Origin of the sequence: Streptomyces pseudogriseolus (assembly GCA_002154585.1) — a bacterium.
Taxonomy (GTDB): domain Bacteria; phylum Actinomycetota; class Actinomycetes; order Streptomycetales; family Streptomycetaceae; genus Streptomyces; species Streptomyces pseudogriseolus.
Genome location: MUNG01000002.1, coordinates 1 through 57,671 on the forward strand (window position 1 = coordinate 1; position 57,671 = coordinate 57,671).

A 57,671-nucleotide genomic window follows, 5' to 3' on the forward strand; every position below is an offset into this window, starting at 1 on the left:
CGTCGGCGCCGCCGCCCCCGGGTGCGCGCCCTGGGGTGCGGAAGCAGCGGGAGCGTCCGCCGGGGGCGGCGGCGCCGACGGGGCCGGGGGTACCGCGGTGCCCTCGTTCTCGGTGCTCACAGCTTCTCTCCTCGATCCACGGCTTCTCGGTCTCGTCGCACTCGGGCCCGCACGTCACGCGCGCCTGACGTCCGGCGCGACGCAGATGGAGCTGTGCACGTCTCTTTGTATGACGTCAGCTTTTCCCACACGCCGTCAGGGCACCGTAAGCCGTTCCTGTGGGTCCGGGGTCATTCTTTATATAGGGCATTACTCATGTAAGGTGCGCCACTCGATGGCTCCGACCGGACTGCCGTACCGATCACGCCACACCGGCCGCCCGTCCGCCGGTGAGCGGTGGCACCATGACGCGGTGACCCACGCACGGCAGCACCTGACCCGAGTCGTCGCGCACCGCGGGGCCTCCGAGGACGCCCCCGAGCACACCCTGGCCGCGTACCGCAAGGCGATCGAGGACGGCGCGGACGCACTCGAGTGCGACGTACGCCTCACCGCCGACGGACACCTCGTCTGTGTGCACGACCGTCGCGTCAACCGTACGTCCAACGGACGCGGCGCGGTCTCGGCGCTCGAGCTGTCCGACCTCGCCACGCTCGACTTCGGCTCCTGGAAGACCCGGGACGCGGCCGGCGGGCCCCGCGTCGAGGAGCCCGACTGGGAGCACCGCCCGGAGGACCGCGAGGCCACCTCCGTGCTCACCCTGGAGCGGCTGCTGGAGCTCGTCGCCGACGCCGGGCGGCGGGTGGAGCTGGCGATCGAGACCAAGCACCCCACGCGCTGGGCGGGGCAGGTCGAGGAACGGCTGCTGGTCCTGCTCAAGCGGTTCGGTCTGGACGCGCCCGCCTCCCGCGAGGACTCACCGGTGCGCGTCATGAGCTTCTCCGCGCGTTCCCTGCACCGGGTGCGGGCGGCCTCCCCGACGCTGCCGACGGTCTACCTCATGCAGTTCGTCACACCGCGGCTGCGCGACGGCCGACTGCCCGAGGGCGTGGACATCGCGGGCCCGTCGATCCGCATCCTGCGCAGCCACCCCGCCGCCGTCGAGCGCCTGAAGCGCTCCGGCCACCAGGTGCACGTCTGGACGGTCAACGAGCCGGCGGACGTGGACCTGTGCGTGAGCCTCGGCGTGGACGCCATCATCACCAACCGCCCGCGCGCGGTGCTGGACCGCCTCGGGCGCTGATCCGGGCGGACAGTCGTCACATCCGTCCCGTGTGTCCCAGTTGTTGTCTCCCGCCTCTTGACCCACGGGAACCGGCGCCCACATCCTCATATCTCGGCCACATCGACGAAATCCAGCCATGCAACTACGGGGAGTGCTCCGGCGCGTTCGGTACGTGTTCGATCGATCCGAGTGCGTCACCGCGCGTGGATCGGCCGGTTTCCGGCTCAGGCCGATGGGGCATCCACACCGTGGCGTGGGGCGAAGGAGGTCTCGGGGGTGGCGTTGGTGGTGGCACAGGAGGTGCCCACGTCGTCGTGCATGGCCGTGCCCCATGGCCCTGCGGGCGTGGGGAAGGCGAGGCGCCGGATGCGCGCGCAGCTGCGCGACGGAGGCGTTCCGGAACCGGTCGTCGACGACGCCGTACTGATCCTTTCCGAGCTGTTGAGCAACGCGTGCAAACACGGGCGGCCCTTGGGTGACGGCCTGGCCGGGGACGGGGACGTGCGTGCGGCCTGGCGGGTGGACCCGCGCGGCCGGCTCGTCGTCGAGGTCACCGACGGGGGCGGCCCGACCCGCCCGGCGCCCGCGACCCCGTCGGTCACGGCGCACGGCGGCCGCGGGCTCAACATCATCTCCGCGCTCTCCGACGACTGGGGGGTACGCGACGAGGTGCCCGGCGAGGTCACGGTGTGGGTCGTCGTCCACGAGGACGTGCACGACCCGGACGCCGGCAGCTGCCACCGCCGCGAGGACTTCGCGGCGCGGGTGACCGCCCCTCCGGTCGCGCACCTGGCGGGCCTGGACTTCGCGGACGTCTTCGACGACCTGGACTGACGGCGCGGCGGCCGCCCGGACGGATTCCGGCCGGCTTTCGGGCCGGTTCTGGTGAAGGGCCCGCGTCCGGTTCCGGCGAAGGGCCGTCCCCCTTGGCGAAAGGGGCGGGCACCGGGTCCGGCTCCGGCGAAGAGGGCCGGCACCGGGCGCGGCTCGCGAAGGGGGCCGGTACCGGGTCCCGCCGTGCCGGAAGGACCCGCACAAACGTGCCCCCGCTCGTCCACCGACCGCCCCGTCGTCCACAGGATCCCGTCGGCCGCGGCGCGAGCGGCTAGGCTCGCGCCCGTACGAGACGAGCCGTAACCGGGAGACACCCACGATGGCCAAGAAGCGACCCCAGACGAAGGCCAGGCGCCCGCAGCTCACGGACGGGCAGATCCCGGTCGTCGGCGCCCGCGAGCCCTGCCCCTGCGGCAGCGGCCGCCGCTACAAGGCGTGCCACGGACGTGCCGCCGCGCAGGCGGTGACCGAGCTGGTGCACCGCCCGTTCGAGGGCCTTCCGGGCGAGTGCGACTGGGTGGCGCTGCGCGAGCTGGTGCCCGCCGCGACCGTCGAGCTGACCCTGAAGGACGGCCTGCCCGAGGGCGTCCCCTCCGTCACCCTGGCCACGGTGCTCCCGATGGCCTGGCCGGCGCTGCGCCGCGACGACGGCTCGGTGCTGCTCGGCCTGCAGAACGACACGCCCTCCGGGGACATCAGCCGCGACCTCGCCGACACGCTCCAGCGCGCGCTGACGGCCGAGCCGGGCACGCCGGTGCAGGCGCGTCGCGCGCCCGCCGACGGCCCCCGGCTCCAGGACCTGCTCGACCCGAAGGGTCCTTTCGAGCCGGTCGTGCACGACGGGTTCGAGTTCTGGGTGCCGGACCCGGAGAACGCCACCCCGGACGTCACCGCCTCCCTGGAGCGGGCCAACGCGGCGGCCATCCCGACCGTGAAGCTGACGGGCGTGGATTCCGCGTACTGGTGCGAGACGCCCGAGAAGAACCACCTGCGGTGGGTCATGCCGCACCCCGAGGAGCAGCTTCTGGACGCTCTCGCGCGGCTCCACGCGGCGGGCGGCTCCTCCCTCGGCGACGGCACCCGTCTGGTCGGCTCCTTCCGCGCTCACGGGCTGACCGTGCCGGTCTGGGACCTGCCGAGCGAGGTGCGCGCGGAGGACGTGGAGAAGCCGGCCGCCGAGTTCGCCGAGCGGCTCGCCGGCGCCCTGGCGGCCGACGCCCCGCTCACCGCGGACGAGCGCCGGGCGCGCGGCGGTCTGACGAACCGCCAGGTCACGCTGAGCTGAGGGGCCGCGCACCCGGCTCCGCGCGGGTGTCCCGGGCGGCCGGACCGCCCGGGACGCGCCGTCCTGCCCGCGCGCAACTCCCCCTTCGGACAAGCCAGTCGGTGACCGGAAACGCCGAGATCGAATTTGCTTACCGCCGATCTCTTGTTACCGTTCCAATAGCCCGGTTGCTGGTGCATCCCCCGTCGCCAGCAACCGGGTCTTCACATGCCCGCCGGGCGATCTCCGTACGGCCCGCCGGCGCCGGGCACTCCGGCCTTCAGCCTCGCCCCTGCGGCCTCGCCCCGCCGCGGCCTCCGGCCCCGGCCCCGTTCCGGCCCGCCCGCACCGCGCCCCCCAAGGCGTCGGCAAAGGGCCCGCCCGGCCTCACCGTTCCTCCCTCAATGGGGAGTTCCCCTCTCCCGACGGGGAGTTGCCCTTCCCCGGCAGGGCATTGCTCCCTGCCCGCAGCAGCAGCCCCCCGTCCCCCGCACCGCCCGCGTGGGCGGCGAACTCCGCCATCGCCGTGTACCGCACGGGCTCGCCGTCGAGGCGTACGCGTGGCGTCTCGCACAGGGACGGGTCGTCGCCGCTCCCTGCCACGCACCGGCTCCGCACGCTGTGCCCGTCCGGGCCGAGCAGGGACAGGGCCGCGGCCAGGGGTGCGCCGGTGGTGTTGCGGTAGTACGTCCGCGCCCACACGTCCTTCCCCTGCACCGCCACGCACGTCTGCGCCTCGACGCCGTCCGGCGAGGACAGGGACGGGCCGCAGCGCAGGGCGGTCGACAGATGCGCGCCGGGCGGCGCCTGGTCCGCCTCGGGCGTCCGCGCCGGGGCGGTGCCGTCCAGGGAGCCGTCCCCGGCCGGGGCATCCCCGTCCCACGGAGACGGCGAGGCGCGTCTCTCGGGGGCGAGAACCGGACGAAGATCGTCCGGCCCGGACGGGGTGTGGCGCCGGCCGTCGTCCCGGCCCGCGCAGGCCGCCGCCAGCGGCAGCGCGATCACGCAGGCCGCCGCGACGCCCGCGAGGGCGGTCGCTCGGGCTCTGCGGGACGTCCTGGCACGGCCCCCGGCATGACGCGGCATGCCCCGGGAAGATAGCGGCCCGGCACCGGGTGCCGGGCGCGGCGCGCGACGGCGCCGCCTACATCTCGGGCGCGCTCACACCCGTACGGGTGAGGGCGTCGACCACCGCGTCCACCACGGCTTCGACGTCGGGCACCCAGGGCGACGCCGAGCCGGGCAGCGGCGCCCGCTCCCAGCGGACCTCGCCCTGCACGGTGACGGACGGGGGCAGGGCAAGGTAGCCGCCCTCGCCGTGGAAGCGGAGCGAGCCGGGGACGAAGTCCTGGGCGTACAGCAGCTCGCCCAGCTGCTCCAGGGAGTAGGGCTTGACGAGGATCGCCCAGCGGGTCGGCGAGGCGACGACCGGGCCGAGCCGCATCCCGCGGCGGTCCAGCGCGTCGAGCGCGCGGGCGGCCGGCAGGGCGGGCAGGGACACCGCGCACGGGGCCTTGCCGCCGGTGGCGAGCACGACGGGCGCCGTCGGCCGGTTGGTCCACCACCAGCGCACCATCCGCGCGTCGGTGGTGGCGGCGAGGAGACCGGGGTCGAACGGGTGGGCGCCCGGCACCGTGCACTCCGGGTCGGGGCAGGCGCAGCGGGACCCGTCCTGCGGGTCGGCCGCCACGCCGGGGAGGACGGGCCACTGCCATTCCGCGGCGAAGGTCAGGGCCGCACCGATCAGATCGGGCCCTTCGTCACCGCGCCGGGACAGGAGCCTGCGTCGCCTTCCGAGGATCTCGCGCATGAGCGCTCGTTCCTTTCCGTTGCACGCCTGGCAACACCGTGGACCACTCACGTCATGTGTCGATCACTTCACTGTGCGTACCTGTTGGCGCATCACACCCCCGTGCCGGGCAGGGGGAACCCCTATGGGCCGGGCATGGGCTGCCTCCGCGGCCGCTCCACCCATACAGCGTTTATCAGAAGTACGGGTGCGGCGTGGGGTGGCGAAGTCTGGCGTTTACCGTCGCGCGTGGTTCTCTCCGCCTCCGCCACGGGAGGATGGGGCACGGTCGTCGGTGGTTAAGACGCCCGGGTCCGTCGCCAGGTTCCCGGGCGGTTCCCAACCGCCCCTGGCCTTCTCCGAGTACGTACCCATCACGACCGCTGTGACGCTCCGTCGAGCAAGGCCAGTCGACCGCAATAGGCCTCCCCCTGAGGCAGTTTCAAGCCAACTTCGAATTCCGGCAAGAGGTCCGCCGGGAGTTCCCCTCGGTCACACGGACACCAGGAATCCCAGCAGGACAATGCTGGACATCTCCTTACGAGTACGTGTACATGTGGAGACACTGCCGGCGACGCAGAACGACATGGGGGTTTGCGATGCTTTCGAGCAGTACGTACCGGTCGGAAAGCCGGACGCCATGAACGCCCCGCACCCTCCGAAAGTGGCCGGAATCGATTCAACGGTCCCCGCCCCCGCACACACTGTCGCGCCTGCCGCGGGCACCGCCCCGTCCGCCGCGCCGCACCCCCACCACGCCCCGGGCGCACTGCTCCAGGACCGCCTCGCCGGCTGGGTCTCGGACCTCACGACCCTCCACGAACTGACCGAGCGCCTGGTCCGCGCCGGCACGCTCGACGCCGCGCTGGAGGAACTGCTGCGCGCGGGCGCCGCCCTGGTGGGCGCCCGGCGCGGACTCGTCGCCCTGGAACCCGCCGACGGCCGCGGGCCGTCCACCACCGTCGGCTACGGACTGGGCCGCGCGGACCTCGGCCACATCGAGACGGTGCCGCGCAGCGCCCTGCCGCACGGCCGGATCCTCGACGGGCTGCCCGGCGGGGACGACGGCGTCGCCGAACCCGACCTGTTCGCCGAGCAGGGCCTCGACCCCCGGCACCGCGAGGTCGCCGCCCGCCTCGGCTACGCCGCGAGCTACGCCCTCTCCCTCGCCACCGACTCCGCCGGCCGCCTCGGCGCGGTCGTCTGGCTCTACGACGAGCCCGCGGAACCCGCCGAGCGGCAGCGCCACCTCGTCGGCCTGTACGTCCGGCACGCCGCGGAGCACCTCGCCCGGCTCCTCGAACTGGAGCACACGCGCGCGTCGATGGCCACGATGACCGAGGAGCTGCTGCCCTCCCGCCTGCCGCGGGTGGCCGGCGTGCAGCTCGCCGCCCGTCACCACACCTGCCCGAGCGGCGGCGGCGACTGGTACGACGCGCTGCCGCTGCCGGACGCCGCGCTCGGTCTGGCCGTCGGCTCCGTCACCGGCTCGGGCCCCAGCGCGGTCGCCGCGATGGGGCGGCTGCGGGCGTCGCTGCGGGCGTACGCCGTGATGGAGGGCGAGGACCCGGTCGCCGTCCTGTCCGACCTGGAGCTGCTGCTGCGGCTGACCGAGCCGGCCCGGTCGGCCACCGCACTGTTCGGCTACTGCGAGCCCGCGGTGCGCCGGATCACGCTGGCCGGCGCCGGGCACAGCCCGCCGCTGCTGCTCGGGGAGCGCCGCACCGAGTTCGTGGAGACCTCCGTCTCGGCCCCGCTCGGCATGCTCGCCTGCTGGGAGGCGCCGAGCGTGGAGGTGCAGGCGGAGGCGGGCGACACGGTGCTGCTCTACACCGACGGTCTGCTGCACCGCACCGGCGACCCGACCGACCGCGCCTTCGCCCGGCTGCACGCCGCCGCGGCCGGGGTGCCGCGGGCCCTGCGCCGCGACCCGGGCGCCGTCGCCGACCACGTCCTGCGGGCGGTGCTGCCCGAGGGCGCTCAGGACGCGGACACCTCGGAGGACGTGGTGCTGCTCGCGGCGCGCTTCGACTGACCCGCCCGGCCCGCGCGCCGCTCACTCCGCGTGCACCCCCGGTAACAGGCGCTTCCCCAGTTCGTCCGTTTCCGCCCGACCGTACGATGGGGGGGGTCCAGTGCCGTATCGAGGAGGATGACCGTGGCGGAGGAGCTGCCGGAGACCCCGGAGACTGCCGACGAGGAGCCCGTCAAGCAGCGGAAGAACGGCCTGTACCCGGGCGTGTCCGACGAGCTGGCCGAGAACATGAAGAGCGGCTGGGCCGACACGGAGCTGCGTGACCTGGAGCCGATCGCGCAGGCCGCCGAGACCGCGGCCCGCCGTGCGGCGCTGTCCGCCCGTTTCCCCGGCGAGCGCCTGGTGATCCCGGCGGGCAACCTGAAGACACGCTCGAACGACACGGAGTACCCCTTCCGCGCGTCCGTCGAGTACGCCTACCTCACCGGCAACCAGACGGAGGACGGCGTCCTCGTCATGGAGCCGACGGCCGACGGTCACCGGGAGACGATCTACCTCCTGCCCCGCTCCAACCGCGAGAACGGCGAGTTCTGGCTGGACGGGCAGGGCGAGCTGTGGGTGGGCCGCCGCCACTCCCTCACCGAGGCGGAGAAGCGGTACGGCATTCCCGCCTCCGACGTCCGCGAGCTGGCCGGCGCGCTCCGTGAGGCCACCGGCCCGGTCCGCGTGGTGCGCGGTTACGACGCCGGGATCGAGGCGGCGCTGACCGACAAGGTCACCGCCGAGCGCGACGAGGAACTGCGCGTCTTCCTGTCCGAGATGCGGCTGGTCAAGGACGAGTTCGAGATCGGCGAGCTGCAGAAGGCCGTCGACTCCACGGTGCGCGGCTTCGAGGACGTGGTGAAGGTCCTCGACAAGGCCGAGGCGACCAGCGAGCGCTACATCGAGGGAACGTTCTTCCTGCGCGCCCGCGTCGAGGGCAACGACGTCGGCTACGGCTCCATCTGCGCCGCCGGCCCGCACGCCTGCACCCTGCACTGGGTGCGCAACGACGGCCCGGTCCGCTCCGGCGACCTGCTGCTGCTCGACGCCGGCGTGGAGACGCACACGTACTACACCGCCGACGTCACGCGGACGCTGCCCGTCAACGGCCGCTACAGCGAGCTGCAGAAGAAGATCTACGACGCCGTGTACGACGCCCAGGAGGCGGGCATCGCGGCGGTGAAGCCGGGCGCCAAGTACCGCGACTTCCACGACGCCTCACAGCGCGTGCTGGCCGAGCGGCTCGTCGAGTGGGGCCTGGTCGAGGGCCCGGTGGAGCGGGTGCTGGAGCTGGGCCTCCAGCGCCGCTGGACGCTGCACGGCACCGGTCACATGCTCGGCATGGACGTCCATGACTGCGCCGTCGCGCGCACCGAGACGTATGTCGACGGCACGCTGGAGCCGGGCATGGTCCTCACCGTGGAGCCGGGCCTGTACTTCCAGGCCGACGACCTGACGGTGCCCGAGGAGTACCGGGGCATCGGCGTCCGCATCGAGGACGACATCCTGGTCACCGAGGACGGCAACCGGAACCTGTCGTCCGCCCTGCCCCGGCGGTCGGACGAGGTCGAGGCGTGGATGGCGGGCCTGAAGGGCTGACGCCTCGTCGCGTGACGACGGCCGGGCACGGGAACGTGCCCGGCCGTCGTGCGTGTGCGCCCGTCACGCGGATGGACCGTAGTCGTCGAGTTCGGCGCGCAGGGACGGCGTGCTTGCGGCGTCCCCGGTGCGGTCGGCGGGGCTGCGCAGGACGGTCATGAGGCTGGACAGCGGGGCGTGCTGGGGGCGGGCGTCGTAGTCGATGCCTTCCTCGTCCCGGTAGTCGTCGATCCGCTCGAACGGGACGATCACGTACGGGCGCCGGGACCAGGGGTGGGTGTCGGCGGGGTCGGGGTCCATGCGCCACTGGGTGCCGCGGTGCCGGTTGTGCACCTCTCCGAGGTACCAGCAGGCGACCTGGGTCAGCGGTGTGTGCTCCTGGGCGAGCAGGTCGTCCACCCCGGTGAAGTGCTCACGGACGAGCCCTTCGAGCCGGTCGAGGGAACGTTCGGAGAAGTCCCAGTCACCGCCGTACCGCCGCGCCCACTCGGCGAAGCGCCCCTGCTGCTCGGCCAGCCACGCCGAGAGGCGCGGGTTGTCCCCGTGCGCCGTGTCGATGCGCTCGGCGACGGCGTGCTCGTCTTCCCCGTCGTGCATGTCCTCGCTCACGCCTGCCAAGCGTAGTAGCCGGATGCGATCACAACGCCCTCGCGTCTGCACGGAATTGACACATGGCGTGCCGGTGAAACCCCGTTGCGTGAGTGAAGTCAGGCCCTAGTGTGGCGGGTCTTGCGCGACACCAACGACCAACGGGGGCCCGGTGTCGCGCGGGCACGCACGGACCTCTGGGTCCCCGGGGGATGTTTCACGTGAAACCACGCATACGCGCACGCTCGTGGCGTACGGCGAGCAGAGGCGTGATCGCGCTCGCCTGCGCCACCGTCATGGCCGTCATCGGCCTGCCCACGCTCGACACCGCCGAGGCCGCACCGCTGCCGCGCCCGAAGCCCGGCAAGCGCTGCGACGAGATGTACAAGATCAAGGACGTTCCTACCGGGCGTCTGCCGCAGGGGGACGCCTCCCGTGCCGTGGACCGGTGGGACACCTACGACTACGTCAACCCCGGCCTCCGGTTCGACGGCCTCAACCCCACCCAGGCGGACCTGGACGCCGCGGGCACCGACTACAAGCAGTACGGTCACGACGACCCCCGGCGCATCTACGCCCGCTTCAACGCGCAGAAGCGCTGGAAGAACTTCTCCGACTACCTGTCGAAGGTCTACATCCCCAACCAGGGCTTCGACGCGCGTGGCAAGGCGTTCATGGCCAAGGTCGTGAAGGAGATGGGCCTGACGGGGCCGGACTGGATCTGCGAAAAGGAGTTCTACTTCACGGACCCGGACACCGGCGAGCGCCATCTGCGGCGCCTCGACGCCTACAACAAGCGCACCCGGGAGATCGTCGAGGTCAAGTCGAACGGATCCCCCGACGGCCGCGAGAAGCCCGCCGACCGTGCCTGGGCCAAGAACCCCGGCTGGCGCTCGTACAAGTACACCTACGTGTTCGCCGAGAAGCAGACGAGCGATGCCAAGAAGTTCATGGCGGAGCTGAAGCAGACGGCGGGCAAGGACACATCCGGACGGGACCGGGTCCGGTTCTACGACTACCAGTCCCACCACCGGGGCGTGCCCCCGAAGGGCACCGAGAACGGCCCGTACCGCGCGAACAGCACGACCATGTCGCCCGGCAACGGCACCTCCACCGGCTCCCGGGGTTCGGGCAACCAGGTCATCCGCCAGTCGCCGCCCAACCCGCAGACGCTCAAGGAGCAGCTCGACCGTCTCGGCCGGACCGGGCAGCGCTCGCTGATGAACCGCGGTCTCGGCGGCATCGACTTCACCACCCTCGACCTGCGGTACATCGGCAAGGGCAAGGGCGGCAAGGGACTGGACTACGCGTTCTCCGCCAAGACGGTGGAGGACGAGTACGCGGCCGGATGGGGCGGCCAGGAGAAGGGCAACCTGATCTCCGACGCGTTCTTCACCTGGCTGGCGCTCGACCCGTCGACGTTCTGGGTCAACCTGAACCCGGACGAGCCGGACCGGATCATCGACGCGAAGTTCGGCAGCACCGATGCCGGCCGGGTGCTGCTGGAGGCCGACCTCGAGCTGAAGCACGACATCTTCAAGGCCATGGACCCCAAGACCGACGCGGGCCGGGACTTCATGAGCGCGCTGCCCCAGCGCAACGGCTTCCCCTGCTGGGCGGGTTTCCGGTACTGGATCGAGCCGGAGACCGCCGTCGTGCGCGAGGAGAACGGCGGTATCCACATCCTCGACACGCCGCTGAAGCTCTCCACGGTGCCGCAGGAGACCACCACGCAGCCGCCGGGCGGGGAGGGCTGCGACCTGTCGGAGGCGGAGAAGCAGCAGTCCGACCGTGTGCTCGACCGCTACATCACCCCGCTGGTCGAGAAGAAGGTCAACGACGGCGACTACTACGCGGATCTGCGTCGCGTCTACACCGCCCGTGTGGCGGCCGAGTGGGTCAGGCAGAACGCCGCGGACATGCCGGCCGAGTACCGCACGATCATCAACAGCAACGACGTGTCGCGCTGGCCGCTGCGCGCGCCTCACCAGGACTGGACGGGCAAGCAGGTCTGGGACCGGTACTACAAGGCGTTCACCGAGGGCACCTTCAAGTACGAGTGGAGCAACGGCGAGGACGTCTACGTCTACACCGTGGGCGGGGTCGACTTCTCCAAGCAGCCGAAGCGCAACATGAGCGCACTGCGCTTCCGCACCGAGCAGCGCTACAAGCCCCGCACGGTCGGCTTCGCGGTGGACACCCTCGCCGACGATCCGCACAAGGAGGGTTACCTGATGTTCGGCGGCAACAGCGCCGGACGTTCCGAGGGCGGCACGCCCACACCGACGCCGACCCCGACGCCGACTGCCACCCCGAGCGGGACGGAGCGGCCGGATCCGACGCCGACCCCGTCCACGTCGGCCCCGGAGCCGTCGCCCAGCACGTCCGCGCCGGCCACCGCCGCACCCGGCTCGAAGGACCCTGACGGCGATCTCGCGGACACCGGCAGCAACACACCCGTCGGCCTGCTCGCCGGCATCGCCGCCGCGGCCGTGGCGGCCGGCGCCGGGCTCGTCCGGTGGCGCCGCCGCAGGGCGAACACCGACGGCTGACCCGCACCGGACAGCCGGCACAGCCAAGGGCCCCTCCCGGTCACCGGGAGGGGCCCTCGTCGTCTGCCGTCACACCGCCGTCAGCGGGGCGTCCTCGCGCCACTTGAGGATCTTGTCGAAGCTCACCACCGCGCCGCCCCGGCCCGGCTTGTTGCCGATGTGGACATGGTCGGCCAGCTGCTCGATGAGCGACAGGCCCCGTCCGTGCTCCGCCTCGGCGGGTACGGGCTGCGGGCGGGGGCGGGTCCCGGCGGCGGGAAAGCCGGGACCGGCGTCGGCGACCTCGATGCGGCACTTCTCGCCGTCCAGGTAGGCGGTCACCCGGAACGCCTCGGAGGTGTGGTCGCGCGTGGCGCCGCCGCCGTGCTCCACGGCGTTCGCGCACGCCTCGCTGAGGGCGACGGACAGGTCGTAGGAGATCTCGGGGTCGACGCCCGCGGTTTCCATGGTGCCGAGCAGCAGGCGCCGGGCGAGCGGCACGCTGGCGGCATCACGCCGCAGATGGAGTGACCACCAGATGCTCATGCTCCAGCCTCCTGGCTGCGGCTCGACATACCGTTACGTATTGCCCTGAGTGGTCACCGGTAAGCGCGAAGTTGACGTGACACCGCCCATATGGCGGGTGTACGGGGCAGCCGATCGGTGTATGTGGGACACCGCACCGCACAGGTGATCTTACGGTCGTACCTCATCTTGCGGACCTGGCGTACGGCGCCCCCGGCGCTGGTGCGATGATGAGGCCGCCATGCCTGCCCCTGATCCGCGCACGACGCGCGCCGGACGAGGACTCCGGATCCTGCGGGCCGCGGTGTTCGCCGCGGTCTGCGTCGTGCTGGCCGGGGCGGGCCACTCGCTCGCCTCCTGCGACGCCGTCCCGCTGTGGACGCTGGGCGCGGGCTTCCTCGCGGCGGTCGCGGTCGCCGTGCCGCTCGCCGGGCGCACCCGCCCGCTGCCGCTGATCACGGCCCTGCTGGCCGCCGGTCAGACCGCGCTGCACACGCTGTTCGGGCTTGGGCAGCACGGCGCGCCCACGGGCGCCGCCTCCGACGCCGCCCTGGTCGCCCAGGCCGCCCGCCTGCTGTGCGGGCCCGGCACGATCAGCCCGGCCGAGGCCCAGCAGGTCCTCGCCGACGCCCGGATCGCACCGCACGGCGGACACGCGGCCGACACCGTGACCGTGGGAGCGGCGGGGTCGCTGCTGCCGTCGCTGCCCATGCTGCTCGGTCACGTCCTCGCCGCGCTCGCCGCGGGATGGCTGCTGCGCCGGGGCGACCTGGCCCTGCTGCGCCTGGCCGACCTGTCCGCGCAGGGGGTCGCCGAAGGCGCCCTCGTGCGGTCGCTGCGCGGTGCGCTCGCCCTGGTGCGGGCCCTGCGCGCGGGACTCCCGGGCGCGCCCGAAGCAGCCCCGGTCACCCTGCGCACCGCGCTGCTCGCGCCCATTCCGTCGCGCTCCGCGGGGCTGCACCACACGGTGATCCGCCGGGGTCCCCCGGCGGCCGCCTCCGCACTCGCGCTCGCCGCCTGACGCGGGGCGCCCGCCGTTCCGGGGTCTCCGGACACGGTGAGGGACGCCTCCGTGCGGCACGCCTGTGCGCCGGTTCCGCCGCGTGCGCCCAGCCGTCGTCCCGCCGAACGGAGCGACCGGCCGTTCGCGCCGCGTATCCCTCACCGTCAGTGAAACCTCTACGAAGCGGAGTGCTTCTGCCATGAAGGCTTCCCGTATCGCCGCCGCCGGCGCCGTCGCCGGCGTCGCCGTCCTCGCCGTGTCCTCCCCCTGCTTCGCGCATGTCAGCGTGCAGCCCGAGGGTGAGGCCGCGAAGGGCGGCTACGCGGTCGTCGGCTTCAAGGTCCCCAACGAGCGGGACAACGCCTCGACCACCAAGCTCGAGGTCACCTTCCCGTCGGACCACCCTCTGTCGTCCGTGCAGCCGCAGCCGGTCGAGGGCTGGGACATCAAGATCACCAAGACCCGCCTGGCCACGCCGCTCGAGGTGCACGGCAAGAAGATCGACGAGGCCGTCTCCAAGGTCACCTGGACGGCGAAGGGCGACGGGATCGAGCCCGGCTTCTTCCAGAAGTTCCCCGTGTCCGTCGGCACGCTGCCCGAGGACACCGACCAGCTCGTCTTCAAGGCCCTCCAGACGTACTCCAACAAGGAGGTCGTCCGCTGGATCGAGGTGCCGCAGGAAGGCCAGGAGGAACCGGAGAACCCGGCCCCGGTGCTCGCCCTGACCGCGCCCGCCGAGGACGGCCACGGGCACGGCGCCGCCGCCGACGACAAGGCGTCCGACGACGCGGAGAAGGCCTCGGCCGAGACGACCGCCGCGTCCGACGACGACTCCGGTGGCACCGACACCACCGCCCGCGTGCTGGGCGTCGTCGGCATCGTGGTCGGCGCCGCCGGCGTCGCGTACGGCGTGCTCGCCGGCCGCCGGCGCACCGCCTGAGCCTCCCCTTCTCCGCGGCGCGCGCCGGGCCGGCCGCGGCCCTCGCGGCCTCCCGGTGCGCGCCGCACACACCTCCAGGACCCACCCATGCGCAAGAAGACCCTCGCGGCGGCGGCTCTGCTCGCCGTCGTCCCGCTGACCCTGACCGCCTGCGGCACGGACTCCGGCGACAGCGGCTCGCCCGTCTCCGTGGTCTCCGAGGAGACCGGTGCCCAGCAGGCGGGCACCGTCCTCGACAAGCCCTTCGAGAAGCCCGACCTCGTCCTCACCGACACCGCGGGCAAGCCGTACGACTTCCGTGAGCAGACTGCGGGCCGGCCCACGCTGATCTACTTCGGTTACACGCACTGCCCCGACGTCTGCCCGCTGACGATGAACAACATCGCGGTGGCCAAGAAGCAGCTGCCCAAGGAGCAGCAGGACCAGCTGCGGATCGTGTTCGTCACCACCGACCCCGAGCGGGACACCCCCGCCGAGCTCGGCACGTGGCTCAAGGGCATCGACTCCCAGGTCGTCGGCCTGACCGGCGACTTCGCCACCATCCAGGCCGGCGCCCGCACCCTCGGCATCTCCATCGACCCGCCGCGCAAGGACGAGAACGGCAAGACCGTCTCCGACCACGGCACCCAGGTCATCGCCTTCTCCCCGAAGACGGACGGCGGTTACGTCCTCTACGGCGAGGACGCCACCGTCGAGGACTACACCCAGGACCTGCCCAAGATCATCAAGGGGGAGAACCCGTGAGGCGCCGTGCGGGCGCCGCCCTGGCCGTGGCCGGCGCGCTGGCCCTGGCCGGGTGCGGCGGCTCGGACGACGGCTCGGCCCGGCTGTCGGTCGGGTCCGCGTACATGCCGCAGCCGGTGTCGGACATGGCCGCGGGGTTCCTCACGATCACCAACGACGGTGACGCCGCGGACCGGCTGACCTCGGTCAGCAGCGACGTCGCCGGACAGGTCACCGTGCACGAGACCGTCGACGGGGCGATGCAGGAGGTCGAGTCCCTCGACATCCCGGCCCACGGCAGCCTCGTGCTGGAAAGCGGCGGCAACCATCTGATGTTCGAGCGGCTGAAACGCGAGCCGAAGCAGGGTCAGAAGGTCTCCGTCGAGCTGCGCTTCGCCCACTCCGACCCCGTCACGGTCGAAATTCCGGTGAAGCCTGCCACCTACCGCCCGACGACCGGACACTGAGGGAGACACCCCCGTGACCCAGACCATCGCCCCCCGCGTGCGGACCCTGGTGCTGCTGATCCTGGCGGTCGCCGGCGCGCTCCTCGCCGGGGCCGCTCCCGCCTCCGCGCACGCCGCGCTGACCGGCAGCGACCCCGCGCAGGGGGCGGTGGTCGACACGGCGCCCGCGCAGATCTCCCTCACCTTCTCGGAGCCGATCGCCGTGGGCGACGACTCCGTGCGGGTGCTCGACCCCAAGGGTGAGCGGGTGGACAAGGGCGACCCGGCCAACCTCAGCGGCACCACGTACAGCGTGCGGCTGCTGAGCGGGCTGCCCGACGGCACGTACACGGTGGCCTACCAGGTGGTGTCCGCCGACAGCCACCCGGTGGCCGGCGCCTACACCTTCTCCATCGGCGCCCCCTCGGAGACGACCGTCTCGGTGTCCGCGCAGGGCTCCGACGACGGCCTCGTGGGCTGGCTCTACGGCTTCGGCCGCTACGTCTCCTACGCGGGCTTCGTCGTCCTGGCGGGCGGCGCGGCCTTCGTGCTCGCCTGCTGGGCGCCGGGCGCCCGGGTGCGGGCGGTCCAGCGTCTGGTCGTCTCCGGATGGCTCGCGCTCACCGCGGCCACCCTGGGCCTGCTGCTGCTGCGCGGCTCCTACACGACCACCGGCAAGGTCGGCGACATCTTCGACCTGGAGCTGCTGGGGGACGTGCTCCAGACCAAGACGGGTGCGGCCCTGGTGTCCCGGCTGTTGCTGCTCGCGGCGGCGGCGCTGTTCATCGCGGTGCTGTTCGGGGCGTACGCACGGACGGCGCCCGCCGGGGCCGACGGCGACGCGAACGGGGCGAAGAAGCCGGCGGAAGGGGAAAGGGAAGCGGAGGGAGACGGCGGGGAGCCGGACAAGCGGGACCTGACCTTCGGGCTGGCCCTCGGCGGGACGGTCGTGGCGGCCGGACTGGCCGCGAGCTGGGCCATGTCCGAGCACGCCTCGCAGGGCCTTCAGCCGGGTGTGGCCATGCCGGTCGACGTGGTGCACCTGCTGGCGGTCGCCGCCTGGCTGGGCGGGCTCACCGCCCTCCTCGTCGCGCTCTACCGCGGGCCCGTCGAGACGCCGGTCGGACGGGACGCGGTCCGGCGGTTCTCGCGCCTCGCCTTCGGCAGCGTGGTGACGCTGGCCGTCACCGGCGTCTACCAGAGCTGGCGGCAGCTCGGCTCCTGGTCGGCCTTCACCGACACCCGGTACGGGCAGCTGCTGCTCGTCAAGATCGCGCTGGTGGCCGTGATGGTCGCGGTCGCGTATCTGTCGCGCCGCTGGACGCAGCGGCTGGCCGAGGCGCGCATATCCGCGGCCGAGGAGGAGAAGCAGCCGGCCGTCAGCGCGCAGGCCGAGGCGACCGAGGCGGCCAAGGCTTCCGAGGAGGAGAAGCAGCCGGCGGGCAGCGCCCCGGCCGAGGCGTCCGACGCCTCCGAGGCTTCCGGAGCTGCCGAGGCTTCCGGAGCTCCCGAGGGGACGAAGGCCGGGGCCGGTCACGACGCCGTGCGGGCCGCGCAGCTCGCCCGGCAGCGGGCCGCGACCGAGGCCGCCCGGCAGAAGCGGCTGCGGGACGCCGATCCGAACCGCTTCGGACTGCGCCGCTCGGTGCTCGCCGAGGCGGGCGTCGCCGTCGTCCTGCTGGCCGTCACCACGGTCCTGACGCAGACCGAGCCGGGCCGCACCGAGCAGGACGCGAAGGCGGCCGCCGACACCTCGTCCCCGGCCGCCGAGGGGACCGGGCAGGGCAGTGGCGCGGTGAGCCTGACCATGCCCTTCGACACCGGCGGCCGGAACGGCAAGGGAGTCGTCTCGATCGACCTCGACCCCGCCCGGGTCGGCGACAACTCCCTGCACGTCTACGTCGAGGGACCGGACGGCACACCGGTCGACGTGCCCGAGGTGAAGCTCGCCCTCACCCTCACCGCTCAGGACATCGGACCGCTGCCCGTCGCACCCGACCATGTCACCACCGGACACTGGTCGGCGAGCGCGGTGCAGATCCCCATGGCGGGCGACTGGAAGGTCGAGGTGACCGTGCGGACCTCCGACATCGACCAGGTGACCGTCTCCAAGAACGCTCAGATCGGCTGAACCACCATGCCTGACCCTTCCCTGTCGCAGACCCGCACCCCCGAGGAGGAGCCCCGGTCGGAATCCCCCGCCTCCGGGCCGGGCATCTCCCGGCGGCGCCTGCTCGGCACGGCCGGCGCCACCGGGCTCGTGCTCGGGGCGGCGGGCGGTGCCGTCGGGTATGCGGCGGCGCCCTCGGGAGCGACGCCGCTGACGTCGGTCGGTGCCACAAAAGTGCCGTTTCACGTGAAACATCAGCCGGGCATCACCGACCCGCTCCAGTCGTGCGGCCATCTCCTCGCCTTCGACCTGGCTCCCGGCGCCGGACGCAAGGAGGCGGCCGCACTGCTGCGCCGCTGGTCCGACACGGCCCGGCGGCTGATGGCCGGGGAGTTCGACGCCCAGGGCGACAGCGATGTGGCCCGCGACGCCGGGCCCTCCTCGCTGACCCTCACCTTCGGCTTCGGGCACAGCTTCTTCGCGCGCACCGGGCTGGAGAAGCAGCGCCCGTCCTCCCTGGACCCGCTGCCCGCCTTCTCCTCCGACCGCCTCGACCGGGCCCGCAGCGAGGGAGATCTGTGGGTGCAGATCGGCGCCGACGACGCCCTCGTGGCGTTCCATGCCCTACGCGCGGTGCAGAAGGACGCGGGTGCGGCGGCACGGGTGCGCTGGCAGATGAACGGCTTCAACCGCTCGCCGGGCGCCACCGCGCGCCCGATGACCACCCGCAATCTGATGGGCCAGGTCGACGGCACCCGCAATCCGAAGCCCGACGAGCCCGACTTCGACGAGCGGATCTTCGTGCCGGAGCAGGGCGAGCCTGCCTGGATGGCGAACGGCTCCTACGTGGTCGTCCGCCGTATCCGCATGCTGCTGGACGACTGGGAGAAGCTGTCGCACACCGAGCAGGAGGGTGTCATCGGGCGGCGCAAGAAGGACGGCGCCCCGCTCTCCGGCGGTGACGAGACGACCGAGATGGACCTGGAGAAGACCGACGCCCGGGGCAATCTGGTGGTCCCCATCAACGCGCACGCGCGGATCACCCGGCCCGACCAGAACGGCGGGGCGGCGATGCTGCGCCGGCCGTTCTCGTACCACGACGGCATCGACGCCGACGGGACACCGGACGCCGGGCTGCTGTTCATCTGCTGGCAGGCCGACCCGCTGCGGGGCTTCGTGCCGGTGCAGCGCAAGCTCGACCGGGGCGACGCCCTGACGCCGTTCGTCCGCCACGAGGCGAGCGGGCTGTTCGCGGTTCCGGGCGGGGCGGCGGCGGGCGAGTATGTGGGCCAGGCGCTGCTGGAGGGGTGACAACCGCCGGGAGTCACCCTCGCGAGCAGTCTTGGGAGGGGCCGTCGGGCGTGGGCCCATTAGGGTGAGGTCATGCCAGCGAGCTATGCGTATCTCGGCCCTGAGGGCACCTTCACCGAAGTCGCTCTGCGCACGCTTCCCGAGTCGGCCACGCGTGAGCTGATCCCGTACGTGTCCGTGCAGTCCGCGCTCGACGCGGTACGCGCCGGCGAGGCCGAGGCCGCTTTCGTCCCCATCGAGAACTCGGTGGAGGGCGGGATCACCACCACCCTCGACGAGCTGGTCGCGGGCACCCCGCTGATGATCTACCGCGAGGTGCTGCTGTCGATCACCTTCGCGCTTCTGGTCCGCCCGGGCACCAAGCTGTCGGACATCAAGACGGTGACCGCCCACCCGGCCGCCCAGCCGCAGGTGCGCAACTGGCTGCGCACCCATCTGCCCGACGCGCTCTGGGAGTCGGCCGCCTCGAACGCGGACGGCGCGCGGCTGGTCCAGGAGGGCCGGTACGACGCCGCATTCGCCGGTGAGTTCGCGGCGGCCCGGTACGGGCTGGAGGCGCTGGAGACGGGCATCCACGACGCGGAGAACGCCCAGACCCGGTTCGTGCTGGTGGGTCGGCCCGCGCGTCCTGCGGCGCCGACCGGGGCGGACAAGACCTCGGTGGTGCTGTGGCAGCGCGACGACCACCCGGGCGGTCTGCGCGACCTGCTGGGGGAGTTCGCCACCCGGGGCATCAACCTGATGCTGCTCCAGTCCCGACCGACCGGCGCCGGCATCGGCAACTACTGCTTCTGCATCGACGCCGAGGGGCACATCTCGGACCGCAGGATGGCGGAGGCCCTGATGGGCCTGAAGCGCATCTGTCTCCAGGTGCGCTACCTCGGTTCGTACCCGAGGGCGGACGTGCAGCCGGGCGACGTGCGGCCGCCGTTCCCGGGGACGTCGGACGAGGAGTTCGTGGGAGCGGCGGACTGGGTGGCGCGCTGCCAGGACGGCCGGTTCTGAAGGACACTCCGGGGTGGACGGTGCCGGGGACGGGGGCGGCGGAAACCGGTCCTACCTGCCGATTGTCGTTGTCCACAGAAGTTATCCACAGGTCAGCTTCTCGACCTGGGGACAAGTCGACACCGAGTCGCCCTTCCATCGACAAATCCCCCCACAGGCCATGATCACGTTCATTCCGCGGTAGCTCGCCCTTCGTCCACTCTTTTTCGGCGATCAACCCTTTGGAGGGAGGCCTTTCCACTCAAAAGTGGCGGTAGAGGGAGTTTGTGCGGGGAATCATCGCCTCCAGTCGCGCCTTTCGGAGTGATCAATTCCGACGTCCACAGATCTTCCCCACAGCCTGTGGATAACTTTTCGCGCGGTGTGGACAGCTGTGGACAGCGAGCTCTCAAGTCCCGTTCCGTGCAAGGGTTTCCGGTCAACGACGGGCCGCGCGAGCGACCCTTTCCAGCGGCGGCGCCCTGCTTATTGACCCGGCCGCGACCGTGCCGCCGCCTTGTCGCGATCCTGCCGCCACCGCGAAACGATCACCAAGAACACACCAGGCAATTCACCTGGTAAGGGACACGCATCCGGGCACCGCAATAGTGGGTCGTGAGCCCTGGTCCCGCACCGGTAGCCTTGACCGCGTGATTGACCTTCGCCTGCTCCGTGAGGACCCCGACCGTGTGCGCGCTTCGCAGCGCGCCCGTGGAGAGGACGTCGCGCTCGTCGACGCCCTCCTGTCTGCCGACGAACGGCGCAGGTCGTCCGGCGTCCGCTTCGACGAGCTGCGCGCCGAGCAGAAGTCGCTCGGCAAGCTCATCGGCAGGGCCACCGGTGACGACAAGGCCGAGCTGCTCAAGAAGGCAGAGCAGCTCAAGGCCGACGTCAAGGCCGCCGACGCCGAGCGCGACGCCGCCGACACCGAGACCCAGGAGCTCCTGCTCAAGCTGAGCAACCTCGTCCACCCCGACGTGCCCGTCGGCGGCGAGGAGGACTTCGTCACGCTGGAGACGCACGGCTCCATCCGCGACTTCGCCGCCGAGGGCTTCGAGCCCAAGGACCACCTGGAGCTCGGCCAGCTCCTCGGCGCGATCGACGTCGAGCGCGGCGCCAAGGTCTCCGGCAGCCGCTTCTACTTCCTCACCGGTGTCGGCGCGCTGCTCGAGCTGGCCCTGGTGAACGCCGCGATGGCGCAGGCCACGGCTGCCGGCTTCACGCCGATGCTGACCCCGGCGCTGGTGCGTCCCCAGTCGATGGCGGGCACCGGCTTCCTCGGCCAGGCCGCGCAGGACGTCTACCACCTGGACAAGGACGACCTGTACCTGGTCGGCACGTCCGAGGTGGCCCTGGCCGCCTACCACATGGACGAGATCCTGGAGGCCGACAAGCTGCCGCTGCGCTACGCGGGCTTCTCGCCCTGCTTCCGCCGCGAGGCCGGCTCGCACGGCAAGGACACCCGGGGCATCTTCCGCGTCCACCAGTTCGACAAGGTGGAGATGTTCTCCTACGTCGCCCCGGAGGACTCGCAGGAGGAGCACAAGCGGCTGCTGGAGTGGGAGAAGCAGTGGCTGACCTCGCTCGAGCTGCCGTTCCGCGTCATCGACGTCGCCTCGGGCGACCTGGGCTCCTCGGCCGCCCGTAAGTACGACTGCGAGGCGTGGATCCCGACCCAGGGCAAGTACCGCGAGCTGACCTCGACCTCGGACTGCACCGAGTTCCAGTCGCGCCGCCTCCAGATCCGGGTGCGTGAGGACAAGAAGGTGCGCCCGCTGGCCACGCTGAACGGCACACTGTGCGCCGTGCCGCGGACCATCGTGGCGATCCTGGAGAACCACCAGCAGCCCGACGGCTCGGTCCGCGTGCCCGAGGTCCTGCGTCCCTACCTGGGCGGCCGGGAGATCCTGGAACCGGTCGCCAAGTGAGCGGCGCGTCGTCCCCCTTCCCGTACCGGCTCGTCGCCACCGACCTCGACGGCACGCTGCTGCGCGAGGACGGCTCGGTGTCCGGGCGTACCCGCGAGGCGCTCACCGCGGCCGCCGCGGCGGGTGCCGCGCACATCGTCGTCACCGGCCGCGCGGTGCCCTGGACCCGCCCGATACTCGAGGACCTCGGCTACCAGGGCCTCGCCGTCTGCGGCCAGGGCGCCCAGGTGTACGACGCCGGCGCGGGCCGGCTGCTGACCTCCGTGACGCTGGACCGGCAGCTCGCCGGGGTGGCGCTCGCCAAGATCGAGGCGGAGGTCGGCCCGCTGCACCTGGCGGCGAGCCGGGACGGCCTGGACGGCGAGGTGCTGGTCGGGCCGGGCTACGACGTCATCGGCCGGCTGCCGGCGACGCCGTTCACCGACGCGTCCGACCTGTGGGCGGCCCCGTTGAACAAGCTGTACATCCAGCATCCGGAGCTGACCTCGGACGAGCTGGCCGCGGCGGCCGAGCGCACCGCGGGCGGTTTCGTCACCGTCGTCATGGCGGGCGAGGGCATCGTGGAGCTGCTGCCGCTGGGGCTGTCCAAGGCGACGGGGCTGTCCCTCGCCGCGCGCCGACTCGGCGTGAAGGCGGCGGAGACGATCGCCTTCGGCGACATGCCCAACGACATCCCGATGTTCGCCTGGTCCGGCCACGGCGTCGCCATGGCCAACGCCCACCGCGACCTGCGGGCGGTCGCCGACGCGGTGACGGCGTCCAACGAGGACGACGGCATCGCGGTGGTGCTGGAACGCCTGCTGGGCTGACACCCGACGTCCCACGGACACAGGCGTTCGGCGGAGGATGCACGGATCGAACGTGCGCGGGCTCTCACCCGACCACGGCTTGAGCCCAAGCCGGTGCCTTACCACTCGGCCAATCCTCCGGGTGGGCGGCCCGCGCGCCGCAGGTGCGCGCGCTCGAAGCGGCCGCCCCGGGCAGGTCCTCGGGGGGACTCGACGGAGCAGTAGGGATTACTCCGGAGTCCGCCTCGGGCCGCCCCGACGGGAGCGGAACATACTGCCGTGCATGGGCATGGTTCCCCTCCTCTCCCGGCTCACGGTCGCCGGACGTTCCCGGCGATGCGGACACCTCACTGTGCCCGTCCGAGCACGTCCGGCGCCACCGAATAAACGCTGTGGGGCACGACGAAGGGCGGTACCGCCGACACCGGTAGCACCGCCCTCACGCACGTCGGGGGGTGTGCTCCTCACTCCTCGCCGGCGAGCGTCAGCGTGCGCAGCTTCTGGCCGGCGTACCAGGTGGCCAGCACCGTGACGGCGACCAGCGCGATCGTCGCCGTGGTCAGGCCGACGTCCGAGGTGACCAGCTCGCCGCCGGCCACCTTCTCCGCCACGGCGAGGGACCACTGCTGGACGCTCAGCGTGCGCGCGCCGGGCACCAGGGAGCCGAACAGCGCCTCCCAGATGAGCGCGTACACCAGGCCGAAGACCACCGCATGCCGCGAGACCGTGCCGAGTAGCAGGAACAGCGCCGCGTAGGCGATGGAGGCGACCAGGGCCGCCACCGTGTAGGCGACCGCGACCTGCTGGCCGTTGCCGTTGAGGAGGAAACCGGCGATCAGCGTCGGCACCGCGGAGAACACCATGGTGACGGCGACGGCCACGATCAGCTTGGTGTAGATGATCGTGGGCCGCTTGATCGGCTTGGACAGCAGGTACACCACGGAGCCGTCGTCGATCTCCGGGCCGATCGCGCCCGTGCCCGCGATGACGCCGATGATCGGCACCATCGTGGCGAGCCCGAGACCGCCGAGGACGTCGGCGGCGGTCTGGTCGTCGGCGCCGGCAAGGGCGCGCACCGCCAGGGAGATCACGATGAGCAGCAGGGGCAGGGCGCCCAGGATGAGGGCCCGGCGACGGCCGAGCAGGGCCCGGTAGGTGAGCCGGGCGACGGTGGGGTCGTACATCAGGGCCTCCTACGCCGCGACCAGGTACGAGAACACGGACTCGAGGGACTCGTCGGACGGCGAGACCGTGAGCAGGCGGATGCCGTGCTCCCTCGCGACCTTCGGCAGCAGCGCGGTGAAGCGGCCGAAGTCGACGGCCTGGATGCGCAGGGCGCCCTCGGCGTGGTCGACCTCGATGCCGGACGTGGACGGGTCGGCGATCAGCGCGGCCGCGAGGGCGCGGTCGTCGCTGGAGCGCACCAGGTAGCGGTGCGGGCGGTCCGTCATCAGACGGCGGATCCGGCGGAAGTCGCCGCTGGCCGCGTGGCGGCCGGCGACCACGACCTCGATGTGCCAGGCGAGCTGCTCGACCTCCTCCAGGATGTGCGAGGAGAACAGCACCGTGCGGCCCTCGTCGCCCATGCGTCGCAGCAGGTCCATCAGCTGCATGCGCTGGCGCGGGTCCATGCCGTTGAACGGCTCGTCCAGCAGCAGCAGCGACGGGTCGTGGACCAGCGCGGACGCCATCTTCACGCGCTGCCGCATGCCCTTGGAGTAGGTGACGATCTTCCGGTCCTGCGCGTACTCCATCTCCACCGTGGCGAGCGCCTTCTGGGCGGCCTTGGCGCCCAGTCCGTGCAGCTCGGCGTTGGCGAGGACGAACTCACGCCCGGTCAGGAAGTCGTACATCGCCTCGCGTTCGGGGACGATGCCGATGTGCCGGTAGACGGCCTCGTTGCGCCACACCTGCTGTCCGTCGAGGGTGACGGTGCCGGTGGAGGGGGCGAGGAAGCCGCCCATCATGTTGATGAGGGTGGACTTGCCGGCGCCGTTGGGGCCGAGCAGGCCGGTGACGCCGGGGCCGATGGTCATGGTGACGTCGTTGACGGCGACCACGTTGCCGAACCAGCGGGAGACGTGGTCGATGCTGAGCGTGGTCACAGGCCCACCTTCTTGTAGCGGCGCATCAGGAGGCCGTAGCTGGCGGCGATCAGGCCGAGGGTGAACAGGACGTAGACGACGCCCTCGGCGTTGCTCGGGCCCACCCCGCCGGGGAAGGCGGAGGTCGCGCCCAGGAAGGCGGACTGCACGCCGTCGATGAGGGTGATCGGCGAGAACAGGCCGATCAGGGCGATGCCGTCGCCGTCGCCCTGGGTCTCCGCGATCGCCTGGAGGGTGGAGACCGCGCCGTAGGAGATGGTCAGGACGGCGATGACGGCCGCGATGCCGAAGCCCCGGCGCGGGGTGACGGCGGCGATGACCAGGCCGATGCCGGCGAAGAGCAGCGAGAGCAGTGCCACGGAGACGAGTCCCTGTGCGAATCCCTTGGTCTGGTCGGTGAAGTCGAGCTTGGCCAGCAGGGCGCCGACGTACAGCACCAGCAGGGGCGCCGCGGTGAGGATGAACAGGGCCGACGTCAGCGCGGCGAACTTGGCGCGGACGTAGTCGGCGGTCTCGATGGGCCGCGAGAAGTACAGCGGCACGGTCTTGAAGCGCAGGTCGCGGGAGACCGACTGGGGCGCCTGCGAGGCGACGTACAGGCTGATGACGGCCTGCATGATGATCGCGTAGCGCGTGTAGTCGACGGGCAGGTCCTTCGCCTTGGTGGCGACGGCGACGGCCACCATGATGGCGGCGGGCACGCACATCACCACGAACAGCAGCATCGGCAGCACCTTGGACTTCGCCGAGCGGCCGAGGCCGTAGGCGCCGCGCAGGGACTGCGAGTACAGCGAGAGCCTGGCGTAGGAGCGGCCGAGGCGGGGGCCGTCGTAGGAGCGGTAGCCGATGTTGTGGATACGGGTGTCACCCGATCCGGTGGCCGGTGTCCGCGTGGACTGCTCAGTTGCCATGACCGACCGCCTCCTTCCGCTGCGCGTCGCCGTCCGCGTCGTCCTTGAAGACCTCGGCGATCTGGTGCCGCCGCTGTTCCATGCGCACCAGACCGAGCCCGAGGTCGGCGATCACGTCGCGGACCAGGTCGTAGGTGTCCTCGCCCTGCGCGGTGAGCTGCAGGATGTGCCCGGCGCCCGGCAGTCCGCCGGCGTCCTGGACGGTCACCCCGCGCGCGTGGAGCGCGTCGCGCACCGCGCGGGTGCCGTCGGGGTGCTCGTCGGTGTCGGTGACCTCGATCGCGAGGGTGGTGGTGGTCTGCGTGAAGTCCCGGGTGGAGGAGGAGCGCAGCAGCTTGCCGCCGTCCACGACGACCACGTGGTCGCAGGTGCGTTCCAGCTCGCCCAGCAGGTGGGAGGTGACCAGGACCGAGATGCCGAAGTCGGTGTGGATGCGGCGGATCAGGCCGAGCATCTCGTCGCGGCCGACCGGGTCGAGGCCGTTGGTGGGCTCGTCCAGGAACACCAGCTGCGGGTCGTGCACGAGCGCCTGCGCGAGCTTCACCCGCTGCTTCATGCCGGTGGAGTAGCCGCCGATGGGCCGGTAGCGCTCCTCGTACAGGCCGACGTGGCGCAGGGTGTCCGCGGTGCGCTCGCGGGCCGCGGTGGCCGGCAGGCCGGACATGCGCGCCATGTGGACGACGAACTCGGTGGCCGAGACGTCCGGGGGCAGGCAGTCGTGCTCGGGCATGTAGCCCACCCGTTCCCGGATGGCGGCGCCGTCGGTGGCGACGTCGAGTCCGAGCACTTCGGCGCGGCCCTCCGTGGCGGGGGACAGACCCAGCAGGATCTTGATCAACGTGGACTTGCCGGCCCCGTTGGCTCCGACGAGCCCGGTCACACCGGGTCCGACGTCCACGGAGAGCCGGTCAAGCGCGGTCACCCGGGGGAACCGCTTGCTCAGGCTTTCGGTCGCGATCACAGTCACGTCCATGACCGTAGTGACCCGTACCACTGCGGTCGTCAGACCGCGGGGCCGTCTTGGTGTCCCCCTGGAGTCGTACGCGCCCGTAGGGGACGTCCTGCCTGAGAGTTGTCCACAGCTCAGGGCGCCCTGTTGACGAGTTGTCTCACAGCTGCGAGATTCGCCGCTGTGACGGGACTCGAGGGTGCACGGGAACGATGGGTACGGACGGGCGGGGTCGAGCTGTGCGTGGCCGAGCTCGGCGACCCGGAGCGCCCGGCGGTCGTCCTGCTGCACGGCTATCCGGACAGCAAGGAGGTCTGGTCACGGGTCGCGCCGCGGCTCGCCGAGCGGTTCCACGTGGTGGCCTACGACGTCCGGGGACACGGCAGGTCCACGGCGCCGCGTCCGCTGCGCGGCGGGTTCACGCTGGAGAAGCTGACGGACGACTTCCTGGCCGTGGCGGACGCGGTCAGCCCGGACCGTCCGGTGCATCTGGTGGGGCACGACTGGGGCTCGGTGCAGGGGTGGGAGTTCGTGACGGCGCCGCGTGCGCGGGAGCGGATCGCGTCCTTCACTTCGGTCTCCGGCCCTTCGCTGGACCACTTCGGGCACTGGATCAAGAGCCGGATGTCCCGCCCGACCCCACGCCGGGCGGGGCATCTGCTGGGTCAGGGCGCACGCGCCTGGTACGTGTACGCGCTGCACACGCCCGTGCTGCCCGAGCTGGCCTGGCGCGGGCCGCTCGGGCGGCGCTGGCCGCGGCTGCTGGAGCGGATGGAGCGGGTGCCCCGGGACGGCTATCCGACGGCGTCCCTGCCGTCGGACGCCGCACACGGCGCCTGGCTCTACCGGGACAATGTGCGCTCCCGGCTGCGCGCCCCGCGCCCGGACGCCTACGCGCACGCGCCCGTGCAGCTCGTCACGCCGCTGCGCGACCGGTACCTGTCGCCGCGGCTCCACGACGGCCTGGAGCGGTGGGCGCCCCGGCTGACCCGGCGCACCCTGTCCTCCGGCCACTGGGTGCCGCGCAGCCGGCCCGACCAGCTGGCCACCTGGATCACCGACTTCGTGACGTCGGTGGAGGGCGGGCGGTCTGTGGAGGGCGCGGGGCCTGTGGAGGGCGGCGCGAAACCTGTGGAGGGCGGACGGCCCCGGAAGGGCGGGCGGCCCGAGCGGCGGACGGGGCGTCGGTACGCCGACCGGTTCGGCGGGCGGCTGGTGCTGGTGACGGGCGCGGGCAGCGGTATCGGACGGGCCACGGCGCTGGCGTTCGCCGAGGCGGGCGCGCGGGTGGTGGCGGTCGACCGGGACACCGGCGCGGCGCATCGCACCGCGGGGGAGGCCTGGGCGCGGGGCGCCGCGGACGCCTGGGCGGAGACGGCGGACGTGGCCGACGCGCGGGCCGTGGAGAAGCTCGCCGAGCGGGTCACCGCGGCGCACGGGGTGGTGGACGTGCTGGTGAACAACGCGGGCGTCGGCCTGGGCGGCGCCTTCCTCGACACCACGACGGAGGAGTGGAAGCGGGTCCTCGACGTCAACCTGTGGGGCGTGATCCACGGCTGTCTGCACTTCGGGAGGCGCATGGCCGAGCGCGGACAGGGCGGCCACATCGTCAACGTGGCGTCCGCGGCCGCCTTCCAGCCCTCGCGGGCGCTTCCCGCCTACGGGGCGTCCAAGGCGGCGGTGCTGATGCTGAGCGAGTCCCTGCGGGCCGAGCTGGCGGAGCGGGACATCGGCGTGACGGCGGTGTGCCCGGGGTTCGTGACCACGGGCATCACCTCCACCGCGCGCTTCGCGGGCACGGACGCGGAGGAGGAGCGGCGCAGGCGGCGGAAGGCGGCGCGGCTGTACGGGCTGCGCAACTACCCGCCGGAGAAGGTCGCCGCCGCGGTGCTGCGGGCGGTGGTGCGCGACGAGGCGGTCGTGCCGGTCACTCCGGAGGCGCGGACGGCGTACGTGGTGGCGCGGTGGCTGCCGGGGGTGGCGCGGAGGATCGCGCGGGTGAAGCCGCCGGTGTGAGGCGAGCCGTGTCATCGGTGGTTGTCCACAGAACCCCTCGTTCCGCTGTGGATAACCTCACTTGTCTGTGGATCAAACCTTCGGATGTAAATCGATCGCGTGATGCGCGTCTCTCCCGGCAGTCTGAACAGATGGACGAGAGACGCACCGTGCGGGTGTCGAAGTACCTCGCGAAGCATCTGCGCCACCAGCCCGAGCGGATCGGGCTGGCCCCCGACGCGGCCGGCTGGGTCGAGATCGACGCGCTGATCGCCGCGGCGGCGGACCACGGCTTCCCGTTCACCCGGGAGGAGCTGGACCATGTCGTCGCCGCCAACGACAAGCGGCGCTTCGCCGTCGAGGGCACCCGGATCCGCGCCAGCCAGGGCCACACCATCCCGGTGGACCTCCAGCTGCCGCCCGCCGTCCCGCCGGCCTGGCTGTATCACGGCACCGTCGCCCGGAACCTGGACGCGATCCGAGCCGAGGGCCTGCGACCCATGAACCGGCACGCCGTGCATCTCTCCGCCGACCGCGAGACCGCCACCCGTGTCGGCGCCCGCCGGGGACGGCCGGTGGTGCTGTCGGTCGACGCGGGCGCCATGCACCGCGACGGCCATGTCTTCCGCGTCAGCGCCAACGGCGTGTGGCTGACCGACGCCGTTCCCAGCCGGTATCTGCGCTTCGGCGACGGCCGCGGGTAGGTCATGATCGACGGCATGGAGCATCTGCCCACCACCGAGGCCGCCGTCACCGCCCTCCGTGCCCTCGCCGACCGGTACGGACGCGAGATCGAGGTCGTCCACGACATCGGCGCCGACCAGACCTCGCGCCGCACCGCGGCCGGCGTCGGCGTGACCACCGACCCCGACGGCGCCCTCCCGCACGAGGCCCATGTCGAGTTCGGCGGCCTGCCCCGGGTGCGGGTGCGGCTCTTTCCGGAGGACGACGCGCTGATCGACGTCGAGGGCGTCGAGTGTCCCGACGTTCCCCGCGACGACGTGCCCGCCTTCCTGCGCTCGCTGTTCGACGGGCTGGCGTATGTGAAGGCGCGGCGGTTCCCGCCGGGCTACTTCCTCGTGGTGCCGTTGCCGGGGGACCGGACACACAAGGAGTTCATCCCGATGATCGTCCTCACGCCCTGGCTGAGCGCCCGGGTGCGGTGACGGAGGAGCCGCAGGAGCACGGCTGCGCGTGCTTACGACTGCCCCCGCGTGTGCTGCGGGCAGGGTGTGTTTCACGTGAAACCGGACGCGCCGCTTAGGCTCGGATCCATGAGCCTGCGTCTGAGCACCGTGATCCTCCCGTACCGCCGCTGGCACGAAGGCAGCCGTTCCGCCTGGGTGCGGGCCGAGGAGCTGGGCTTCCACGCCGGCTACACCTACGACCACCTGTCCTGGCGGAGCTTCCGCGACGGCCCGTGGTTCGGTGCCGTCCCGACCCTGACCGCCGCCGCGGGCGTGACCGAGCGGATGCGTCTGGGCACACTGGTGACCTCGCCGAACTTCCGGCACCCGGTGACCCTGGCCAAGGAGCTCATCTCCCTCGACGACATCTCCGGTGGCCGCGTCACCCTGGGCATCGGCGCGGGCGGCACCGGTTTCGACGCCACCGCCCTCGGCCAGGAGCCGTGGACCCCGCGCGAGCGTGCCGACCGCCTCGCCGAGTTCGTGCCCCTGCTGGACCGGCTGCTCACGGAGGACGCCGTGTCGTACGAGGGCGACTTCTACGCGGCACACGAGGCGCGCAACATCCCCGGCTGCGTCCAGCGGCCCCGGCTGCCGTTCGCCGTGGCGGCGACCGGCCCGCGCGGACTGCGGCTCGCGGCCCGGTACGGGCAGGCATGGGTGACCACCGGCGACCCGAAGCTGTACGAGGAGGGCACGCCCGAGCAGTCGGTTCAGGCCATCCGCGGCCAGGTGGACAAGCTCGCCGACGCCTGTGCCGGGATCGGCCGGGACGTGACCGAGCTCGACAAGATCCTGCTCACCGGGTTCACCCCGGACCGGAGCCGGCCGCTGGAGTCCCTGGACGCGTTCGTCGACTTCGCGGGCCGCCACGTCGAGCTGGGATTCACCGAGATCGTGCTGCACTGGCCCATCCCGGACTCGGACTTCGCGGCGGACCAGAAGGTCTTCGAACGGATCGCGATGGAGGCCCCGGCGCAACTGCGGTGAACGAGAAAGAGCGCCGCCCTGCCGAGACAGGGCGGGACGACGCCGAGGCCGGACGAGAAGCCGCTGGTGACAGCAGTAATCACTCAGATGTGCGGAGTCCCGCACGGCCGTGCGGGCATATGCGGGACAATGGCCGGGTGACCTCAGCGATCCGAGAGCCCGAGACCCCGGCCGCAGCCACCCCACCGCGGCTCATCGCCACCGACCTCGACGGCACCCTGCTCCGCGACGACAAGTCGGTGTCCCCCCGGACCGTGGCGGCCCTGGCCGCCGCCGAGGAGGCGGGCATCGAGGTCTTCTTCGTCACCGGCCGGCCGGCCCGCTGGATGGACGTGGTCAGCGACCATGTGCACGGCCACGGCCTCGCCATCTGCGGCAACGGCGCCGCCGTCGTCGACCTGCACGGCGGTCCGGGCGCGCACCGCTTCGTCAAGGTCCGCGAGCTGCCCCGGGACAACGCCCTGGACGCGGTGGGCCTGCTGCGCGACGCCGCCCCGGGCACGGTGTACGCCGTGGAGCAGACCTACGGCTTCCACCAGGAGCCCGAGTACCCGAAGCTGCACATGGAGGTCCCGGACGACCTGGCGCCCGCCGAGGAGCTGCTGGCCCCGGACTCCCCCACCGCCGCCGAACCGGTACTGAAGATCCTGGCGTACCACCCCGAGCTGGAGCCGGACGCCTTCCTCACTCTGGCCCGGCTCGCCATCGGCGACCGCGCCACCGTGACCCGCTCCAGCCCGAGCGCCCTGCTGGAGATCAGCGGGCCCGGCGTGTCCAAGGCGAGCACCCTCGCGCTGTGCTGCGCCGAGCGCGGCATCTCGCACGAGGAGGTCGTCGCCTTCGGTGACATGCCGAACGACGTCGAGATGCTGACGTGGGCGGGCCGCTCCTACGCGATGGGCAACGCCCACCCGGACGTGCTCGCCGCCGCCTCGGGCCGCACGGTCGCCAACAACGACGACGGCGTGGCCGTGGTGATCGAGCAGCTGCTGGACGGGCGGAGGTAGTCCCTCCCGAGGTTCGTCGAGCCGGTCAGAGGGTCACCCCGCGCCCGGCGAGCCACGCCACCGGGTCCACCGACGAGCCCATCTCAGGGGTCACCCGCACCTCGAAGTGCAGGTGCGGGCCGGTGGAGTTGCCGCTGGTCCCGGACTGGCCGATCCACTGCCCGGGGGACACCCGTTCCCCCTGGTCGACGGCGACGGCGGCCAGGTGCGCGTACTGGGTGTAGTAGCCGCCCGGGTGCTCGACCACGATCTCGATGCCGAACGCGCCTCCGCAGGACACCCTCACCACCGTGCCGCTGCCCACCGCCCGCACCGGCGTCCCGATGGGCACCGCGAAGTCCTGCCCGGTGTGCCGGTTCGCCCAGCGCGCACCGCCGCTGCCGTAGGAGGCGGACAGCTCGTACGTCTCCACGGGGGCCACCCAGGACGTCGTGTACTGCGCCGGCGGCTGGTCGAGCCGGACGGCGCCACGGCAGGAGCCCGCCGCCACCGAGGCGTCCGCCTCGCCCTGGAGCTTCCAGCGCGCCGACTCGAGTTTCCCCTCGATGTCCTGCTTCAGCGCGGCGAGCTCCTCGTTCCGCTGCTCCAGCTTCTTCCAGGCCGCCGCGGCCTTCGCCTCGTCCCGGGCGAGCCGCGCCTCGGCCCGCTCGCTGCGGCCGAGCGCCTGGTCCAGCGTCACCTCGGCGTGCTGCACCACGCGCTGACCGCGCATCAGCTGTTCGGGATCGTCGGCGAGGAGCATGTGCGCGGTGAGCGGCAGCCCGCCGCCGTCCCGGTACTGGGAGCTCGCAATGCGCCCCAGATCCTCGCGGAGTACGGCGGCCTGCTGCCGTTCGCGGTCGAGCCGCTCCTCCAGCCGCTGCGCCAGATCCCGCTGCTTCTCCGCCTCCTCGCGTCCGGCCTCGTACTGCTCGGTGGCCTTCGCCGCCTCCTCGTAGAGCCGCGCCACTTCGGCGCTGACGGAGGGGGAGCCGTGACCGGGGGCATGGGATCCGTCGCCGTCGGCGGGCCGGGCGGCGAGCACGGCGAGTGCGCAGAACAGCACGGCGACGAGCAGAGGACGGCGGCGGGTGAGACGCATGCCTGCGATCCTGTCCCCGGCCGGGGCCGGGAGGCGCGTTCACGTCGTACACATGGGGGAGGACACGCCCCCGGACGGATGCTTCACCGGTCGCCCTGACGCCTGACGGGTACTGACGGCGCGTCACCGTTGACGGTCTCGCTCGCGGGTGCCGGTCAGGACACCGCCACCAGGGCTCCCGTTTCCTCCTCCCGCAGTGCCATGTCCCGCAACGGACCGTCCACGGTACGGAGCTCCTCGTACCGTCCGCGCTGCACCACCCGTCCCGCGTCCAGCACGATCACCTCGTCCACCGCGTCCAGTCCGGCGAGCCGGTGGGTGACGAGGACGGTGGTGCGGCCCTGGGTGGCGGTCAGCAGATCGGCCGTGAGCGCGTCCGCGGTGGGCAGGTCGAGGTGCTCGGCGGGCTCGTCCAGCACCAGCACGGGGAAGTCCGCGAGCAGGGCGCGAGCCAGGGCGAGCCGCTGCCGCTGGCCTCCGGACAGCCGCGCGCCGTGCTCGCCGACGAGCGTGTCCAGGCCGTCCGGCAGCCCGTCCGCCCATTCCAGCAGCCGTGCCCGGCCGAGCGCGTCCCGCAGATCGGCCTCGGTCGCGTCCTTCCGGGCCAGCAGCAGGTTCTCCCGGACGGTGCTGTTGAACAGGTGCGCGTCCTGCGCGCACAGCCCGACCAGGCGCCGTACGTCGTCCCCGTCCAGCGCGCGGGCGTCCACGCCGGCGAGCGTGTAGGAGCCGGCGCCGGGGTCCAGGAACCGCAGCATCACCTGGGCCAGCGTCGTCTTGCCGGAGCCGGAGGGGCCGACCACGGCGACGCGCCGGCCCCGCTCCAGCGTCAGGTCCAGGCCGGCGACCGCGTCCCGGTCCTGCCCGGGGTGACGGGCGGTGAGTCCCTTGAGGGTGAGCGGGAACGGCGAGACGGGCGCCTGCCGGGGTGTCTCCGGCTCACGCACGGGCGCCGGGGCGTCCAGCACCTCGTACACGCGCTCCGCGCTGCGGCGCACCCGCTGCCGGTGGCGCACGGCGAGGGGCATGCCGAGGACCGCCTCGAACGCCGCCAGCGGGGTGAGGACCACCACGGCCAGGGCGACGCCGTCGAGCCGGCCGGAGCTCACGCCCTGCACGCCGACGAGGCCGGCGGCGGCCACGGTCAGTCCGGAGATCAGCGCGGTGAGCCCGTCGCCGAGACCGGTGACCGCGGCCGACCGTGAGGCGATGCGGGTCAGGACGCCGTCGGCCCGCCGCGTCCCCTCGGCCCGCGCGGGCAGCGCCCCGGCGACGGTCAGTTCGGCGGTGCCGGTGAGCAGGTCGGTCACCCGGGTGGCGAGGTCGCCGCGGGCGGGTGCCAGCCTGCGCTCGGTGCGCCGCGCCACGGCGGCGGTGAGCAGCGGAACGCCCACGCCCGCCGCGAGCAGCCCGGCCGCGAGCACGGCACCGGCCTCGGGCAGCAGCCACGCGGTGAAGCCGACGGACAGGGTGGACACGGCGACGGCGGCGCCGGCCGGCAACAGCCAGCGCAGCCAGTAGTCCTGGAGCGCGTCCACGTCGGAGACCAGCCGGGTCAGCAGGTCGCCCCGGCGGGTGCCGCGCAGCCCGGCGGGCGCGAGGCGTTCCAGCCGCCGGTAGACCGCGACCCGGGTGTCCGCCAGCATGCGCAGCACGGCGTCGTGGGACACCAGCCGCTCCGCGTAGCGGAACACGGCCCGCCCGATGCCGAAGGCGCGCGTCGCGGTGACCGCCATCATCAGGTAGAGCACCGGCGGCTGCTGCGAGGCGCGGGAGATCAGCCAGCCGGACGTCGCCATGAGACCGACGGCGCTCGCCAGGGCGAGCGCGCCGAGGAGCAGCGCGAGCGTGATCCTTCCCCGCCCGGCGCCCGACAGGGCACGCACCCGGTCGAGCACGCGCCCGGGGGCCTTCTCCACGCGCTCGTCGGGGACCGTCCCGGGCCGGAAACCTTGGTCGGACGCGGCGCCTCGCACCGTGTCCGCACCGGTCCGGCCGTTGGCGACCGCCCCGGCCGCGCCCTCCCGGTGCACCTCGGACGCCGGCAGCCGGACCACCCGGTCGGCGGCGGCGAGCAGGGCCGGGCGGTGCACCACGAGCAGCACCGTCCGGCCCTCCGCCAGCCGCCGTACCGCCGCCACGACCTCGGCCTCCGTGGCCCCGTCGAGGGCGGCCGTCGGCTCGTCGAGCAGCAGCACGGGCCGGTCCGCGAGGAACGCCCGGGCCAGCGCGAGACGCTGCCGCTGCCCGGCCGAGAGGCCCGCCCCGTCCTCGCCCAGCACGGTGTCGGCGCCGCGGGGGAGGGCGTCCACGAAGTCCAGCGCACCCGCGTCGCGCAGGGCGCGCCGCACCGCCGCGTCGTCCGCGTCGGGGCGGGCCAGCCGGACGTTCTCCGCGATCGTCCCGGCGTACAGGTGGGGCCGCTGCGGCACCCAGGCCACGCGGCGGTGCCAGTCGGCGAGGTCGAGTCCGGTGAGGCCGGCCCCGCCGACGCTCACCCGGCCCGCATCGGGGCGGACGAAGCCCAGCGCCGCGCCGATCAGCGTGGACTTCCCTGATCCGCTCGGCCCGACCAGGGCGACCGTCTCACCGGGGGCGACGGCGAAGGACACGTCCGTCACGGCGTCCGTGGACCGGCCGGGGTATCGGACGGTCACGTTCTCGAAGGCGAGGGCGCCCTGCGGCACCGTGCCCTTCCCCGCCACGGGCGCGGGTGTCTCGAGCACCGCGAAGATCTCCTCGGCCGCGCCGAGCCCCTCCGCCGCCGCGTGGTACTGCGTGCCGACCTGACGCAGCGGCAGATACGCCTCCGGCGCCAGGATCAGGATGAGCAGACCGGTGTACAGGTCCAGCTCTCCGTGGACCAGGCGCATGCCGATGGTCACGGCGACCAGCGCCACCGAGAGGGTGGCGAGCAGTTCCAGCGCGAACGACGAGATGAAGGCGATCCGCAGCGTCCGCATGGTCGCGCGCCGGTACTCGGCGGTGATCGTGCGGATCGATGCGGCCTGCGCCTTGGCCCGCCCGAAGACCTTCAGCGTCGGCAGCCCGGCGACGACGTCCAGGAAGTGCCCGGACAGCTGGGAGAGCAGCAGCCACTGACGGTCCATGCGATTCTGCGTGGCCCAGCCGATCAGCACCATGAAGACGGGAATGAGGGGCAGGGTGCCGACGATGATCGCCGCCGACACCCACTCCTCCGTGACGATCCGCGCCAGCACGGCGGCCGGGACGACCACCGCGAGGCCCAACTGGGGGAGGTACCGCGAGAAGTAGCCGTCGAGGGCGTCGACGCCCCGGGTCGCCAGGGTGACCAGCGACCCGGTGCTCCGGCCGCCCAGCCACCCCGGGCCCAGTGCCGTCGCCCGGTCCAGCAGCCGCCCCCGCAGCTCCGATTTCACGGCGGCGCTCGCCCGGTGCGCGGCCAGCTCGGTCAGCCAGCCGACCAGCCCGCGTCCGGCCGCCACCGCGACGAGCAGCAGCAGCGGAGTGCGCAGGTCTCCGACGGACCGGCCGTCCTGGAAGGAGCCGACCACGATCTCGGCGATGAGCATGGCCTGGGCGACGACCAGGCCCGCACCGACGGCCCCGAGGCCGACGACGGCTGCCAGGAAGCCCCGGGTGGCACGCGCGTACCGGAGAAGGCGGGGGTCGATCGGTTTCACGTGAAACACACCCTCAGTGCACGGAGTCGGCGATGTGCTGGGTGCCGATCCGCTTGCGGAAGACCCAGTAGGTCCAGCCCTGGTAGAGCAGCACCAGCGGCGTGGCGATGACCGCGAGCCAGGTCATGATCTTCAGCGTGTACGGGCTGGAGGAGGCGTTGGTGACGGTCAGGCTCCACTCCGGGTCCAGGGTGGAGGGCATGACATTCGGGAACAGCGTCAGGAAGAACATGGCCACCGTGGCCACGATGGTGACGCCGGACAGCGTGAACGACCATCCCTCACGCCCTGCCTGATTGGCCGCCAGGGCGGCGACCAGCGAGGCGACCGCCACACCGAGCGCGACCAGGCCGGCCCCGTCACCGCTCTCGATCTGCGTCCAGAGCAGAAAGACCGACGCCAGCACGGCGGTGACCAGCCCCACCTTCAGGGCCAGCTTCCGCGCCCGTTCGCGGATCTCCCCGACCGTCTTGAGGGCCGTGAACACCGTGCCGTGGAAGGTGAACAGGGTGAGCGTGACCAGGCCGCCCAGCAGGGCGTACGGGTTGAGCAGGTCGAAGACGGTGCCCACGTACTCGAAGTCGGCGTCGAGCTTGACCCCGCGCACGATGTTGCCGAAGGCGACGCCCCACAGGAACGCGGGGAGCAGCGAGGTCCAGAAGATCGCCGTCTCCCAGTTGCGCTGCCAGGTCTCCTCGGGCCGCTTGGCCCGGTACTCGAAGGCGACGCCGCGGACGATGAGGCAGATCAGGATGGCCAGCAGCGGGAGGTAGAAGCCGGAGAAGAGGGTGGCGTACCACTCGGGGAAGGCGGCGAAGGTGGCGCCGCCGGCCGTGAGCAGCCAGACCTCGTTGCCGTCCCACACCGGGCCGATGGTGTTGATGAGCACCCGCTTCTCGGCCCGGTCGCGGGCCAGCAGCCGGGTCAGGACGCCGACCCCGAAGTCGAAGCCCTCGAGGAAGAAGTAGCCGGTCCACAGGACGGCGATGAGGACGAACCAGACGTCGTGCAGTTCCATGACAGTGCAGCTCCCTCGGCCTAGTACGAGAAGGCCATCGGCTTGTCGGCGTCACGGAGGTCGCCGCCGAGCTTCGTGGGCGGGTTGAGGTCGGAGTCGCTCAGCTCGGGCGGCCCCGCCTTGACGTACTTGACGAGCAGCTTGACCTCGATGACGGCCAGGACGGCGTAGAGCAGGGTGAAGACGGTCATCGAGGTGATGACCTCGGCCTGGGACACACCGGGTGAGACCGCGTCCCGGGTCTGCATCACGCCGTAGACGACCCAGGGCTGGCGGCCCATCTCGGTGAAGATCCATCCCCAGGCGTTGGCGATCAGCGGGAAGGCCATCGTCCACACCGCGGCCAGCCAGTACAGCCGGGTCAGCCGGGAGCCGAGCGGCCGCTTCAGCAGCACGAGATGCGGCACCTCGTCCTCGCCGGTGCGGTACGCGGCCGGCAGCAGGAACTTCTTCCGGGTGAGCCACAGCCCCAGCAGGCCCAGCGAGAAGGAGGCCATGCCGAACCCGATCATCCAGCGGAAGCCCCAGTAGGCGACCGGCACGATGGGCTTGTAGTCGCCGGGCCCGAACTTCTCCTGGAGCGCCTCGTTCGTGTCGTTGATGCCGGGCACGTACGACTCGAAGTCGCTGTGGGCGAGGAAGGACAGCAGGCCGGGAATCTCCAGGGCGACCTTGTTGTGCCCCTCGTCGACGTCGCCGTAGGCGAAGACGGAGAAGGGCGCCGGCTCCTCGCCGTCCCAGAGGGCCTCGGCGGCGGCCATCTTCATGGGCTGCTGCTCGTACATGACCTTGCCGAGGGTGTCGCCGCTGACCGCGGTGAGCAGTCCGCCGACCGCCAGGGTGACCAGACCGAGTCGCAGGGAGGTGCGCATCACCGGGATGTGCTTCTTGCGCAGCAGGTGGAAGGCCGCGATACCGACCATGAAGGCGCCGCCGGTGAGGAAGGCCGCCGAGAAGCTGTGGAAGACCTGGTTGAGCGTGGTGTTCTGGGTCAGCACCAGCCAGAAGTCGGTGAGCTCGGCGCGGCCCTTCTCCCCGTTGATCCGGTAGCCGACCGGGTGCTGCATCCAGGAGTTGGCGGCGAGGATGAAGTACGCCGACAGCAGCGTGCCGATCGACACCATCCAGATGCAGGCCAGATGGATCTTCTTCGGCAGCCGGTCCCAGCCGAAGATCCACAGGCCGATGAAGGTGGACTCGAAGAAGAAGGCGATCAGCGCCTCGAAGGCGAGCGGGGCGCCGAAGATGTCACCGACGAAGCGCGAGTAGTCGGACCAGTTCATCCCGAACTGGAACTCCTGCACGATCCCGGTGACGACACCCATCGCGATGTTGATCAGGAAGAGCTTGCCCCAGAACTTCGTCGCCCTGAGGTACTTCTCCTTCTCCGTCCGCACCCAGGCGGTCTGCAGCCCGGCGACGAGGGCGGCGAGCGAGATCGTCAGGGGAACGAAGAGGAAGTGGTAGACGGTGGTGATGCCGAACTGCCATCGCGCCAGGGTCTCCGGCGCCAGTGCCAGATCCACGTCGTCGCTCCTTACTTCGCCGTGGTGCAGCAGCCGCGGGCCCGTTCCATCCCCGTCCATCTCGGGAGGAAACGGGATGCGCTTGTGAACGCGTTCACATTCACAAGCAATTATGACTCACTGCTTTTACGACCTGGAAGGGGGGTCCTGTGTGACGTCAACCCCTTCCTCGGTCACGCCCGGACGGGTGAGGCGCAAGCGCGGGACGAGAGGCGGCCGCCCCGGCCCCGGACACGGAGAAGCGGCCGGCGGACGAACCGCCGACCGCTCCCGTCTCCGCAGGTCGGACCCGGTGACGCCCTCGGTTGATCAGCCCTGGGCGCGGAACTTCTCCGTGACCTTCAGGAAGATGTCGTTCGCCTCCGTCTCCCCGACGGTGACCCGTACGCCCTCGCCGGGGAACGGCCGGACGACCACGCCCGCCTGCTCGCACGCCTGCGCGAACGGCACGGTGCGCTCCCCCAGCCGCAGCCACACGAAGTTGGCCTGGGTCTCGGGCACCGTCCAGCCCTGGGCGCGCAGCCCCTCGACCACGCGGTTCCGCTCACAGACCAGGGAGCCCACGCGGCCGATCAGCTCGTCCTCGGCCCGCAGCGAGGCGATCGCCGCCTCCTGGGCGATCTGGCTCACGCCGAACGGCACCGCCGTCTTGCGCAGCGCCGCGGCCACCGGCTCGTGGGCGATGGCGAAACCGACGCGCAGTCCGGCGAGACCGTACGCCTTCGAGAAGGTGCGCAGGACGCAGACGTTGGGCCGCTCGCGGTAGATTTCCACGCCGTCCGGCACCTCGGGGTCGCGGATGAACTCGCGGTAGGCCTCGTCGAGCACCACCAGGACGTCGCCGGGCACCCGGTCGAGGAAGCGTTCCAGCTCGGCCCGGCGCACCACGGTGCCGGTCGGGTTGTTGGGGTTGCAGACGAAGATCAGCCGGGTCCGGTCGGTGATCGCGTCGGCCATCGCGTCCAGGTCGTGCACATCGCCCTCGGTCAGCGGGACCTGCACGGACGTGGCGCCGCTGATCTGCGTGATGATCGGGTACGCCTCGAAGGAGCGCCAGGCGTAGATCACCTCGTCGCCGGGTCCCGAGGTCGCCTGGAGCAGCTGCTGGGCCACGCCGACCGAGCCGGTGCCCGTGGCGACATGAGAGGCCGGCACCCCGAACCGCTCGGCCAGCTCGGCCGTGAGAGCGGTGCAGGCCATGTCCGGGTAGCGGTTGAAGGCGGCGGCGGCGGCCGTCACCGTCTCCATCACGCCCGGCAGCGGGGGGTAGGGGTTCTCGTTGGAGGACAGCTTGTAGGCCACCGGCCCGTCGGCCGCCGCGGGCTTGCCCGGCTTGTAGGTGGGGATCCCCTCCAGCTCGGCGCGCAGCTTGGGGCTCGTCTCGCTCACCGCAGTCCTCCTCGCGAAGACCGGCGGCCATGACCGCCGCCGACATCCAATACTCCTCACCTTATGAGGATTCGGCGTCGCTGCGTATAGGGGCGACGACGGCTCCCGCCTTCTCGTCCGTCACACGGACAACACGGGCAACATCGCCCGTACGGGTGCGAAGGACGTGCGTGTCAGGGGCGCGCCGCACATATATCTACGCGCCGGTGGTTCACGCCGTGGCGCGCATCACCCGTGCAGGTGAGTTGAGACCTCTTCGCAACATCGCACCCTCGCCAGGCGCGCATGCACCGACACGTCAGGGTCCGGTGTCGGGGCGCTCAACACCCGTGGTTTCCGAGGCGATTGAGGCTAAATGATCATGCAGAAACGTGCCTGTCGACGCGTGCATATGCGTCCGCCCTACCCCACCGCATGAGCCCTACTATCGGCTCGCCATGACAGCAGCAGGGAAGCACCAGGTGAGCCGCGCGGAAACCTCACGCCGAGGCAGCCGGCCGGGTCGAGCGGGCATCAGGGACGTGGCCGCCGCCGCCGGAGTCTCCATCACGACCGTCTCCGACGCCCTCAACGGCAAGGGCCGGCTCCCGGACGCCACCCGGCGCCACGTCCGCGAGGTGGCCGACAGACTGGGGTACCGCCCCTCGGCCGCCGCCCGAACGCTCCGCACCGGGAAGTCCGGACTCATCGGCCTGACCGTGACGACGTACGGGGATGAACCTTTCACCTTCACGGAGTTCGCGTACTTCGCCGAGATGGCGCGGGCCGCCACCTCCGCCGCGCTCGCCCGCGGCTACGCCCTCGTCATCCTGCCCGCGACCTCCCGTCACGACGTGTGGTCCAACGTGGCCCTGGACGGCACGGTGGTCATCGACCCCTCCGACCAGGACCCGGTGGTCAGCGAGCTGGTCCGCCAGGGCTTACCCGTGGTCTCCGACGGCCGCCCGGCCGGCTCCCTGCCGGTCACGGCCTGGGTCGACAACGACCACGAGGCCGCCGTGCTCGGCATCCTCGACCACCTCGCCGACGCCGGCGCCCGCCGCATCGGCCTGCTGACCGGCACCACCACCGACACGTACACCCACCTGTCGACCACCGCCTACCTGCGCTGGTGCGAGCGGGTGGGGCAGGACCCGGTGTACGAGGCCTACCCGGCGCACGACCCGTGCGCGGGAGCCGTCGCCGCCGACCGGCTGCTCGCCCGCCCGGACCGCCCCGACGCGGTCTACGGCCTCTTCGACCCCAACGGCACCGACCTGCTCGCTGCGGCCCGCCGCTACGGACTGCGCGTACCGGAGGACCTGCTCCTCGTCTGCTGCAGCGAGTCCACGGTCTACGCCAACACCGAGCCGCCCGTCACCACGCTCTCCTTGAAACCCCGCCGCATCGGCACGGCGGTCGTACAGCTGCTGATCGACGCCATCGAGGGGGTCGACTCGGACCAGCCGGTCGAGCAGGTGATACCGACCGAGCTGATCGTGCGCACGTCCTCCCAGCGCCGGCCGCCCCGCACGACGGTCAGCCCGCCGAGGTCGCCGCAGGGGACGTGAACGCCCGGCGGCGCGAAGGGTCCGCGGACCAGGGGGACGCCTCGCTTCCGGAGGGGTGAGGCGAGGCGGAACCCGGCCCGCTCGGGCTCCCGGGCCCGGCCGCGCACCGGAAGGGCCGGATACCGGGACCGGGGATCCCGGCAGCCCACCGCACCGGCGCGGCCCCGGAAGCAGGGCGACCGGCACGGGCGCGGAGACCGTCCGGGCCCCGGAAGACGGACGACCGGCACAGGCGCGGACACCGTCCCGGAAACGGAAGCCGGACTACCGGCCGGGTGCGGGCGCAGCCCGGTCGGGGGTCCGTGGGGCGTTCGGGGGACGTCCGCGGACCGGTGTCGAACATCATTCGATCGGCCGGAGACCACCACAAAAAGGACAAAAGCCACGGTGAAACGGAGTCCTGTTCTGATTCACCACCCCTGGGTCATCACATGGCGCGATCCGCATTCCTATGATGGGCCCACGACACCGCGGGCCGCTGCGACCAGGCAGTCCGACGCGGTGCAGATGCGGCGCGATGGTGGAGGGGTCGATGACTCAGGGGGCCGGTCAGGGACCCGAGGTGGAGCGGACGGCGACGCTGCGCGACTTCCGGGTACCCGCGTACGTCCACGAGACCGGTCCGTACGTCCACAGCGGCACGCACCCCGGCGACGTCGCCCCGCCGGCCGAGGAGGCGTACCCGGACGGGTACACGCCCACCCAGCGGGACCTCCCGGTCATCAACCGGGGTGACACGGTCCAGGTGACCGTCGACCCCGCGGCCGCCCCGCAGCCCGCCACCGGCAAGGGCCCCCTGTACGTGGTCGGCGACGTCCACGGCTACCTCGACGAGCTGGTGGCCGCCCTCCAGGAGCAGGGCCTCGTCGACTCCGCGGGCAACTGGTGCGCCGGCACCGCGCGCCTGTGGTTCCTCGGCGACTTCACCGACCGGGGCCCGGACGGCATCGGCGTCATCGACCTGGTGATGCGGCTGTCCGCCGAGGCCGCGGCCGCCGGCGGCTACTGCAAGGCCCTCATGGGCAACCACGAGTTGCTGCTGCTCGGCGCGAAGCGGTTCGGCGACACGCCCGTCAACTCCGGCGCGGGCACCGCCACCTTCCAGGCGGCCTGGCTGCTGAACGGCGGCCAGAAAACCGACATGGACCGCCTCCAGGACCACCACCTCCAGTGGATGGCCCGCCTCGACGCCGTCGAGGAGGTCGACGGTCACCTGCTGCTCCACTCCGACACCACCGCCTACCTCGACTACGGCCGCTCGATCGAAGAGGTCAACGACACGGTCCGCGAGACCCTCACCCGCAACGACGCCGACGAGGTCTGGGACCTCTTCCGCAAGTTCACCAAGCGGTTCTCCTTCCGCGACGAGGGCGGCGCCGACGCGGTGCGCTCCCTGCTCAATACGTACGGCGGCACCCGGGTCGTTCACGGCCACAGCCCGATTCCGTATCTGCTGGGCGAGGTCGGCTCCGAGGACGGCGAGGACGACAACGGCCCCGTGGTGGCCGAACCTCACGTGTACGCCGACGGACTCGCCATCGCGATGGACGGCGGCGTCACGATGGCAGGAAAACTGCTGGTACGGCAGTTGCCGCTGACCAACTGAGAGACGCGCGGGCCGTCTTGCGGCGGCCCGCGACCGCATCCCGGGGACGGCAATTTCCGCAGACCCCCTGTCACCGCGCGCCGTCACCGCTCTACCATCGGCTTATCCGTAGCAGGCTCCCCTCCGTTTCTGCCCGACGGCTCGTCAGCATGCCGAGCCCCAAGCCCTACGGAGCATCGGGGGATGCACATGAACAGCGTTCCGCAGCACCTGCTGAGCGAGGACCGCCAGGACTACGAGCGGATTCTCGATGAGGCGCTGCGCTCCGCACCACACCACCCGGAGCTGGCCGCTGTGGGACAGCGGCTCAACTCGGAGCAACTGCGCACGATGGCGCTGAACGCCACCGCGCTCATCAGCGCGGCCGCGGCGACCGAGTACCAGCACTACGTGAAGGTCCGCGAAGAGGCACGACGGCCGCCCACGGTCACCCCGGCCGTGCGCGACGCGGGCAGCGGCGAGGCGGGCTCCACCGGCGCGGCCGGGTTCGCCGCGTCGATGGGCGAGATGGCCGAGGCCGCCGGAGCGGGGGTGGCGGCCGTCCTCGCCGTCCTGGCGCCGGTCCTGGCCGGGACCGCCGCCGCAATCTTCCTGCTCGTCGGCTTCGCCCTGCGGACGCTCGACTCGAAGAACGAGTTCGCCCGCACCATGCTGACCACCGGCTGGGTGTTCGGCGCGGTCACGGCGGTCGCCATCCTCGTCGCCGGGGCGGGCCTGCTGCTCACCGCGCTGCGCAACAAGCCCTCGGCGCTCGGCGGGACGTACCGGGAACTCGACGAAGAAGTGGCCCAGGCGAGGGACGCCTGGCACGAGGCCCTGCTGCAACGGGGCATCGTGCCGTTCCTGCGGGACGCGCTCCAGGGCCCGGCGGACGCCACGGCACTCCAGCACACGGTGCCGCCCGCGCCCGCCGGCCGCATCCCGCACCTGGGGTACGACCGGCCGGGCTTCTCCAGCCCCGAGGACGGGGTGCACCGGGGCACCCGCCCCAGCTACTCCAGCCCGGACTACTCGAGCCCGGACTTCGGAGGGCCGGAACACCAGCCGGAGTAGCGGTCACGGCAGCGCGACGGGGACGCACGCCGGACGGCCGGCGTACGTCCCGGGGGCCCGGGCGTCAGAGGATGCCCGCCCCGCGCGCCGCCCTGATCCACTGCGGGAACTCGGACAGCAGCCGGTCGTACAGCTCCGCGTCCGGGACCGTGCTGATGTCGTCGACGGAGAAGAAGCCGACGTTGTCGACGCGCCGCCCGGGCAGCGTGTCGAACCGCTCCAGCACGCCGTAGTTGGCGCGCCCGAGCCCCACGAACTGCCAGAACACCGGCTCCTCGACGGCCTCGCGCAGCTGCGCCTCGATCTCGGCGTTGCGGTAGACGCCGCCGTCGGAGAAGAACAGCACGAGCGTGGGGGCGGACGTCGGATGTTCCCGCACGTACGCGCGTACCTCCGCGATGACCTTCTGCTCCTCGTTCTGGATGCCGACGTCGCGCATGTCGACCTGGCTCGGATCGAGACCCTTCTTGCGCTTGCGCCGGAACAGGGAGATCTCCCCCACGCGGACGTGCAGCCGCAGCCACTCGGGCAGCTCGCCGAGCCGCAGGTCGGGCAGCCGGGCCGGGTTGGAGGCGAACGTCCAGGCCTGCATCTCCCCGTCGTCGTCCAGCTGGGCGGCGACCGCCGCCATCCGCTCGACGACATCGGCCACTACGCCCTTGGAGTACAGGAAGGACATGGACCCGGAGGCGTCCAGGACGAGGATCACGCGCGCGGTGACCTCGGCGGCCCCGTGCTTGCGCAGACTGACCGCGACCTGCTCCTTGCGCAGGGAGAGCCGCTTGCGCATGTCGACGGGCAGTTGTTCCTCGCCCTTGGTGAAGCGGGTGGAGCCGGACGGGCGCGGTGCCGGGGCGGGCGGTGGAGGCGGCAGGGGCGCGGCGACGAGGGGCGTCTGGGCGGGGTCGTCGACGGTGATGCCGAAATCCGTGGCGAGTCCGGCCAGGCCGGAGGCGTATCCCTGCCCGACCGCGCGGAACTTCCACGCGCCCTGCCGCCGGTACAGCTCGCCGCCGATGAAGGCGGTCTCGGACCCGGCCGCCATGTCGAAGCGGGCGAGTTCGATGCCCGAGCCGGCGTCCAGCAGCCGCAGCACCAGCCCGGGCGCCTGGCCGAAGGTGCCACCGTCGGCCGACGCCCCGAGCACGATCCGCTCGACGGCCGGCTCCACGGAACGCAGGTCCACCTCGACCATGTCGGTGGCGGCCCCGTCGGCGTGCCGCTTGCCCAGGTGCCGCACGGCCCCGGAAGTGTGGCGCGGCTGGTTGTAGAACACGAAGTCCCCGTCGTCACGCACCCGCCCCACCGACGTGAGCAGCAGCGCCGACGCGTCGATGTCGGGCACACCGGGCCCCGCCGACCAGGCGAGTTCGGCCCGCACCACCGGCGCCTCGACGGGAAGATTGGACCCCTTGCTCATCGCCCTCGCAGCCATGGCCCCAGTCTGCCCATCCTCACCCGAAAGCACGAGATGACCCACGGCGCGCCCTCACACGGACGCGCCCGCCCCACGTCCCACCGCCCGGCGCTGGGCGTCACGTGACCGGCCGGGAGGCGGTGACGACGGCGGCCGGGGCCGCCGTCACCGCCTCTCCCCTCGTCAGTCCGCGATCGGCAGATAGACGCGGTTGCCCGCCTCCGCGAACTCCCGGGACTTCTGGGCCATGCCCTCCTCGATCTCCGTACGGCTTCCGCCGTGCTCACGGCGGATGTCCTGGGAGATCTTCATCGAGCAGAACTTCGGCCCGCACATGGAGCAGAAGTGGGCCGTCTTCGCCGGCTCCGCCGGGAGGGTCTCGTCGTGGAACTCACGGGCCGTGTCCGGGTCGAGGGCCAGGTTGAACTGGTCCTCCCACCGGAACTCGAAGCGCGCGTCGGACAGCGCGTCGTCCCACTCCTGGGCGCCCGGGTGCCCCTTGGCGAGGTCGGCCGCGTGCGCCGCGATCTTGTAGGTGATCACGCCGGTCTTCACGTCGTCCCGGTTGGGCAGCCCCAGGTGCTCCTTCGGCGTGACGTAGCAGAGCATGGCCGTGCCCCACCAGGCGATCATCGCGGCCCCGATGCCCGAGGTGATGTGGTCGTACGCGGGCGCGACATCCGTCGTGAGCGGGCCGAGCGTGTAGAAGGGCGCCTCCTCGCAGATCTCCTGCTGGAGGTCGATGTTCTCCTTGATCTTGTGCATCGGGACATGTCCCGGGCCCTCGATCATGGTCTGCACGTCGTGCCGCTTGGCGATCCGGTTGAGTTCGCCCAGCGTGCGCAGCTCCGCGAACTGCGCCTCGTCGTTGGCGTCCGCGATGCATCCCGGCCGCAGACCGTCGCCGAGCGAGTACGTGACGTCGTACGCGGCGAGGATCTCGCACAGCTCCTCGAAGTGCTCGTACAGGAACGACTCCTTGTGGTGCGCCAGGCACCACGCCGCCATGATCGAGCCGCCGCGCGAGACGATGCCGGTCTTGCGGTTCGCGGTGAGGGGCACGTAGGCGAGCCGGACGCCCGCGTGGACCGTCATGTAGTCCACGCCCTGCTCGGCCTGTTCGATGACCGTGTCCTTGTAGATCTCCCAGGTCAGTTCCTCGGCCTTGCCGTCGACCTTCTCCAGCGCCTGGTAGAGCGGCACGGTGCCGATGGGGACGGGAGAGTTGCGCAGCACCCACTCGCGTGTGGTGTGGATGTTGCGGCCGGTGGAGAGGTCCATGACCGTGTCGGCGCCCCAGCGGGTCGCCCAGGTCATCTTCTCCACCTCCTCCTCGATGGAGGACGTGACCGCCGAGTTGCCGATGTTGGCGTTGACCTTCACCAGGAACCGTTTGCCGATGATCATCGGTTCGGTCTCCGGGTGGTTCACGTTGGCGGGCAGCACCGCGCGGCCCGCCGCGATCTCCTCGCGGACCACCTCGGAGGAGACGTTCTCCCGGATCGCCACGAACTCCATCTCGGGCGTGATCTCGCCCCTGCGTGCGTACGCGAGCTGCGTGACGGCCTTCCCCGCGCGGCCCCGGCGCGGCAGTCGCGGCCGGCCGGGGAAGACCGCGTCGAGGTTGCGCAGTCCTCCGCGGGGTGAGGTGTGCTTGATTCCGTCGTCCTCGGGCCGGACGGGACGGCCCGCGTACTCCTCCGTGTCGCCGCGGGCGACGATCCAGTTCTCCCTCACCGGGGCCAGTCCCCGGCGGACGTCGGTGTCGACGAGCGGATCGGTGTACGGGCCCGAGGTGTCGTACAGGGTGACCGACTGCCCGTTGGTGAGATGCACCTGACGGACCGGCACCCGCAGGTCGGGGCGGCTGCCCTCGACGTATGCCTTGTGCCAGCCGATGGACTTCCCGGCCCCCGTGGCCTCTGACGTCTCCGTCGGGTTCTGCGTGGAGGCAGGCGTGCGTGCGTCCTTGTTGGTCATGAGACCTACTCCCTACGCCGGCATTACCCGGTAACAGGTTCGGCGGTCGACGCAGCGGTTTCCGTCTGCCGACGTCCCGTGTGAAACATCACCCGCTGTCGGTGATGTTTCACGTGGAACATCGCAGGGACGGAGGTCAGCGCCCTCTCAGCCCGGTGCTCCGAGCTCCCGCGTGTACAAAAGGTGCCTCCACGCTAGCGTCCTTTCTGGCGCGGTGAACAGAGGGCACCCTTCCTTCTTGCGATGATCGGTCGGTGACCTCCAACTCTCCGCCTCCGTTCCCGCCGTCCGAGCCCCCGCCCGGCGCAGGCGCCCGGCCCGGGCACGACCCCGGGCAGCGGCACGGGCACGGTCCCGGACCGGGACGCACAGGTGTGCACGAACACACCGGCTCGCACCGCTTGTCGAACGCCCCCGGGACGCCGGGCGGGCAGGCGCACGGGCACAACCACGGCCATAGCCACAGTCATGGCCCGGCCGCTCCCGTCTCGCGCCACCTGCGCAAGGTCATCGCCGCGGTCCTCATCCCCTTCACCGCGGCGGTCCTCATCGGTCTGGCCGTCCTGTGGCCGGGCGGCACCCCCGCCCACGAACGCACCGGTGTCGGCTTCGACCGCCAGACACAGCAGGCCACGGTCACCGAGGTGGTGGCGGTGAACTGCGCCTCCGCGAATCCCTCCGCCGGCGTCCCGACCGGTGACACCTCCACCGCCGAGGGCTCCTCCGCGCAGCAGCAGGCGAACGGCACCTGCAAGAAGGCGACGATCCGCGTCGACACCGGCAAGGACAAGGGCCGGACGTTCACCGAGATCGTGCAGCCGGACCAGACCCGGCAGTTGAGCGAGGGCCAGGGTGTCGTGGTCGCCTACGAGCCCTCGGCGCCGGCGGACCTCCAGTACTCGGTCGCCGATGTGAACCGCCGCTTCCCCCTGGCGCTGCTGGCCGGTGTCTTCGCGCTCGCCGTGGTGGCCGTGGGGCGGCTGCGGGGCGTCATGGCGCTGGTGGCTCTGGCGATCAGCTTCCTGGTGCTCAACTTCTTCATCCTGCCGGCGATCCTTCAGGGCTCGAACCCGCTGGTCGTCGCGGTGGTGGGAGCGAGCCTGATCATGCTGGTCGCCCTGTACCTGTGTCATGGGCTGTCGGCCCGCACCTCCGTGGCGGTACTCGGCACCCTGGTCTCGCTGTCACTGATCGGCGTTCTGGGCTCGGTGTTCATCGGCTGGTCCGCCCTCACCGGCAACACCGACGACAACACGGGCCTGATCCACGGTCTCTACCCGGACATCGACATGAGCGGTCTGCTGCTCGCCGGTGTCATCATCGGCTCGCTCGGCGTGCTCGACGACGTGACCGTCACCCAGACGTCCGCCGTGTGGGAGCTGCACGAGGCCAACCCGGCGATGGGCCGCCGCGCGCTGTACCGCGCGGGCATCCGCATCGGCCGCGACCACATCGCGTCCGTGGTCAACACCCTCGTTCTCGCCTACGCGGGCGCCGCGCTGCCGTTGCTGCTGCTGTTCTCGGTCGCCCAGAGCGGCGTGGGCACGGTCGCCAACAGCGAGCTGGTCGCGGAGGAGATCGTGCGCACGCTGATCGGCTCGATCGGCCTGGTGGCCTCGGTGCCGGTGACCACGGCCCTGGCGACGCTGGTCGTCTCGGCCGACCGTCCGGCGGACCGTGCCGTGGTGCCCGGGCAGACGGCGGCGCGCGAACAGGCGGCCGGTCCGGCGCCGGAGCCCCGGCCGGCCGTGGCGCGGGGCGGGCGGGGACGGCGCCGCAAACGCTGACGCACCCCGTCCACGGGGAGAGCCCGGGGACCCGGGGGTGCGCTGAAGCGTTACGCCAAGAGCCCACCCGATCGGCTCAACGCGTCAGCCGGCGCTCTGCTCGGCGAGGATGCGGTCCAGCGCGTCGTCGAGGTGGGCGTCGAAGTCGGCGAGCGCCCCTTCCTGCCCCAGCGGCACCAGCTTGTCGGTGCGGTCGAGGAAGGCCACGAGCGGGGCGGTCGACGACCGGAACAGCGCCTGGTCGCTGCCCACCTGGAGCCGGATCAGCACCTCGCCCAGGGTGTCGGGGTCGACCGGCGCGACCCGCACATCCCCCTCGCCGCACGGCCGTCCCACGCCGTCGACCAGCAACTCCCTGCCGAACGCCCACGTCACCGGGGCGTCTCCGGGCAAGTGGAAGGTCAGCCGCACCGCGTAGGGATCGCAGGTGTCATAACGCAGCTCCACCGGAATGCGGAAGGAAAGCTCCTCCGACACGAGAAAGCTCATCATGACCTCTGCCTGTACGGATTCGCGCATCGCCTACCCCGTCATTCGCCGCGGACTGGCCGGGCATGGACCCTGACACCAGAGGGAATCTTGCTGAACGTACACAGCAGATCACAAGGAGTGAGTTTTCAGATGCTGATAGACAGCGCGAGCGAGCCGAGCAGACAGCGCATTTCCGCCTGGAGCCGCTGGACCGTCGGAAGGAGCCGGTCGGCCTGGTGCACGGGCAGCGAGACGGCCACCGTGGCCGCCATGGCGCCGACCTGGAGGGGGATCGCGGCGCACACCGTGCCCAGCGCGTACTCCTGACGCTCAATCACCAGGTCTGTCTCCTGGGCCCGTTCCAGGCGCCGCAGCAGGCTCGCGGCGTCGCGCACGGTGTACGGGGTGACCGGCCGCACCGGGTGGCGGTCGAGGTGGTCCCGCCGGGCCGCGTCGTCCAGCTGCGCGAGCAGACACTGGCCGAGGGCATGGGCGTGCGCGGTCTCCCGGAAGTCGGCCCACTCCTCGACGGCCGGGTTGGCCGGGGTGTCGGCCACACCGACCAGACCGATCTCGCCGTCGCGGTACACCGCGTAATAGACGGGGACGCCCACCGCGTCCCGCCAGCGGGCGAGGGTGTCGGCGACCGTGCTGCGACGTTTCTGCTGGGCTCCGCTGCTGCTGAGCCGCTCGGCGGCCTCCCCGAGGAAGAACAGTCCGCGGTCGCGGCGCAGATAGCCCTCATGCACCAGGGTGCGCAGCAGGTGGTACGCCGTGGGGAGCGCCAGCCCTGTCTCCCGGGCGAGCTGTTTGGCCGGGGCGCCCTGGTCGTGGGCGGCGACGGTCTCCAGCAGGCGCATCGCGCGCTGGACGGAGCCGATGAGGGTCGCGCCGGCGGGAGAGGCGGGCCGCGCCGGCGAACGGGGCTGCGAGGGGACCGTGGTCCGAGGGGCGGGGGCGGTGCCAGTCGTGGCCAAGGGTCACTCCCGTAACGCGAGGGGGCAGCCCGTGCGGGGAACACGGGTGGTGGGTCGCCGCTCGCGGGGACCGGCCCCGCGTCGAGTTCCGGACTCTAACCGGACGTCGCCGCACGCAGGAGGCCCTGCGCGGAAACTTCCCCCACCCGAGGGAACCGGCGCTTCCTGTTACCGCCCCGCCGGTTCCCGCCCGCTCACCAGTCGCGCGAGGAGGAGCTCGCCGTGAACTTCCGCACCAGGTAGATCAGTCCGCCGACCAGGGCGACGAAGACCAGCGCCTTGAAGAGCAGGCCGATGACGAAACCGACCACGCTCGCGATCAGGCCGCCGAACACCACCAGGGCGATGACCGGCACCGCGATCCACTTCACCCACCACGGCAGTCCCGTGAAGATCTCTCGCATGGCCTTGTCCTTACCTCTCCGCCCGCTGCCTGCCGGGTCCTGTCGATGATGTCCTGCACCCGATGCTAGGGCGGCCGGGGTTCCGGCGGGGGCCTCGGATCCCTTGTCCTCCCCTGACCCGTCCCCTAGGGAACCCCGAGGCCGGGCCTCAGCTCTCCGGGGGAGAGAAGACCACCAGGACCCGCAGGTCCTCGCTGATGTGGTGGAACTTGTGCGGCACCCCGGCCGGCACGTAGACGACGCTGCCGCGCGCCACCTGCGTGGTCTCCTCGCCGACGGTGATCGAGGCGCGGCCGCTGACCACGAAGTACACCTCGTCCTGGCCGTGCGGCTGCTGCGGGTCCTGGGCGCCCGCGTCCAGGGCGTAGAGGCCGACCGACATGTTCCGTTCCCGCAGGAACTGCAGATACGCGCCGTCGTTCGCGGCTCGCTCCGCCTCGAGTTCGTCCAGCCTGAATGCCTTCACGGGTCCCGCCCCTGCCCTTACTGCCCGGTCACGATGCTGTCTGTCACGATCAGACACATGAAGAATTTCCTAGTCAAGACGATCGCCAACGCGGGAGCCCTCGCGGTCGCGGTCTGGCTGCTCGACAAGATCACCCTGACCGGGGACAGCACCGGCAAGGAGATAGGCACGCTGTTCCTCGTCGCGCTGATCTTCGGCGTGGTGAACTTCCTGGTCAAGCCGGTGGTCAAGCTGCTGAGCCTGCCGCTGCTCATCCTGACCCTGGGCCTGTTCACCCTGGTGGTGAACGCCCTGATGCTGCTGCTCACCTCCTGGCTCGCCGACCAGCTCGACCTGAGCTTCCACGTGGAGGGCTTCTGGACGGCCGTCCTGGGCGGTCTGATCATCTCCGTGGTCTCCTGGGCCCTGAACGTCGTCCTGCCCGACGGGGACTGACCACCATGACCTACCGCGTCTGCTTCGTCTGCACCGGCAACATCTGCCGCTCCCCGATGGCCGAGTTCGTCTTCCGCGCGCGCGTGGCCGAGGCCGGACTGGAGGAGCGGGTCGAGGTCGACAGCGCCGGCACCGGCGGCTGGCACGAGGGCGAGGGCGCGGACCCCCGCACCGTCGCCGTGCTGCGGGAGAACGGCTACGACGCCGAGCACACCGCCCGGCAGTTCGACCCGTCCTGGTTCGGCCGTCTCGATCTCGTGGTCGCCCTGGACGCCGGTCATCTCAGGGCGCTGCGCCGTCTGGCCCCCACGGAGCGGGACGCGGAGAAGGTGCGGCTGTTGCGCTCGTACGACCCGGCCGCCGGCGAGGACCTCGACGTGCCCGACCCGTACTACGGGGGTCCCGAGGGTTTCGACGCGTGTCTTGAGATGGTGGAGGCGGCGAGCCGTGGGCTGCTCGCCGCGGTACGCGAGCACGTGGAAGGACGGGCGGCATGAGCGACACGACGAGAGGCACGGACGGGCCGGGCGACGGCACCCGTGCGGTACGGGCCGGGCTGCCCGAGCCGGTGAAGCACGAGCCGACGCTGCCCGGGCCGGTGTTCGCGGCCCATTTCCATCTGCCGGGCGACCCCACCGGCCCGTACACCTACGGCCGGGACGAGAACCCGACGTGGACCCTGCTGGAGCAGGCCGTCGGCGAGCTGGAGGCGCCGGGGCGGGACGACGTCGAGACGCTCGTGTTCGCCTCGGGCATGGCCGCGATCTCGGCGGTGCTGTTCTCCCAGCTCCGCGCGGGGGACGCGGTCGTCCTGCCCGACGACGGCTACCAGGCGCTGCCGCTGGCGCGGGCCCAGCTGGAGGCGTACGGCATCGAGGTGCGCACCGCGCCGACCGGCGGCGACGCCCAGCTGGAGGTGCTGGAGGGCGCGAAGCTGCTGTGGATCGAGACGCCCTCGAACCCCGGTCTCGACGTGTGCGACGTGCGGCGGCTCGCCGACGCGGCCCACGCGCAGGGGGCCCTGGTCGCCGTCGACAACACCCTGGCGACGCCGCTGGGCCAGCGCCCGCTGGAGCTCGGCGCGGACTTCGCGGTGGCCAGCGGCACCAAGCAGCTGACCGGTCACGGCGACGTGCTCCTCGGGTACGTCGCCGGCCGGGACGCGGAGGCGATGGCCGCGGTCCGGCGCTGGCGCAAGATCGTCGGCGCCATCCCGGGACCGATGGAGGCGTGGCTCGCGCACCGGTCGATCGCCACCCTGCAGCTGCGCGTGGAGCGGCAGAACGCCACCGCGCTGCGGCTCGCCGAGGCGCTGCGGGAGCGGCCGGAGGTCACGGGCCTGCGGTACCCGGGGCTCCCCGACGACCCCGCGCACAAGATCGCGTCGCAGCAGATGCGCCGTTACGGCTGCGTGGTGTCGTTCACCCTGCCGTCCCGCGACCGGGCGGACCGTTTCCTCGACGCCCTGCGGCTCGTGGACGACGCGACGAGCTTCGGCGGTGTGCGGTCCACGGCGGAGCGGCGCGGCCGCTGGGGCGGGGACGCGGTGCCGGAGGGCTTCGTCCGCTTCTCCGTGGGCGCCGAGGACCCGGAGGACCTGATCGCGGACGTGCTGCGGGCGCTGGACGCGACGGCGGGCTGACCCGGACGTCCCACGGACGACACCCCCTGCGGACGGTCCGAGCCTCCCCCCTCGTGGCTCGGACCGTCCTCGGTTCTGCGCGCGAAGAACCGCGCGACTTAGGCTAGTTGACTCAGTGTCAGTGTCCAATCACAGTAACGACAGCGACCTATCGACATATTTATAGTTGGCCCCGTCCGGTGTGCGGGCGGGCCGGCGAGGGAGGGGTGCGCATCGTGGATCTGGCCTTGCTGCGGACCTTCGTGACCGTGCACCGGGCCGGTTCCTTCACGCGCGCGGCTGCCCTGCTGGGCCTCTCGCAGCCGGCCGTCACCTCACAGATCAGAACCCTGGAACGGCAGGTGGGACGGCCCCTGTTCCTGCGGCAGGCGCGCGGGGTGACGCCGACGACGATCGGCGACGAGCTCGCCCACAAGGCGGCGCCCCACCTGGACGCGCTGGTGGAGATAGCCGAGTCCGGGCTGGAGGAGGACTCCTCCTTACGCACCCTGCATCTCGCCGGGCCTCCCGAATTCACCGCCGAGCGGGCGCTGCCCGCGCTCACGGAGCTGACCGGCGAGGACGGCCAGGGCTTCGCGCTGCGCGCCTCCTTCGGCACCGCCGACGAGGTCCTCGAAGGGCTCGCCGCAGGACACCACGACCTCGCCATCAGCACCGTCCGGCCGCGCGGCGCGCTGCTCACGGCGACGGCGCTCTGCGACGAGGAGCACGTCCTGGTCGCCGCCCCGCACCGGGCGGAGCAGATCGGTGCCGGCTCGCTCTGCCGGACCGGCCCGGCCGCCCTGGAGCGGGTCCCGGTCGTGGAGGTGCACGAGTCGCTGCCCTTCGTCGCCCGCTACTGGGCCTCCGTGTTCGGCTCCCGTCCGGTCTGCCCCGGCACGGTGATCGTCCCCGACCTGCGGGCCGTGCTGGCGTGTGCAACGGCCGGGGCGGGCCTCGCCGTGCTGCCCCGCTATCTGGTCGCGGGCGCGCTGGAGCGCGGCGAGGTGGTGGCCCTGCACGAACCGGCGGTGCCTCCGCTGCGCACCTACTTCCTGGCCGTCCGCACCGGCACGCTGGCGATGCCGCACATCGCTCGGGCCCACGAGTGGCTGGAGCGGGCGGCCGCCGACTGGTGCTGACGGGAGACTCACACGGCCCGGCGTCCCCGCGGCCGGAACACGGGCGTCCGGTCATGTTTCACGTGGAACCAGCTGGGCCACATTTCCCCCATGACCGTCCGACCCGTGGTCAAGCGCACCGCCCGAGCCGTTCTGCTGGACGGCGATCATCTGATCCTGATCAAGCGCACCAAGCCCGGCGTGGACCCCTACTGGGTCACCCCCGGCGGCGGGGTCGAGCCGGAGGACCCAACCGTCGTTCACGCCCTGCACCGCGAGGTGTACGAGGAGCTCGGCGCCAAGATCACCGACGTGGTGCCGTGCTTCGTGGACACCGTGGAGCACATCGGCGAGGACGAGGGCTCCACCGGCGTGAAGGTCCAGCACTTCTTCGTCTGCCGCCTGGAGTCCATGGACCCGTCCCTGCGGCACGGCCCGGAGGTCGAGGAACCCGCGGGCGAGTACGAGATCGTGCGCGTGCCCTTCACCCGGGTCGGCATCGCCTCCGTCCACCTCGTACCGCTGTCCCTGCGCCACTACCTCGACGGCAACATCGAGGGCGTGCGTGCGCTGCACGCCTCCGACCTGGGCTGATCCCGGCCTGGACGGGATGGCCAAAAGCACGTACGCATCTGCGGAAACAGGTGGACGGCGACCGCTCCGGTCGGACAGCCTGACCTGCGTGCCGACACCTTCTCTCGACTCCCTGCCCATCCGCCGTCTGACGCTCCGCGATCTCACCGCCTGCGCCGACCTGTCCGAGGATCGGGGGTGGCCCCGGGAGGAGCACAAGTGGGGTCTCCTTCTCGCGGCCGGACGCGGCCACGGCGTCGACGCCCCCGACGGCGGTCTGGCGGCCGCCTGCGTCGTCACCGAGTACGGGCCCCGTGAGCGGCCCTCCCTCGCGGCCGTGGGCATGGTGCTCGTCGCGGAGCGCCACTCCCGTCAGGGCCTCGGACGCCGGCTGATGCGCCACGTCGTCGAGGAGGCGGGCACCACTCCCCTCACCCTGCACGCCACGCCCCTGGGCCGGCCCCTCTACGAGGAGCTCGGCTTCAAGGTCACCGGGCAGGCCGAGATGGTGCGGGGCCGCTTCGTCCCGTCCGGCAGGCCGGACGTCCTGACCCGCACGGCCACGGCCGACGACCTCCCCGCGATCCTGCGGCTCGACGAGGAGGTGTTCGGCACGGACCGGACCCACATCGTGACCCGCCTGCCCGCCTTCGCCGACCAGCTGCGGGTGGCCGAGGAGGACGGACGGATCATCGGCTACGCCGCCGCCTGGCCCAACATGGACACCCATGTCGTGGGACCGCTGATCGCCAGGGACACGGCGACCGCCCAGGCGCTCATCGCCTCCCTGGCCGCCCACACCCACCGGCCGCTGCGCACGGACATCGACGTCCGGCACCGCGACCTGCTGGACTGGGTGAAGGAGCACGGCCTCGCGCCGGTCGCTTCCAACGCCGTCATGACCTACGGGATCACGGATCTGCCGGGGGACTGGAACCGGCGGTTCGCCCCGGTGACGGTGGCGGCCGCCTGACAGTGTGCACGGACGGCGACGCCGGTCCCGCGGGCTGCGGGACCGGCGTCGCCGTGCGGTGCGCCGTACCGGAGGGGACGCCCGTCCGTGGTCAGGCGAGGGACTCCACGGCGGCGGTGGCGAAACCGTGGTCCTGCTCCGGGGCGCCGCCGCCGACGCCGACGGCGCCGATCAGCCGGCCGTCACGCCGTACGGGCACGCCTCCGGCGATGAAGAGCAGGGGCCGGTCGAGGGCGGTGGGCAGCGTGTGGAAGAGGCCGCCGGGCTGCACGGCGTCGACCAGCTCGGCGGTGGGCGTGTTCAGCTGGAGCGCGGTGTAGGCCTTGCGTGTGCTGGTCTCACCGGAGATGAGCACGGCCCGGTCGTCCCGGCGGAAGGCGAGCAGGTGCCCGCCGGCGTCGAGGACGGTGACGCTGACGGTGACCCTGGCCTTCTCGGCGGCCTCGACCGCGGCGCCGACGAGCGCTTCGGCGTCCGCGGTGGTCAGCGGGGCGACGGCGGTGGTGGTCATGAGGTGGTTCTCCTTGCGGTGGGTGCGGTGTCCGTGGTGACGGACGGGAGGGGGATCGGCGGGCGCGGGGGCGGCCCTGGCCCCGCGCCCGGAGGCGCCGCGGCTCAGTGCGTGACGGCGGTCGGCCGCTCGGCAAGGATTCCGTCGGCGACCGGCGTGCCGGTCACGCGCTCGCAGCGCTCGAGACCGGACGAGAGGACGGCGAGCGCCAGGGCGGCCGCGGCGAGGACGGCGCCCACCCAGTTGGGAGCGGTGTAGCCGAACCCGGCGGCGATCACGAGGCCGCCCAGCCAGGCGG

Annotated in this window: 51 protein-coding genes and 1 tRNA gene (1 of these 52 running past the window's edge); 30 read left to right on the forward strand and 22 right to left on the reverse strand. The window is 72.1% G+C overall.

Annotated features, from left to right (window positions below):
- The first annotated feature begins 412 nt into the window (after nt 1-412).
- From CCN29_RS00010 to CCN29_RS00020, 3 genes are all read left to right on the forward strand, one after another.
- On the forward strand, nt 413-1,243 hold the full coding sequence (locus CCN29_RS00010) for a glycerophosphodiester phosphodiesterase (protein ID WP_031018224.1): 831 nt from the start codon (nt 413-415) through the stop codon (nt 1,241-1,243).
- A 171-nt stretch (nt 1,244-1,414) separates the two neighbouring features.
- Nucleotides 1,415-2,059, forward strand: coding sequence for an ATP-binding protein (locus CCN29_RS00015; RefSeq protein ID WP_063829100.1), 645 nt, complete (start codon nt 1,415-1,417; stop codon nt 2,057-2,059).
- Between the two features lie 319 nt (nt 2,060-2,378).
- The gene (locus tag CCN29_RS00020; RefSeq protein WP_006133994.1) at nt 2,379-3,344 is read left to right on the forward strand and encodes a DUF5926 family protein; all 966 of its coding nucleotides are present in this window, start codon (nt 2,379-2,381) and stop codon (nt 3,342-3,344) included.
- Between the two features lie 366 nt (nt 3,345-3,710).
- Here CCN29_RS00020 and CCN29_RS00025 read toward each other — a convergent pair whose 3' ends face one another.
- Together CCN29_RS00025 and CCN29_RS00030 are read right to left on the reverse strand one after the other, a co-directional pair.
- Complete coding sequence (locus CCN29_RS00025; protein WP_228679120.1) at nt 3,711-4,409, reverse strand: hypothetical protein; 699 nt, start codon at nt 4,407-4,409, stop codon at nt 3,711-3,713.
- 58 nt (nt 4,410-4,467) lie between these two features.
- Nucleotides 4,468-5,133 carry a bifunctional DNA primase/polymerase gene (locus tag CCN29_RS00030; RefSeq protein WP_006133996.1) on the reverse strand — a complete coding sequence of 222 codons (666 nt, stop codon included), beginning with the start codon at nt 5,131-5,133 and terminating at the stop codon, nt 4,468-4,470.
- Nucleotides 5,134-5,635: 502 nt separating this feature from the next.
- Between CCN29_RS00030 and CCN29_RS00035 the strand changes: the two genes are divergently transcribed.
- Both CCN29_RS00035 and CCN29_RS00040 read left to right on the forward strand, forming a co-directional pair.
- The gene (locus tag CCN29_RS00035; protein WP_078882927.1) at nt 5,636-7,147 is read left to right on the forward strand and encodes a PP2C family protein-serine/threonine phosphatase; all 1,512 of its coding nucleotides are present in this window, start codon (nt 5,636-5,638) and stop codon (nt 7,145-7,147) included.
- 117 nt (nt 7,148-7,264) lie between these two features.
- Complete coding sequence (locus CCN29_RS00040; RefSeq protein ID WP_006133998.1) at nt 7,265-8,728, forward strand: aminopeptidase P family protein; 1,464 nt, start codon at nt 7,265-7,267, stop codon at nt 8,726-8,728.
- A gap of 63 nt (nt 8,729-8,791) precedes the next feature.
- Here the strand turns inward: CCN29_RS00040 and CCN29_RS00045 are convergent, their stop codons facing one another.
- A complete protein-coding gene (locus CCN29_RS00045; RefSeq protein ID WP_189480288.1) occupies nt 8,792-9,337 on the reverse strand; it encodes a hypothetical protein in 546 nt (181 codons plus the stop codon).
- Nucleotides 9,338-9,537: 200 nt separating this feature from the next.
- Between CCN29_RS00045 and CCN29_RS00050 the strand changes: the two genes are divergently transcribed.
- Nucleotides 9,538-11,868 (forward strand): LPXTG cell wall anchor domain-containing protein, encoded by a 2,331-nt coding sequence (locus tag CCN29_RS00050; RefSeq protein WP_228679122.1) that lies wholly within the window; start codon nt 9,538-9,540, stop codon nt 11,866-11,868.
- A gap of 69 nt (nt 11,869-11,937) precedes the next feature.
- On the opposite strand, the gene CCN29_RS00055 is transcribed toward CCN29_RS00050, so the two are convergent.
- Entirely contained in the window at nt 11,938-12,393 is a 456-nt protein-coding gene (locus CCN29_RS00055) for an ATP-binding protein (RefSeq protein ID WP_031018209.1), read from the reverse strand.
- 220 nt (nt 12,394-12,613) lie between these two features.
- On the opposite strand from CCN29_RS00055, the gene CCN29_RS00060 reads away from it, so the two are divergent.
- The 9 genes from CCN29_RS00060 (at nt 12,614) to CCN29_RS00100 (ending at nt 22,626) form a co-directional block, all read left to right on the forward strand.
- A complete protein-coding gene (locus CCN29_RS00060) occupies nt 12,614-13,393 on the forward strand; it encodes a hypothetical protein (protein ID WP_031018207.1) in 780 nt (259 codons plus the stop codon).
- Nucleotides 13,394-13,574: 181 nt separating this feature from the next.
- Complete coding sequence (locus CCN29_RS00065) at nt 13,575-14,315, forward strand: YcnI family copper-binding membrane protein (protein WP_006134003.1); 741 nt, start codon at nt 13,575-13,577, stop codon at nt 14,313-14,315.
- A gap of 87 nt (nt 14,316-14,402) precedes the next feature.
- Entirely contained in the window at nt 14,403-15,059 is a 657-nt protein-coding gene (locus CCN29_RS00070; RefSeq protein ID WP_006134004.1) for an SCO family protein, read from the forward strand.
- Complete coding sequence (locus CCN29_RS00075; protein WP_086679418.1) at nt 15,056-15,505, forward strand: copper chaperone PCu(A)C; 450 nt, start codon at nt 15,056-15,058, stop codon at nt 15,503-15,505. The genes CCN29_RS00070 and CCN29_RS00075 overlap by 4 nt, the downstream gene beginning before the upstream one ends.
- A gap of 13 nt (nt 15,506-15,518) precedes the next feature.
- Nucleotides 15,519-17,615, forward strand: coding sequence for a copper resistance protein CopC (locus CCN29_RS00080; protein WP_086679420.1), 2,097 nt, complete (start codon nt 15,519-15,521; stop codon nt 17,613-17,615).
- A 6-nt stretch (nt 17,616-17,621) separates the two neighbouring features.
- Nucleotides 17,622-18,905 carry an iron uptake transporter deferrochelatase/peroxidase subunit gene (efeB, locus tag CCN29_RS00085; protein ID WP_006134007.1) on the forward strand — a complete coding sequence of 428 codons (1,284 nt, stop codon included), beginning with the start codon at nt 17,622-17,624 and terminating at the stop codon, nt 18,903-18,905.
- Nucleotides 18,906-18,977: 72 nt separating this feature from the next.
- Complete coding sequence (pheA, locus tag CCN29_RS00090) at nt 18,978-19,910, forward strand: prephenate dehydratase (protein WP_006134008.1); 933 nt, start codon at nt 18,978-18,980, stop codon at nt 19,908-19,910.
- Between the two features lie 629 nt (nt 19,911-20,539).
- Entirely contained in the window at nt 20,540-21,817 is a 1,278-nt protein-coding gene (gene serS / locus CCN29_RS00095) for a serine--tRNA ligase (RefSeq protein WP_031018203.1), read from the forward strand.
- Entirely contained in the window at nt 21,814-22,626 is an 813-nt protein-coding gene (locus CCN29_RS00100; RefSeq protein ID WP_086679422.1) for an HAD family hydrolase, read from the forward strand. Before serS ends, CCN29_RS00100 begins: the two co-directional genes overlap by 4 nt.
- A gap of 31 nt (nt 22,627-22,657) precedes the next feature.
- Here CCN29_RS00100 and CCN29_RS00105 read toward each other — a convergent pair.
- The 5 genes from CCN29_RS00105 to CCN29_RS00125 all read right to left on the reverse strand — a co-directional run bounded on the left by CCN29_RS00105 (nt 22,658) and on the right by CCN29_RS00125 (nt 26,582).
- Nucleotides 22,658-22,745: transfer RNA gene (locus tag CCN29_RS00105), tRNA-OTHER, on the reverse strand.
- A gap of 324 nt (nt 22,746-23,069) precedes the next feature.
- Nucleotides 23,070-23,789: an ABC transporter permease subunit gene (locus CCN29_RS00110; protein ID WP_006134011.1), complete on the reverse strand. Its 720-nt coding sequence runs from the start codon at nt 23,787-23,789 to the stop codon at nt 23,070-23,072.
- A 9-nt stretch (nt 23,790-23,798) separates the two neighbouring features.
- Nucleotides 23,799-24,710 carry an ABC transporter ATP-binding protein gene (locus CCN29_RS00115; RefSeq protein WP_086679424.1) on the reverse strand — a complete coding sequence of 304 codons (912 nt, stop codon included), beginning with the start codon at nt 24,708-24,710 and terminating at the stop codon, nt 23,799-23,801.
- Entirely contained in the window at nt 24,707-25,621 is a 915-nt protein-coding gene (locus CCN29_RS00120) for an ABC transporter permease (protein ID WP_006134013.1), read from the reverse strand. The genes CCN29_RS00115 and CCN29_RS00120 overlap by 4 nt, the downstream gene beginning before the upstream one ends.
- A complete protein-coding gene (locus CCN29_RS00125) occupies nt 25,611-26,582 on the reverse strand; it encodes an ABC transporter ATP-binding protein (protein ID WP_006134014.1) in 972 nt (323 codons plus the stop codon). The genes CCN29_RS00120 and CCN29_RS00125 overlap by 11 nt, the downstream gene beginning before the upstream one ends.
- 171 nt (nt 26,583-26,753) lie before the next feature.
- Between CCN29_RS00125 and CCN29_RS00130 the strand changes: the two genes are divergently transcribed.
- The 5 genes from CCN29_RS00130 (at nt 26,754) to CCN29_RS00150 (ending at nt 31,749) form a co-directional block, all read left to right on the forward strand.
- Nucleotides 26,754-28,586: an SDR family oxidoreductase gene (locus tag CCN29_RS00130; RefSeq protein ID WP_086679426.1), complete on the forward strand. Its 1,833-nt coding sequence runs from the start codon at nt 26,754-26,756 to the stop codon at nt 28,584-28,586.
- A gap of 131 nt (nt 28,587-28,717) precedes the next feature.
- Nucleotides 28,718-29,269 (forward strand): RNA 2'-phosphotransferase, encoded by a 552-nt coding sequence (locus CCN29_RS00135; RefSeq protein ID WP_006134016.1) that lies wholly within the window; start codon nt 28,718-28,720, stop codon nt 29,267-29,269.
- Nucleotides 29,270-29,272: 3 nt separating this feature from the next.
- The gene (locus CCN29_RS00140) at nt 29,273-29,731 is read left to right on the forward strand and encodes a hypothetical protein (RefSeq protein ID WP_086679427.1); all 459 of its coding nucleotides are present in this window, start codon (nt 29,273-29,275) and stop codon (nt 29,729-29,731) included.
- Nucleotides 29,732-29,839: 108 nt separating this feature from the next.
- Entirely contained in the window at nt 29,840-30,742 is a 903-nt protein-coding gene (locus CCN29_RS00145) for an LLM class flavin-dependent oxidoreductase (protein WP_006134018.1), read from the forward strand.
- Between the two features lie 119 nt (nt 30,743-30,861).
- Nucleotides 30,862-31,749, forward strand: coding sequence for a Cof-type HAD-IIB family hydrolase (locus CCN29_RS00150; RefSeq protein ID WP_189405629.1), 888 nt, complete (start codon nt 30,862-30,864; stop codon nt 31,747-31,749).
- Nucleotides 31,750-31,774: 25 nt separating this feature from the next.
- Here CCN29_RS00150 and CCN29_RS00155 read toward each other — a convergent pair whose 3' ends face one another.
- From CCN29_RS00155 to hisC, 5 genes are all read right to left on the reverse strand, one after another.
- A complete protein-coding gene (locus CCN29_RS00155; RefSeq protein ID WP_086679431.1) occupies nt 31,775-32,830 on the reverse strand; it encodes a M23 family metallopeptidase in 1,056 nt (351 codons plus the stop codon).
- A 155-nt stretch (nt 32,831-32,985) separates the two neighbouring features.
- Nucleotides 32,986-36,495, reverse strand: coding sequence for a thiol reductant ABC exporter subunit CydD (gene cydD, locus CCN29_RS00160; protein ID WP_031060720.1), 3,510 nt, complete (start codon nt 36,493-36,495; stop codon nt 32,986-32,988).
- A gap of 13 nt (nt 36,496-36,508) precedes the next feature.
- A complete protein-coding gene (cydB, locus tag CCN29_RS00165) occupies nt 36,509-37,513 on the reverse strand; it encodes a cytochrome d ubiquinol oxidase subunit II (protein ID WP_031018189.1) in 1,005 nt (334 codons plus the stop codon).
- 20 nt (nt 37,514-37,533) lie between these two features.
- Nucleotides 37,534-39,039 carry a cytochrome ubiquinol oxidase subunit I gene (locus CCN29_RS00170; protein WP_006134023.1) on the reverse strand — a complete coding sequence of 502 codons (1,506 nt, stop codon included), beginning with the start codon at nt 39,037-39,039 and terminating at the stop codon, nt 37,534-37,536.
- Nucleotides 39,040-39,348: 309 nt separating this feature from the next.
- Entirely contained in the window at nt 39,349-40,428 is a 1,080-nt protein-coding gene (gene hisC, locus CCN29_RS00175) for a histidinol-phosphate transaminase (RefSeq protein WP_006134024.1), read from the reverse strand.
- A gap of 437 nt (nt 40,429-40,865) precedes the next feature.
- Here hisC and CCN29_RS00180 point away from each other — a divergent pair, with 437 nt between their 5' ends.
- From CCN29_RS00180 to CCN29_RS00190, 3 genes are all read left to right on the forward strand, one after another.
- Nucleotides 40,866-41,978, forward strand: a complete 1,113-nt coding sequence (locus CCN29_RS00180; RefSeq protein WP_078492901.1) for a LacI family DNA-binding transcriptional regulator — start codon at nt 40,866-40,868, stop codon at nt 41,976-41,978.
- Between the two features lie 517 nt (nt 41,979-42,495).
- Entirely contained in the window at nt 42,496-43,584 is a 1,089-nt protein-coding gene (locus CCN29_RS00185) for a metallophosphoesterase (protein WP_086016180.1), read from the forward strand.
- A 183-nt stretch (nt 43,585-43,767) separates the two neighbouring features.
- Nucleotides 43,768-44,637 carry a hypothetical protein gene (locus tag CCN29_RS00190; RefSeq protein ID WP_006134027.1) on the forward strand — a complete coding sequence of 290 codons (870 nt, stop codon included), beginning with the start codon at nt 43,768-43,770 and terminating at the stop codon, nt 44,635-44,637.
- A 64-nt stretch (nt 44,638-44,701) separates the two neighbouring features.
- On the opposite strand, the gene CCN29_RS00195 is transcribed toward CCN29_RS00190, so the two are convergent.
- Entirely contained in the window at nt 44,702-46,072 is a 1,371-nt protein-coding gene (locus CCN29_RS00195) for a VWA domain-containing protein (protein WP_031018180.1), read from the reverse strand.
- Nucleotides 46,073-46,237: 165 nt separating this feature from the next.
- Nucleotides 46,238-48,034: a phosphomethylpyrimidine synthase ThiC gene (gene thiC / locus CCN29_RS00200; RefSeq protein ID WP_086679433.1), complete on the reverse strand. Its 1,797-nt coding sequence runs from the start codon at nt 48,032-48,034 to the stop codon at nt 46,238-46,240.
- Between the two features lie 401 nt (nt 48,035-48,435).
- Between thiC and CCN29_RS00205 the strand changes: the two genes are divergently transcribed.
- Nucleotides 48,436-49,821, forward strand: a complete 1,386-nt coding sequence (locus tag CCN29_RS00205; protein WP_420711888.1) for a YibE/F family protein — start codon at nt 48,436-48,438, stop codon at nt 49,819-49,821.
- 84 nt (nt 49,822-49,905) lie between these two features.
- Here the strand turns inward: CCN29_RS00205 and CCN29_RS00210 are convergent, their stop codons facing one another.
- From CCN29_RS00210 to CCN29_RS00225, 4 genes are all read right to left on the reverse strand, one after another.
- Nucleotides 49,906-50,340, reverse strand: coding sequence for an SsgA family sporulation/cell division regulator (locus CCN29_RS00210; protein WP_019525340.1), 435 nt, complete (start codon nt 50,338-50,340; stop codon nt 49,906-49,908).
- 98 nt (nt 50,341-50,438) lie between these two features.
- Nucleotides 50,439-51,269 (reverse strand): IclR family transcriptional regulator, encoded by an 831-nt coding sequence (locus tag CCN29_RS00215; protein ID WP_031018172.1) that lies wholly within the window; start codon nt 51,267-51,269, stop codon nt 50,439-50,441.
- A gap of 194 nt (nt 51,270-51,463) precedes the next feature.
- Nucleotides 51,464-51,673, reverse strand: a complete 210-nt coding sequence (locus tag CCN29_RS00220; RefSeq protein WP_006134033.1) for a DUF5326 family protein — start codon at nt 51,671-51,673, stop codon at nt 51,464-51,466.
- Between the two features lie 148 nt (nt 51,674-51,821).
- Entirely contained in the window at nt 51,822-52,139 is a 318-nt protein-coding gene (locus tag CCN29_RS00225) for a cupin domain-containing protein (RefSeq protein ID WP_006134034.1), read from the reverse strand.
- 57 nt (nt 52,140-52,196) lie between these two features.
- Between CCN29_RS00225 and CCN29_RS00230 the strand changes: the two genes are divergently transcribed.
- From CCN29_RS00230 to CCN29_RS00255, 6 genes are all read left to right on the forward strand, one after another.
- Complete coding sequence (locus tag CCN29_RS00230; protein WP_006134035.1) at nt 52,197-52,574, forward strand: phage holin family protein; 378 nt, start codon at nt 52,197-52,199, stop codon at nt 52,572-52,574.
- A 5-nt stretch (nt 52,575-52,579) separates the two neighbouring features.
- On the forward strand, nt 52,580-53,071 hold the full coding sequence (locus CCN29_RS00235) for a low molecular weight protein-tyrosine-phosphatase (protein ID WP_006134036.1): 492 nt from the start codon (nt 52,580-52,582) through the stop codon (nt 53,069-53,071).
- Nucleotides 53,068-54,216, forward strand: coding sequence for a cystathionine gamma-lyase (locus CCN29_RS00240; protein ID WP_086679435.1), 1,149 nt, complete (start codon nt 53,068-53,070; stop codon nt 54,214-54,216). Before CCN29_RS00235 ends, CCN29_RS00240 begins: the two co-directional genes overlap by 4 nt.
- 215 nt (nt 54,217-54,431) lie before the next feature.
- Nucleotides 54,432-55,337, forward strand: a complete 906-nt coding sequence (locus CCN29_RS00245; RefSeq protein ID WP_006134038.1) for a LysR family transcriptional regulator — start codon at nt 54,432-54,434, stop codon at nt 55,335-55,337.
- A 90-nt stretch (nt 55,338-55,427) separates the two neighbouring features.
- A complete protein-coding gene (locus CCN29_RS00250) occupies nt 55,428-55,910 on the forward strand; it encodes an NUDIX domain-containing protein (RefSeq protein WP_006134039.1) in 483 nt (160 codons plus the stop codon).
- An 88-nt stretch (nt 55,911-55,998) separates the two neighbouring features.
- Nucleotides 55,999-56,862 carry a GNAT family N-acetyltransferase gene (locus tag CCN29_RS00255; protein ID WP_006134040.1) on the forward strand — a complete coding sequence of 288 codons (864 nt, stop codon included), beginning with the start codon at nt 55,999-56,001 and terminating at the stop codon, nt 56,860-56,862.
- Nucleotides 56,863-56,953: 91 nt separating this feature from the next.
- Here CCN29_RS00255 and CCN29_RS00260 read toward each other — a convergent pair whose 3' ends face one another.
- Together CCN29_RS00260 and CCN29_RS00265 are read right to left on the reverse strand one after the other, a co-directional pair.
- Complete coding sequence (locus tag CCN29_RS00260; RefSeq protein WP_006134041.1) at nt 56,954-57,373, reverse strand: GlcG/HbpS family heme-binding protein; 420 nt, start codon at nt 57,371-57,373, stop codon at nt 56,954-56,956.
- 104 nt (nt 57,374-57,477) lie between these two features.
- On the reverse strand, nt 57,478-57,671 hold the 3' end of the coding sequence (locus tag CCN29_RS00265) for an MFS transporter (protein ID WP_086679437.1). It continues 1,015 nt past the right edge of the window; 194 of the gene's 1,209 nt are visible here — the last part of the coding sequence; the start codon falls outside the window, past its right edge; its stop codon occupies nt 57,478-57,480.

Bases quoted from the DNA above. Each gene is read 5' to 3' on its own strand.
- CCN29_RS00035 (WP_078882927.1), top strand. From the start codon at position 5,636: ATGCTGGACATCTCCTTACGAGTACGTGTACATGTGGAGACACTGCCG.
- CCN29_RS00260 (WP_006134041.1), bottom strand. From the start codon at position 57,373: ATGACCACCACCGCCGTCGCCCCGCTGACCACCGCGGACGCCGAAGCG.
- efeB (WP_006134007.1), top strand. From the start codon at position 17,622: ATGCCTGACCCTTCCCTGTCGCAGACCCGCACCCCCGAGGAGGAGCCC.
- CCN29_RS00025 (WP_228679120.1), bottom strand. From the start codon at position 4,409: ATGCCGCGTCATGCCGGGGGCCGTGCCAGGACGTCCCGCAGAGCCCGA.
- CCN29_RS00250 (WP_006134039.1), top strand. From the start codon at position 55,428: ATGACCGTCCGACCCGTGGTCAAGCGCACCGCCCGAGCCGTTCTGCTG.
- CCN29_RS00065 (WP_006134003.1), top strand. From the start codon at position 13,575: ATGAAGGCTTCCCGTATCGCCGCCGCCGGCGCCGTCGCCGGCGTCGCC.
- CCN29_RS00140 (WP_086679427.1), top strand. From the start codon at position 29,273: ATGATCGACGGCATGGAGCATCTGCCCACCACCGAGGCCGCCGTCACC.
- thiC (WP_086679433.1), bottom strand. From the start codon at position 48,034: ATGACCAACAAGGACGCACGCACGCCTGCCTCCACGCAGAACCCGACG.
- CCN29_RS00195 (WP_031018180.1), bottom strand. From the start codon at position 46,072: ATGGCTGCGAGGGCGATGAGCAAGGGGTCCAATCTTCCCGTCGAGGCG.
- cydB (WP_031018189.1), bottom strand. From the start codon at position 37,513: ATGGAACTGCACGACGTCTGGTTCGTCCTCATCGCCGTCCTGTGGACC.
- CCN29_RS00030 (WP_006133996.1), bottom strand. From the start codon at position 5,133: ATGCGCGAGATCCTCGGAAGGCGACGCAGGCTCCTGTCCCGGCGCGGT.
- CCN29_RS00220 (WP_006134033.1), bottom strand. From the start codon at position 51,673: ATGCGAGAGATCTTCACGGGACTGCCGTGGTGGGTGAAGTGGATCGCG.
- CCN29_RS00145 (WP_006134018.1), top strand. From the start codon at position 29,840: ATGAGCCTGCGTCTGAGCACCGTGATCCTCCCGTACCGCCGCTGGCAC.
- CCN29_RS00150 (WP_189405629.1), top strand. From the start codon at position 30,862: ATGCGGGACAATGGCCGGGTGACCTCAGCGATCCGAGAGCCCGAGACC.
- CCN29_RS00135 (WP_006134016.1), top strand. From the start codon at position 28,718: ATGGACGAGAGACGCACCGTGCGGGTGTCGAAGTACCTCGCGAAGCAT.
- CCN29_RS00185 (WP_086016180.1), top strand. From the start codon at position 42,496: ATGGTGGAGGGGTCGATGACTCAGGGGGCCGGTCAGGGACCCGAGGTG.
- CCN29_RS00235 (WP_006134036.1), top strand. From the start codon at position 52,580: ATGACCTACCGCGTCTGCTTCGTCTGCACCGGCAACATCTGCCGCTCC.
- CCN29_RS00155 (WP_086679431.1), bottom strand. From the start codon at position 32,830: ATGCGTCTCACCCGCCGCCGTCCTCTGCTCGTCGCCGTGCTGTTCTGC.
- CCN29_RS00070 (WP_006134004.1), top strand. From the start codon at position 14,403: ATGCGCAAGAAGACCCTCGCGGCGGCGGCTCTGCTCGCCGTCGTCCCG.
- CCN29_RS00230 (WP_006134035.1), top strand. From the start codon at position 52,197: ATGAAGAATTTCCTAGTCAAGACGATCGCCAACGCGGGAGCCCTCGCG.
- pheA (WP_006134008.1), top strand. From the start codon at position 18,978: ATGCCAGCGAGCTATGCGTATCTCGGCCCTGAGGGCACCTTCACCGAA.
- CCN29_RS00180 (WP_078492901.1), top strand. From the start codon at position 40,866: ATGACAGCAGCAGGGAAGCACCAGGTGAGCCGCGCGGAAACCTCACGC.
- CCN29_RS00110 (WP_006134011.1), bottom strand. From the start codon at position 23,789: ATGTACGACCCCACCGTCGCCCGGCTCACCTACCGGGCCCTGCTCGGC.
- CCN29_RS00040 (WP_006133998.1), top strand. From the start codon at position 7,265: ATGACCGTGGCGGAGGAGCTGCCGGAGACCCCGGAGACTGCCGACGAG.
- CCN29_RS00190 (WP_006134027.1), top strand. From the start codon at position 43,768: ATGCACATGAACAGCGTTCCGCAGCACCTGCTGAGCGAGGACCGCCAG.
- CCN29_RS00060 (WP_031018207.1), top strand. From the start codon at position 12,614: ATGCCTGCCCCTGATCCGCGCACGACGCGCGCCGGACGAGGACTCCGG.
- CCN29_RS00240 (WP_086679435.1), top strand. From the start codon at position 53,068: ATGAGCGACACGACGAGAGGCACGGACGGGCCGGGCGACGGCACCCGT.
- CCN29_RS00210 (WP_019525340.1), bottom strand. From the start codon at position 50,340: ATGCGCGAATCCGTACAGGCAGAGGTCATGATGAGCTTTCTCGTGTCG.
- CCN29_RS00055 (WP_031018209.1), bottom strand. From the start codon at position 12,393: ATGAGCATCTGGTGGTCACTCCATCTGCGGCGTGATGCCGCCAGCGTG.
- CCN29_RS00020 (WP_006133994.1), top strand. From the start codon at position 2,379: ATGGCCAAGAAGCGACCCCAGACGAAGGCCAGGCGCCCGCAGCTCACG.
- CCN29_RS00120 (WP_006134013.1), bottom strand. From the start codon at position 25,621: ATGGCAACTGAGCAGTCCACGCGGACACCGGCCACCGGATCGGGTGAC.